Annotated in this window: 53 protein-coding genes (1 of these 53 only partly in view); 32 read left to right on the forward strand and 21 right to left on the reverse strand. The window is 61.8% G+C overall.

Annotated elements, in window-relative coordinates:
- Positions 1-67: 67 nt before the first annotated feature.
- The 3 genes from IOD17_RS00530 to IOD17_RS00540 all read right to left on the reverse strand — a co-directional run bounded on the left by IOD17_RS00530 (position 68) and on the right by IOD17_RS00540 (position 3441).
- Complete coding sequence (locus tag IOD17_RS00530; RefSeq protein WP_233683174.1) at positions 68-976, reverse strand: glutamate/aspartate ABC transporter substrate-binding protein; 909 nt, start codon at positions 974-976, stop codon at positions 68-70.
- 264 nt (positions 977-1240) lie between these two features.
- Positions 1241-2353, reverse strand: coding sequence for a polyamine ABC transporter substrate-binding protein (locus tag IOD17_RS00535; RefSeq protein ID WP_233683175.1), 1113 nt, complete (start codon positions 2351-2353; stop codon positions 1241-1243).
- A gap of 53 nt (positions 2354-2406) precedes the next feature.
- The gene (locus tag IOD17_RS00540) at positions 2407-3441 is read right to left on the reverse strand and encodes a histone deacetylase family protein (protein WP_233683176.1); all 1035 of its coding nucleotides are present in this window, start codon (positions 3439-3441) and stop codon (positions 2407-2409) included.
- A 235-nt stretch (positions 3442-3676) separates the two neighbouring features.
- Here IOD17_RS00540 and IOD17_RS00545 point away from each other — a divergent pair, with 235 nt between their 5' ends.
- From IOD17_RS00545 to IOD17_RS00560, 4 genes are read left to right on the forward strand one after another with little or no spacing between them, the layout of a single operon-like run.
- On the forward strand, positions 3677-3982 hold the full coding sequence (locus IOD17_RS00545) for a PepSY domain-containing protein (protein ID WP_233683177.1): 306 nt from the start codon (positions 3677-3679) through the stop codon (positions 3980-3982).
- Entirely contained in the window at positions 3979-5253 is a 1275-nt protein-coding gene (locus tag IOD17_RS00550) for a sialidase family protein (protein WP_418904244.1), read from the forward strand. The genes IOD17_RS00545 and IOD17_RS00550 overlap by 4 nt, the downstream gene beginning before the upstream one ends.
- Positions 5246-5836, forward strand: coding sequence for a hypothetical protein (locus IOD17_RS00555; protein WP_233683178.1), 591 nt, complete (start codon positions 5246-5248; stop codon positions 5834-5836). The genes IOD17_RS00550 and IOD17_RS00555 overlap by 8 nt, the downstream gene beginning before the upstream one ends.
- Positions 5833-7869: an LTA synthase family protein gene (locus IOD17_RS00560; protein ID WP_233683179.1), complete on the forward strand. Its 2037-nt coding sequence runs from the start codon at positions 5833-5835 to the stop codon at positions 7867-7869. The genes IOD17_RS00555 and IOD17_RS00560 overlap by 4 nt, the downstream gene beginning before the upstream one ends.
- A 108-nt stretch (positions 7870-7977) precedes the next feature.
- On the opposite strand, the gene IOD17_RS00565 is transcribed toward IOD17_RS00560, so the two are convergent.
- Complete coding sequence (locus tag IOD17_RS00565) at positions 7978-8970, reverse strand: AraC family transcriptional regulator (protein ID WP_233683180.1); 993 nt, start codon at positions 8968-8970, stop codon at positions 7978-7980.
- A 102-nt stretch (positions 8971-9072) separates the two neighbouring features.
- Complete coding sequence (locus tag IOD17_RS00570; protein WP_233683181.1) at positions 9073-9867, reverse strand: hypothetical protein; 795 nt, start codon at positions 9865-9867, stop codon at positions 9073-9075.
- A gap of 294 nt (positions 9868-10161) precedes the next feature.
- Between IOD17_RS00570 and purE the strand changes: the two genes are divergently transcribed.
- The 5 genes from purE to IOD17_RS00595 all read left to right on the forward strand — a co-directional run bounded on the left by purE (position 10162) and on the right by IOD17_RS00595 (position 13153).
- Positions 10162-10653, forward strand: coding sequence for a 5-(carboxyamino)imidazole ribonucleotide mutase (gene purE, locus IOD17_RS00575; protein WP_233683182.1), 492 nt, complete (start codon positions 10162-10164; stop codon positions 10651-10653).
- Between the two features lie 3 nt (positions 10654-10656).
- Positions 10657-11742: a 5-(carboxyamino)imidazole ribonucleotide synthase gene (locus tag IOD17_RS00580; RefSeq protein ID WP_233683183.1), complete on the forward strand. Its 1086-nt coding sequence runs from the start codon at positions 10657-10659 to the stop codon at positions 11740-11742.
- Between the two features lie 113 nt (positions 11743-11855).
- On the forward strand, positions 11856-12101 hold the full coding sequence (locus IOD17_RS00585) for a GlsB/YeaQ/YmgE family stress response membrane protein (RefSeq protein ID WP_233683184.1): 246 nt from the start codon (positions 11856-11858) through the stop codon (positions 12099-12101).
- A 34-nt stretch (positions 12102-12135) separates the two neighbouring features.
- Positions 12136-12669: a DUF3299 domain-containing protein gene (locus IOD17_RS00590; RefSeq protein WP_233683185.1), complete on the forward strand. Its 534-nt coding sequence runs from the start codon at positions 12136-12138 to the stop codon at positions 12667-12669.
- Positions 12670-12685: 16 nt separating this feature from the next.
- Entirely contained in the window at positions 12686-13153 is a 468-nt protein-coding gene (locus IOD17_RS00595) for an FAD/FMN-containing dehydrogenase (RefSeq protein WP_233683186.1), read from the forward strand.
- Positions 13154-13186: 33 nt separating this feature from the next.
- Here the strand turns inward: IOD17_RS00595 and IOD17_RS00600 are convergent, their stop codons facing one another.
- The 7 genes from IOD17_RS00600 to IOD17_RS00630 all read right to left on the reverse strand — a co-directional run bounded on the left by IOD17_RS00600 (position 13187) and on the right by IOD17_RS00630 (position 21627).
- Complete coding sequence (locus IOD17_RS00600) at positions 13187-14086, reverse strand: D-hexose-6-phosphate mutarotase (RefSeq protein WP_233683187.1); 900 nt, start codon at positions 14084-14086, stop codon at positions 13187-13189.
- 106 nt (positions 14087-14192) lie between these two features.
- Positions 14193-16298, reverse strand: coding sequence for a YadA-like family protein (locus IOD17_RS00605; protein ID WP_233683188.1), 2106 nt, complete (start codon positions 16296-16298; stop codon positions 14193-14195).
- A 39-nt stretch (positions 16299-16337) separates the two neighbouring features.
- Positions 16338-16886, reverse strand: coding sequence for a hypothetical protein (locus tag IOD17_RS00610; protein WP_233683189.1), 549 nt, complete (start codon positions 16884-16886; stop codon positions 16338-16340).
- 126 nt (positions 16887-17012) lie between these two features.
- Entirely contained in the window at positions 17013-17696 is a 684-nt protein-coding gene (locus tag IOD17_RS00615) for a response regulator transcription factor (RefSeq protein ID WP_233683190.1), read from the reverse strand.
- Complete coding sequence (locus tag IOD17_RS00620) at positions 17681-19576, reverse strand: sensor histidine kinase (protein ID WP_233683191.1); 1896 nt, start codon at positions 19574-19576, stop codon at positions 17681-17683. The genes IOD17_RS00615 and IOD17_RS00620 overlap by 16 nt, the downstream gene beginning before the upstream one ends.
- Positions 19577-19712: 136 nt before the next feature.
- Positions 19713-21089: a TRAP transporter large permease gene (locus tag IOD17_RS00625; protein WP_233683192.1), complete on the reverse strand. Its 1377-nt coding sequence runs from the start codon at positions 21087-21089 to the stop codon at positions 19713-19715.
- Entirely contained in the window at positions 21082-21627 is a 546-nt protein-coding gene (locus IOD17_RS00630) for a TRAP transporter small permease subunit (RefSeq protein WP_233683193.1), read from the reverse strand. The genes IOD17_RS00625 and IOD17_RS00630 overlap by 8 nt, the downstream gene beginning before the upstream one ends.
- A gap of 195 nt (positions 21628-21822) precedes the next feature.
- On the opposite strand from IOD17_RS00630, the gene IOD17_RS00635 reads away from it, so the two are divergent.
- Positions 21823-22923 (forward strand): TRAP transporter substrate-binding protein, encoded by a 1101-nt coding sequence (locus IOD17_RS00635; protein ID WP_233683194.1) that lies wholly within the window; start codon positions 21823-21825, stop codon positions 22921-22923.
- 77 nt (positions 22924-23000) lie between these two features.
- On the opposite strand, the gene IOD17_RS00640 is transcribed toward IOD17_RS00635, so the two are convergent.
- Entirely contained in the window at positions 23001-23402 is a 402-nt protein-coding gene (locus tag IOD17_RS00640) for an acyl-CoA thioesterase (protein WP_233683195.1), read from the reverse strand.
- 311 nt (positions 23403-23713) lie between these two features.
- Between IOD17_RS00640 and IOD17_RS00645 the strand changes: the two genes are divergently transcribed.
- The 7 genes from IOD17_RS00645 (at position 23714) to IOD17_RS00675 (ending at position 32745) form a co-directional block, all read left to right on the forward strand.
- The gene (locus IOD17_RS00645; RefSeq protein ID WP_233683196.1) at positions 23714-24682 is read left to right on the forward strand and encodes a PstS family phosphate ABC transporter substrate-binding protein; all 969 of its coding nucleotides are present in this window, start codon (positions 23714-23716) and stop codon (positions 24680-24682) included.
- Positions 24683-24937: 255 nt separating this feature from the next.
- Positions 24938-27223 carry an ABC transporter permease subunit gene (locus IOD17_RS00650; protein WP_233683197.1) on the forward strand — a complete coding sequence of 762 codons (2286 nt, stop codon included), beginning with the start codon at positions 24938-24940 and terminating at the stop codon, positions 27221-27223.
- Positions 27224-27238: 15 nt separating this feature from the next.
- Positions 27239-28915, forward strand: a complete 1677-nt coding sequence (gene pstA / locus IOD17_RS00655) for a phosphate ABC transporter permease PstA (protein ID WP_233683198.1) — start codon at positions 27239-27241, stop codon at positions 28913-28915.
- Positions 28916-28978: 63 nt separating this feature from the next.
- Positions 28979-29812: a phosphate ABC transporter ATP-binding protein PstB gene (gene pstB, locus IOD17_RS00660; RefSeq protein WP_233683199.1), complete on the forward strand. Its 834-nt coding sequence runs from the start codon at positions 28979-28981 to the stop codon at positions 29810-29812.
- 142 nt (positions 29813-29954) lie between these two features.
- Positions 29955-30686 (forward strand): phosphate signaling complex protein PhoU, encoded by a 732-nt coding sequence (gene phoU / locus IOD17_RS00665; RefSeq protein ID WP_233683200.1) that lies wholly within the window; start codon positions 29955-29957, stop codon positions 30684-30686.
- Positions 30687-30819: 133 nt separating this feature from the next.
- Positions 30820-31728 carry a response regulator gene (locus IOD17_RS00670; RefSeq protein ID WP_233683201.1) on the forward strand — a complete coding sequence of 303 codons (909 nt, stop codon included), beginning with the start codon at positions 30820-30822 and terminating at the stop codon, positions 31726-31728.
- Positions 31729-31848: 120 nt separating this feature from the next.
- Complete coding sequence (locus IOD17_RS00675) at positions 31849-32745, forward strand: peptidoglycan DD-metalloendopeptidase family protein (protein WP_233683202.1); 897 nt, start codon at positions 31849-31851, stop codon at positions 32743-32745.
- 69 nt (positions 32746-32814) lie between these two features.
- On the opposite strand, the gene IOD17_RS00680 is transcribed toward IOD17_RS00675, so the two are convergent.
- The 5 genes from IOD17_RS00680 to IOD17_RS00700 all read right to left on the reverse strand — a co-directional run bounded on the left by IOD17_RS00680 (position 32815) and on the right by IOD17_RS00700 (position 37941).
- Positions 32815-34155 carry a hemolysin family protein gene (locus tag IOD17_RS00680; RefSeq protein WP_233683203.1) on the reverse strand — a complete coding sequence of 447 codons (1341 nt, stop codon included), beginning with the start codon at positions 34153-34155 and terminating at the stop codon, positions 32815-32817.
- Positions 34156-34224: 69 nt separating this feature from the next.
- Positions 34225-35532 carry a phosphate regulon sensor histidine kinase PhoR gene (gene phoR, locus IOD17_RS00685; protein ID WP_233683204.1) on the reverse strand — a complete coding sequence of 436 codons (1308 nt, stop codon included), beginning with the start codon at positions 35530-35532 and terminating at the stop codon, positions 34225-34227.
- A 53-nt stretch (positions 35533-35585) separates the two neighbouring features.
- Positions 35586-36275: a phosphate regulon transcriptional regulator PhoB gene (phoB, locus tag IOD17_RS00690; protein WP_090379663.1), complete on the reverse strand. Its 690-nt coding sequence runs from the start codon at positions 36273-36275 to the stop codon at positions 35586-35588.
- Between the two features lie 91 nt (positions 36276-36366).
- Positions 36367-37260, reverse strand: coding sequence for a 4-hydroxybenzoate octaprenyltransferase (gene ubiA / locus IOD17_RS00695; protein WP_233683205.1), 894 nt, complete (start codon positions 37258-37260; stop codon positions 36367-36369).
- Positions 37261-37386: 126 nt separating this feature from the next.
- Entirely contained in the window at positions 37387-37941 is a 555-nt protein-coding gene (locus IOD17_RS00700; RefSeq protein WP_233683206.1) for a chorismate--pyruvate lyase family protein, read from the reverse strand.
- A gap of 215 nt (positions 37942-38156) precedes the next feature.
- On the opposite strand from IOD17_RS00700, the gene IOD17_RS00705 reads away from it, so the two are divergent.
- The 6 genes from IOD17_RS00705 to IOD17_RS00730 all read left to right on the forward strand — a co-directional run bounded on the left by IOD17_RS00705 (position 38157) and on the right by IOD17_RS00730 (position 41759).
- Positions 38157-38324 (forward strand): rubredoxin, encoded by a 168-nt coding sequence (locus IOD17_RS00705; protein ID WP_108489156.1) that lies wholly within the window; start codon positions 38157-38159, stop codon positions 38322-38324.
- Positions 38325-38564: 240 nt separating this feature from the next.
- Positions 38565-38732 carry a rubredoxin gene (locus tag IOD17_RS00710; protein ID WP_233683207.1) on the forward strand — a complete coding sequence of 56 codons (168 nt, stop codon included), beginning with the start codon at positions 38565-38567 and terminating at the stop codon, positions 38730-38732.
- 63 nt (positions 38733-38795) lie between these two features.
- A complete protein-coding gene (locus tag IOD17_RS00715; protein WP_233683208.1) occupies positions 38796-39944 on the forward strand; it encodes an NAD(P)/FAD-dependent oxidoreductase in 1149 nt (382 codons plus the stop codon).
- Positions 39945-40130: 186 nt separating this feature from the next.
- Positions 40131-40403, forward strand: a complete 273-nt coding sequence (locus tag IOD17_RS00720) for an HU family DNA-binding protein (protein WP_233683209.1) — start codon at positions 40131-40133, stop codon at positions 40401-40403.
- A 139-nt stretch (positions 40404-40542) separates the two neighbouring features.
- Entirely contained in the window at positions 40543-40935 is a 393-nt protein-coding gene (locus IOD17_RS00725; protein WP_233683210.1) for a helicase, read from the forward strand.
- 80 nt (positions 40936-41015) lie between these two features.
- Entirely contained in the window at positions 41016-41759 is a 744-nt protein-coding gene (locus tag IOD17_RS00730) for a hypothetical protein (protein ID WP_233683211.1), read from the forward strand.
- Between the two features lie 55 nt (positions 41760-41814).
- On the opposite strand, the gene IOD17_RS00735 is transcribed toward IOD17_RS00730, so the two are convergent.
- The 3 genes from IOD17_RS00735 to IOD17_RS00745 all read right to left on the reverse strand — a co-directional run bounded on the left by IOD17_RS00735 (position 41815) and on the right by IOD17_RS00745 (position 46322).
- Positions 41815-43221: an aminoacyl-tRNA deacylase and HDOD domain-containing protein gene (locus IOD17_RS00735; RefSeq protein WP_233683212.1), complete on the reverse strand. Its 1407-nt coding sequence runs from the start codon at positions 43219-43221 to the stop codon at positions 41815-41817.
- A gap of 90 nt (positions 43222-43311) precedes the next feature.
- Positions 43312-45387 (reverse strand): ATP-dependent DNA helicase RecG, encoded by a 2076-nt coding sequence (gene recG, locus IOD17_RS00740; protein WP_233683213.1) that lies wholly within the window; start codon positions 45385-45387, stop codon positions 43312-43314.
- An 8-nt stretch (positions 45388-45395) separates the two neighbouring features.
- A complete protein-coding gene (locus IOD17_RS00745; RefSeq protein ID WP_233683214.1) occupies positions 45396-46322 on the reverse strand; it encodes a hydrogen peroxide-inducible genes activator in 927 nt (308 codons plus the stop codon).
- Positions 46323-46586: 264 nt separating this feature from the next.
- Between IOD17_RS00745 and IOD17_RS00750 the strand changes: the two genes are divergently transcribed.
- From IOD17_RS00750 to nuoJ, 9 genes are all read left to right on the forward strand, one after another.
- A complete protein-coding gene (locus IOD17_RS00750; protein ID WP_090379694.1) occupies positions 46587-47000 on the forward strand; it encodes an NADH-quinone oxidoreductase subunit A in 414 nt (137 codons plus the stop codon).
- Between the two features lie 10 nt (positions 47001-47010).
- A complete protein-coding gene (locus IOD17_RS00755) occupies positions 47011-47688 on the forward strand; it encodes a NuoB/complex I 20 kDa subunit family protein (protein WP_233683215.1) in 678 nt (225 codons plus the stop codon).
- Positions 47689-47744: 56 nt separating this feature from the next.
- Positions 47745-49526, forward strand: coding sequence for an NADH-quinone oxidoreductase subunit C/D (gene nuoC / locus IOD17_RS00760; protein ID WP_233683216.1), 1782 nt, complete (start codon positions 47745-47747; stop codon positions 49524-49526).
- Positions 49523-50023, forward strand: coding sequence for an NADH-quinone oxidoreductase subunit NuoE (gene nuoE / locus IOD17_RS00765; protein ID WP_233684484.1), 501 nt, complete (start codon positions 49523-49525; stop codon positions 50021-50023). Before nuoC ends, nuoE begins: the two co-directional genes overlap by 4 nt.
- A complete protein-coding gene (gene nuoF, locus IOD17_RS00770) occupies positions 50020-51375 on the forward strand; it encodes an NADH-quinone oxidoreductase subunit NuoF (protein ID WP_233683217.1) in 1356 nt (451 codons plus the stop codon). The genes nuoE and nuoF overlap by 4 nt, the downstream gene beginning before the upstream one ends.
- A gap of 94 nt (positions 51376-51469) precedes the next feature.
- Positions 51470-54190 carry an NADH-quinone oxidoreductase subunit NuoG gene (gene nuoG, locus IOD17_RS00775; protein WP_233683218.1) on the forward strand — a complete coding sequence of 907 codons (2721 nt, stop codon included), beginning with the start codon at positions 51470-51472 and terminating at the stop codon, positions 54188-54190.
- Complete coding sequence (nuoH, locus tag IOD17_RS00780) at positions 54187-55179, forward strand: NADH-quinone oxidoreductase subunit NuoH (protein WP_233683219.1); 993 nt, start codon at positions 54187-54189, stop codon at positions 55177-55179. Before nuoG ends, nuoH begins: the two co-directional genes overlap by 4 nt.
- A gap of 13 nt (positions 55180-55192) precedes the next feature.
- Entirely contained in the window at positions 55193-55741 is a 549-nt protein-coding gene (gene nuoI, locus IOD17_RS00785) for an NADH-quinone oxidoreductase subunit NuoI (protein ID WP_090379713.1), read from the forward strand.
- A gap of 9 nt (positions 55742-55750) precedes the next feature.
- On the forward strand, positions 55751-55936 hold the start of the coding sequence (nuoJ, locus tag IOD17_RS00790) for an NADH-quinone oxidoreductase subunit J (RefSeq protein WP_233683220.1). Its footprint extends 324 nt past the window's final position; only the first 186 of its 510 coding nucleotides appear in the window; it begins with the start codon at positions 55751-55753; the stop codon falls past the right edge of the window.

A 55936-nucleotide genomic window follows, 5' to 3' on the forward strand; every position in this document is an offset into this window, starting at 1 on the left:
GGGAAGCCGCTGGCTTCCCCGGAGTCCCCGCGCCGTCACCCCTCATGAGCGTGACGGTGCATCACCGTCAAATCTGTTCTGCAGACTTGTCGGTCGGGTTGGCAATGAGCTTTTTCAGTTCATCGCTCATGGGGAAATTCAGGTTCAGGCCCTTCGGCGGCACAGGCTGCATAAACCACTTGTCATAGATGGCGTTGACTTCACCGGAGGCAAAGGTGGCGCTGATGGCCTTGTCGACCACCTGCTTAAAGCCTTCGTCGCCTTTGCGCATCATGCAGCCGTAGATTTCGAAGGACTGCGGCTCGCCGACCACCACCCAGTCAGCCGGCTGTTTGGCCTTGGCCATTTCGCCGTAGAGCAGGGCGTCGTCCATCATGAAGGCCAGGGCGCGGCCGGATTCGAGCATCAGGAAGGACTCGCCATGGTCCTTGGCCGAGATGATGTTCATGCCCATCTGCTTCTCGGCATTCATGATCTTCAGCAGGCGCTCGGAGGTGGTGCCGGCGGTGGTCACCACGTTCTTGCCCTTGAGGTCGGGGAAGTCGTTGACCCCCGAGGTTTTCTTGGTCAGCAGGCGGGTGCCGACTTCGAAGATGCCGACGGAGAAGTCCACCTGGCGCTGACGCTCGATGTTGTTGGTGGTGGAGCCGCACTCCAGGTCGACGGTGCCGTTCTGCACCAGCGGAATACGGGTCTGCGAGGTGACCAGGTTGTAGCGCACCTTGAGGTCCGGCAGGCCCAGTTCCTGTTTGATCGCGTCAACCACTTTCAGCTGCAGGTCATGGGAATAGCCCACGGGCTGCTGCGGGTTGTCGCCGAAGTAGGAGAAGGGGATGGAGGCGTCGCGGTGGCCCAGGGTGATGGTGCCGGAGTCCTTGATTTTCTTCAGGGTGCCGGTCAGTTCGCTGGCGAAGGCCGGGCTGCTGATCAGGGCGGCGGCGATGGCCGCACTCAGTACGCGGGGGACAATACGCATGAATCTGTTCCTCGATGTTGTTCTTATGGGCGGCAGGCGCCTGTTGGGCTAGCCGCTGGCTTGGAAGAGCTATCGCATTCCTGCCGGTACAGGGAGCAGGATGTATGCCAGGCCATCGAGGGTTTTTATGATTGATTAAGTTATTGAAATATATGAATAAATTTTATCTCTTGGCGGATGAAAAACGCCCAGCCGTTCGGCTGGGCGATTATTCAGTGGCGTGGCATTCGGAAAACCGAACGCCTGCCAGCGGCTGCTGGGCGATCAGGTGTCCGACTTGATGGTGTTCCACACCCGCGTGCGCACCCGCTCGATTTTCTGCGGCAGCGGTTGCAGCACGTAGAGGGTCTTCTGCGCTTCGGCGGTTGGGGTCAGGCCGGCATTGTCGCGAATTTCCGCGCCCACCAGCGGCATGCCGTCCTTGTTCGGATTGGGGTAGCCAAGGAAGTCGCTGACCGGCGCAATCACCTTGGGGTCGAGCAGGTTGTTGAGGAACTCATGGGCCTCGGCAACGTTCAAGGCGCTTTTCGGGATGGCGAAGGAGTCGTACCACAGCGGCGCGCCTTCCTTCGGCAGACGCCAGTCGACCACTACGCCGTTACCGGCTTCCTTGGCGCGGTTGGCGAACTGGTAGAAGCTGCCCGAATAACCGATGGCCACGCAGATGTCGCCGTTGGCGATATCGGTCATGTACTTGGCGGAATGGAAGTAAGCGACGTGGGGGCGAATCTTCAGCATCAGCGCGCTGGCTTTCTCGTAGTCCTCAGGCTTGGTGCTGTTGGGGTCGAGGCCCAGGTAGTGCAGGGCAATCGGCAGGATATCGCCGGGTGAATCGAGCATGGCCACGCCGCATTGCTTGAGCTTGCTGATGTTCTCTTCCTTGAAGATCAGGTCCCAGCTGTTCACTGGCGCATCGGCACCGAGCACGGCCTTGACCTTGTCCGGGTTGAAGCCGATCAGCACGGTGCCGTACATGTAGGGCACGGCGTACTGGTTGCCGGGGTCGTTGGCGGTCATCAGCTGCAGCAGGCCGGGGTCGAGGTGCTGCCAGTTGGGCAGCTTGCTCTTGTCGAGTTTCTGGAACACCCCGGCCTTGATCTGGGTGTCGAGGAAGGTGTTGGTCGGCACCACCAGGTCATAACCGGAGTTGCCGGTAAGCAGCTTGGCCTCCAGCGACTCGTTGGTGTCGAACACGTCCCAGGTCAGCTTGATGCCGCTCTTGGCCTGGAAGTCCTTGGGCACCGACGGCAGCATGTAGTCGGCCCAGTTGTACACGCGCAGCTCGCGCGGTTTCTCCGCTGTTTGCGCCTGGGCCGCCGTGGCCAGCAGGGTGGCGCCGCAGATGGCGACGGCGAGCAGGTGTTTGATCGTGTTCATCGTGTCTCACCCCTGAATCATTATTGATGTTGTGTTGGCTAGGCCTGTACGGCTTATGCGTGAGCGGCTTCGAAACCTTCCAGTACGTTGACCGCGTTGACGCCGATGGCTTCCACCGCATAACCGCCTTCCATGACGAATAGCGTCGGCTTGCCGAGGGCGGCGATGCGGCGGCCCATGGCCAGGTAATCCGGGCTGTCGAGCTTGAACTGAGAAATCGGGTCGTCCTTGAAAGTGTCCACGCCCAGCGACACCACAATCACTTCAGCACCGTATTCGGCAATCCGCTGGCAGGCGTCGTCCAGCGCGGCGCTCCACACGGCCCACGGGCTGCCCATCGGCAACGGGTAGTTGAAGTTGCAGCCTTCACCGGCCCCCTCGCCGCGTTCATCGGCATAGCCGAGGAAGAACGGGAACTCTTCGGCCGGGTCGCCGTGGATCGAGGCGAACAGCACATCATTGCGGCTGTAGAAGATGTCCTGAGTGCCGTTGCCGTGGTGGTAGTCGACGTCGAGGATGGCGACTTTCTTGTGGCCCTGATCGAGGAAGGCCTGGGCGGCGATGGCGGCGTTGTTCAGGTAGCAGTAGCCACCCATCAGCTCGCCAGCGGCATGGTGACCTGGCGGCCGGCACAGGGCAAAGGCGCTGTGGGCGCCGTTGGCGATCTCGGCCTGGGCACTTAGCGCCACCTGCGCGGCGCTGTAAGCCGCCTGCCAGGTGCCGGCGGTAATTGGTGCGCCGCCGTCGAAGCTGTAATAGCCAAGCTGGCCGTGCAAATCGTTCGGGATGACCTGGCGCAGGGTGCGTGCCGGCCAGGTGAAGGGCAGCAGGTCACCGTTGCCGTTCTGCGCCTGCCAGCGCGCCCAGGCACCCTTGAAGAAGTCCAGATAGGCCGCGCCGTGAATACGCTCAATCGGCGCCAGGCCGAAATCCTGCGGCGGACGTACTTCACCGAGCTGGCGATGCTGGACGCGCGCCAGGATATGGTCGGCGCGTTGCGGTTTCTCGAAACAGGGCATCAGCTGGCCGTCGATCAGCTCGCAGCTGCCGTGGTGCAGGTGATGGTCGTCGCTGTAAAAGGTGAGCATGTGACACGGCTCCAGGCTTGTTGTTGTGCCTGCATTGTTCGCCTGCTCGCCCGGATGGAGAACGCTGGCAACGGCCAAAAGGGGATCGAAATGGCCAAATTTGGCGGCCGCCGAGCGCTGATGGCGCCGCGCAAACTGTAACAAGCCATGAGTCTTAAGCTTTTCTTAAGCCTGCAAATCGCATGGTGCGCCCCGCCGGGGCATTGCCCCTTCATTGCCGACAAGGGGGCAGAGCATGCTCAATCAGACTCGCAAGTTGCCACGCCAGGTTTTGCCGCTGCTATGCGCGTGGCTGGCCACGCCCGTGCTGGCGGATGTGGAATGCCCAAGCGCCGACCGCGCCAGCTGGATGAAGGAATCACACTTTCGCCAGCAGATGAAAAGTCAGGGGCTGCAGATCACCAAGTTCCGCATCACCCCGGGTAATTGCTACGAGGTCTACGGCCTCGACGGCAACGGCAAGAAAGTTGAAATCTATTACAACCCGGTCGACGCCACGCCCGTGGCTGAAGTCGCCACCGCGCATGTGGCCAAGCCATGACCAGGCAGTTTGTCCTGCCGGTATCGCTCATGGCCGTGCTGGTGTTGTTTGCCCTGGCCTGGTACCGCGCCCCGGCGCAGCCACCGGCCGCCTTTGCCAGCGCCGCAGCGGCGCCGGTCAGCGCGCCGGCATTCAGGGCACGCTTCGCCTCATCGGATATGGACGACTTCGTTCACTCCGCTTCCATCACCGGGCTGTCGGGTGGCGACCTGATGGCTGTCTGGTTCGCCGGTAGCCGTGAGGGCGCGGCTGACGTGCAGATCCGCGCCGCGCGTTTCGATGCCGGCAGTGGCCAGTGGGGGGCCGAGCGCGTACTCGCCAGCCGCGAGTCGACTCAGCGCGCGGTCGGCAAGCACATTCGCAAGCTGGGCAACCCGGTGATCAGCCTGGCACCGGACCAGCGCCTGTGGCTGTTCTACGTCTCGGTGTCGATTGGCGGTTGGGCTGGCAGCGCGGTCAACGCCATGGTCTCCGATGACCTCGGGCAAACCTGGTCGGCGCCACGCCAGCTGGTGACCAGTCCGTTTCTCAACATCAGCACCCTGGTACGCGCTGCGCCGGTGTTCCATGCCGACGGCAGCATTGGCCTGCCGGTGTATCACGAGTTTCTTGGCAAGTTTCCCGAGTACCTGCACCTCAGCGCGGAGGGCAAGGTGTTGGGCAAGTACCGCATCGGCAAGGGCCGCTATTCGTTGCAGCCGACCGTGGTGGCGCTGGATGAACGGCGTGCGGTGGCGCTGCTGCGCTATGCCGGTGAGCAGTACCACCGTGTGCTGGCCAGCCACACCACGGACAGCGGCCGTAGCTGGAGCACGCCGCAACCGCTGGAACCAAGCAATCCCAACTCGTCGTTGGCCGCCGTCGGGCGTCCGGACGGCAGCCTGCTGGTGGCGATGAACGATCTGGAGGATGGGCGCTTCCGCCTGACCCTCTACACCACCGACAGCCAGCTGGAGAACTGGCGCACCCTCGGTGAGCTGGACGAGAGCCCTAATCCTTGGGGGGAACCCATCGCGCCGGCGGATTTCCCGGCGGTGATCCGCGAGAAGTTCCGCGCCAGCGGTGGCCGCCCCGAGCACGAGGCGCGCTTTCTCGAACAGGTCAGTGCGCGTATGTGCAGCAGCAGTGGCTGCGACTTCGATTACGAATACCCCTATTTCAGCCGTAGCGCCGATGGCACCTACCACCTGGTCTATTCGTGGAACGACATGTTTATCAAGCACCTGGCCTTCAACGAAGCCTGGCTGACGGAGCGCCGCCCGCATGACTGACTTCTGCTTGCCGTACCTGGCCTTCACGTTGCTGTTGTTCCTGATCTTCGTTCGCCTGGCGCGTACTGCGGTGCAGCGCGGCATTCTGCTGGCGGGCTGTCTGCTACTGGGCCTGCTGCCGCTGCAGGGCATCAGCCTGGCGCTGCAGGTGCGCACTTATATCGGCGACCTGTCGATCAGCAGCCTTGTGCTGCTGAGCTGGACGACGCTGTGCCGTTTCGGCTTGCCGGGTGTCAGCCCTCGTGATCGTCTGGCCAGCCTGGCGCTGTTCGCCGGCCTGGCTGTGCTGCTCTACCCGGCGGCACTCGGCCTGAGCTACAGCGACCCGTACCAGCTGGGCTTCGAGCCCCGGCCGATGCTGCTGGTGCTGGGCTTGCTGAGCCTGGTGCTGATCCTCCAGCGCAGCTGGCTCGGCGCCCTGGCGCTGGCACTGGCTACCCTGGCCTTCGCCCTGCGCCTGGGCGCATCGGAAAACTACTGGGACTACCTGATCGACCCCTACCTGGCCCTCTACAGCCTGGGCGCGTTGCTCAGCGCCGCTGTGCGCTGGCTGCTGGCTCGACCGACAAGGAAACTCGCATGAGCTGGCTGAAATCCCGTCGCCTGCATTACCTGGCAGGCCTCACGGCGCTGCTGTTCGTACTCTTCGCGGCTCTGCGCGGGCTGTTTCTGCTGGGTTTCTCCGCTGTCGACAGCATCAGCGAGCCGGACGTATTGCCCACCCTCGGCATCGGCCTGCGCTTCGACCTGCGCCTGGCCCTGCTGTTGATGCTGCCGGTGGGCCTCCTGCTGGCGCTGCCCAAGCTGCGCCTGGCGCGCTTTCGCGCCATACGTTGGCTGCTGCGCGTTTACCTGGTGTTGGCCGTGGCCGCGCTAGGCCTGCTGTACATCATCGATTTCGGCCACTACGCCTACCTGGGCGTGCGCCTCAACGCCACGGTGCTGCGTTTTGCCGGCGATGCGCAGATTTCCGCCGGTATGCTCTGGCAGACCTACCCGGTGCTGTGGATCACCCTGGCCTGGCTGGCGGGCGTAACGCTGTGGGCCTGGGCGCTGCTGCGTCTGGAGCGCGTTACCCTGGATCGACCGCAAGCACAACGAGTCGGCGTATTGCCGGCAATCGGCGGTGCGGCGGTGGTGGGCGTGCTGGTGTTCTTCGGTCTGCTCGGCCGCGCCAGCGCGCTGAACCTGGAGAATCCGGTGCCGCTGCGCTGGAGCGACGCCTTTTACAGCGGCAATAGCCAGATCGGTGCGCTCGGGATCAACCCGGCGCTGTTTCTCTTCGACACCCTCAAGCTCGAACCTGCCGCCTTCGATGAGACGGCCACGCGCGAACACTACGAGGTGGTGGCCGACTATCTGGGCGTCAGCGAGCGTGATGCGCAGGCGCTGAACTTCTTCCGCCACCAGCCCGCTCATGCACACCGCATTGCCACCGAGCGCCCGCCCAATGTGGTTTTCGTCATGCTTGAATCCCTCGGCACCAGCGCTGTGGGCGCCTACGGCAACCCGCTGAATCCGACGCCGAATCTGGATCGTCTGGCCAGGGAAAGCTGGTTCTTCCGCCACTTCTACGTGCCGGTCACCGGCACCGCCAAGACGGTGTGGGCAAGCATCACCGGCATCCCTGATGTATCGCGTCAGGAGACCGCCACGCGCAACCCGCTGATCGCTCGCCAGCGCACGCTGATCAACGCGCTCGACGGTTATGAGAAGTTCTACATGATCGGCGGCAACGCCGGCTGGGCCAACATCAACGCGCTGATCCGCCAGAGCATCGATGGCGTGCAGCTCTACGAGGAACGCCATTGGCAGTCGCCGCAGGTGGACGTGTGGGGTATTTCCGACCTGGATTTCTTCAAGGAGAGTTCGCAGGTTCTCGGCGCCCTGCCGGAGGACAAGCCCTTCTTCGCCTACCTGCAGACCTCCGGCAACCACCGCCCCTTCACCATCCCCAAGGACAACGACGGCTTCGAGCCACTCGACCTGCCGCTGGAGCAAGTGCAACAGGCCGGCTCGCGCAGCGTCGAGCAGTACAACGCCGTGCGTCTGCTGGACTTCAATATCGGTCGCCTGATGGAGCTGGCCAAGGAGCAGGGCTTCTACGACGACACCATTTTCGTCTTCTTCGGCGATCACAACACCCGTATCAGCCAGATCCCGCATATGGCGCCGGCCTTCGAGCAACTGGGGCTGGAGAGCAACAACGTGCCGCTGCTGATTCATGCACCGAAATGGTTGGCGCCACGCGAGTTCGACGAAGCCGTGGGCCTGGCCGACCTGCTGCCGACCGTAGCCGGGCTGGTCGGCGTGCCTTTCGACAACGGCGGGCTGGGTCGCGACCTGCAATTGCCTGCCCCGGAAGGCGAACGCGTGGTGCCGCTGGTGCTGCAGGAAGGCACCTTCCCGGTGATCGGTGCGGTGACCCGTGATTTCCTCGTGCAGATGCAGCACGACGGCAGCTCACCGACCCTGCATGACCTGCACTCGCCGACGCCGCGCGACAACGTTGCCGCGCGCCACCCCGAGGAATTCCAACGCCTGCTGGCGCTGAGTCGTGGCTTGCATGAAGCGTCGCGGCTGCAGATGTACCGCAACGTCCAGGCGGAAGAGTAAGCACACCTGGAGGAGGCGCTTCAGCGGCGAGCTTTATCGTGGCTGAAGCTGCTCCCACGGGGATTGCAGGTAATCCGGATGCAATCTGGGAATGGCGCGGGTTATTGGCTAGGCACGAAAGCGACTCGGCGCCATACCGCTCCAGCGCTGAAAGGCGTGGCGGAAACTGGCTGTTTCGCTGAAGCCGAGGTATTCGGCAATTCGGCAGATCGGCCAGTCTTCCTGGCCGAGCAGGGTTTTCGCCCGTTCGAAACGCAGCTCGTCGAGCAGTTCCTGGTAGTGCGTGCCCAGTTCCTGCAGATGCCGCCGCAAGGTGCGCGGTGAGCAATGCATCTGTTGCGCCAGCTGTTCCAGGCCGGGGGGGGCGGTCAGCTGTTCTGTCAGCAACTGGCGAATGCGCCCGAGCCAGGCCTGGCGGGTGGTGAATTCAGCGTTCTGTTTGCGGCAGCGGTCGAGCATTTCCCGGTGGGTGACCGCATCGGCGAGCGGCAAGGGGTGCTGCAGCCAGCTGGCGGGGAAGGCGAAGGCATTGCGCGGTGCCTCGAATTGCAGCGGGCAGGCAAAGCTGTGCTGGTAGCGCGCGCTATAGGCCGGTTCGGCATAGCGAAACTGCGCCGCGCTGAGCGGCAGCGGTTGGCCGAGCAGGTCATCGCTGATCAGCTTGAGCGAGGCCAGGCACATTTCCAGGTTGAATACTTCCAGTGCAGGGCTGTGCTGGTAGTCGCTGGCGCTGACCAAGGCCAGCTCGCCTTCGAGCTGCATATCCAGTTTGAAGTAGGTGCCGAGCAGGGCCGGGTACTGCAGCATCAGCCGCCAGGCGTCACCAAAGGTGGCACTCGACAGGGCGGCGTAACCGACCATGCCATAGGCCGACACATGCATGCGCCGACCTAGCTCCAGGCCCAGATCGCTGCGCAACTGCAGAGCATTGGCGCAGACCTGCAGTTCCTGGGTACGGGTGATGCGGGTGTCGGCGCAGGCCAGATCAGCCGCCGCAATGCCGCTACCGGCCAGCAGTGGCTCGGTCAGTTCAGGTTGGTGGGCAAAGATTTCGAGGATTTGCGAAACCACATGCAGGGTGGTCAGGTGGGCGTGCAACATCGGGGTGACCGCAACTGTTCAGAATGCCGGTAATGAGGCAAGAACTATGCCGCGGCCTGGCAGCGACCCGGCACTGTGCCGGGCGCTGCTGGCAGGCGCAATTCAGCGATTGCGCAGGAAGGCGCTGATAAAGTCGCCCTGATTGGGTGCTTCTTCGTGGGTGGTAAAAGTCAGGGTTGCCTCGTTTTCGCGCAGTTTGAGCTTCGCGGCGAAGCTGCATTTCACGGTTTTCAGGCTTTTGGCCTCGGCCTTGTAGTCGGCATCGTTCTGGCACAGGTTGGCCAGTTGGTTGACCACTTCACCGCAGAAGCTCGGCACGCTCAGGCGCTTGAGCTTGTCATCGTCGATGGCTTGCCAGTCAACCTGGGTGTGCAGCGGCGTATCACAGGCTTTCGAGGCATCCTGGTCGATCTGTTGCAACTGGGCGCTGAAGTCGGCCAGGCGCTGCTCACGATCAAAGCGGCTGAGTTTGTCCTGAATGCCTTTTTTCTTCTGCTGTTCGTACAGTGCCAGCAGATTGGCTGGTTTGGCCTGCTTGCTCTTGCTCTCGTCGAAGCCTAGCTCGAAGCCGTCGGTGCTCGGCAGGTACAGCTGGTATTGCTCGCCGCCCCAGCCCTGGCGCTTGAGCAGCATGTTGTAGCTACTGCCATTGAGGGTGGTGGTGTAATCGCGCTCATCGTTGCCGCGTTCGTTGACCGTGCTTAGCAGCACCACTTCATCCAGCGGGTGGTTGATACCGCTGACCTGGATCAGCGCCTGCTTGCCATCGCTGCTCGGCGCGACGGTGACGCTGATGCCATTGCCGGCATTGAACACTTGCGGGTATTTGGCCAGTTCCAGGGCGCTGGCGTTGAGGGTGAACAGCGAAACGGCGAGTAGCAGTGACAGCCTTGTCATGGTGGTGTCCTTGTTGGATTAAAAGAACGCCCAGTATAGCCAGGCCACCGGCCGCGATTTGTGCGCCAGGTCTGCTCGTGGCGTTCCCCCGGCGTTGCGTCTGACGTCGTGGCGGGCGGTGCGCGACAAACGGCGTGCCGAGGTGCACGCCAGCCCAGGCTTTACGGTATACTGCGCGGCCTTTGGCGGTCCGCACCGCCATAATTCATACACTAACAAGCCACGCCTGGTTTCCAGCGTGGCTTGTTAGTTTCTGCAGCGCCTACGGGCACTTGATGAAGAAGAGGCACGACGATGAGCGCACTGGTTGGCGTGATCATGGGCTCCAAGTCCGATTGGTCCACCCTTAGCCACACCGCCGAGATGCTGGACAAGCTGGGCATTCCGTACGAAGTGAAGGTGGTTTCTGCCCACCGCACCCCGGACCTGCTGTTCCAGTACGCCGAACAGGCTGAAGAACGCGGCATCCAGGTGATCATCGCCGGTGCTGGCGGCGCGGCGCACCTGCCGGGCATGTGTGCGGCCAAGACCCACCTGCCGGTACTCGGCGTGCCGGTACAGTCGGCCGTACTCTCGGGCGTCGATTCGCTGCTGTCGATCGTGCAGATGCCCGCCGGTATTCCGGTCGCCACCCTGGCCATCGGCAAGGCCGGTGCCGTCAACGCCGCGCTGCTCGCTGCGAGCATCCTCGGTCACCAGCATCCGCAGTTCCACGAGCGGCTGAAGGCGTTCCGCACCGAGCAGACCGAATCCGTGCTGGACAATCCGGACCCGCGTGAGGCCTAACCCATGAAAATCGGCGTAATCGGTGGCGGCCAGCTGGGCCGCATGTTGGCCCTGGCAGGCACGCCGCTGGGGATGAACTTCGCTTTCCTCGACCCCGCGCCGGATGCCTGCGCGCAAGCCCTGGGCGAGCATATCCGTGCCGATTACGGCGATCAGGATCACCTGCGCCAGCTGGCGGATGAAGTCGATCTGGTGACCTTCGAGTTCGAAAGCGTGCCGGCTGAGACGGTGGCCTTCCTCTCGCAGTTCGTGCCGGTCTATCCCTCGGCTAACGCCCTGCGCATTGCCCGCGACCGCTGGTTCGAAAAGTCGATGTTCAAGGACCTCGGCATTCCGACCCCGGATTTCGCCGATATCCAATCGCAAGTCGACCTCGATGCGGCTGTGGCCAGCATTGGCCTGCCGGCGGTGATGAAGACCCGCACCCTGGGTTACGACGGCAAGGGCCAGAAAGTCCTGCGCAAGCCCGAAGATGTCGTCGGCGCTTTTGCCGAACTGGGCAGTGTGCCGTGCATCCTCGAAGGCTTCGTGCCGTTCACCGGCGAAGTATCGCTGGTGGCGGTGCGCGCCCGTGATGGCGAAACCCGCTTCTACCCACTGGTGCACAACCGCCACGACAGCGGCGTGCTGGCGCTGTCCATCGCCAGTACCGACCACCCGCTGCAGGCGCTGGCCGAAGATTACGTCAGCCGCGTGCTGACCAAGCTCGATTACGTCGGTGTGCTGGCCTTCGAGTTCTTCGAAGTCGATGGCGGCCTGAAAGCCAACGAAATCGCCCCGCGCGTGCACAACTCCGGGCACTGGACCATCGAAGGCGCCGAGTGCAGCCAGTTCGAAAACCACCTGCGTGCCGTCGCTGGCCTGCCGCTGGGTTCGACCGCCAAGGTCGGTGAGAGCGCGATGCTCAACTTTATCGGCGTGGTTCCGCCGGTGGAGCAGGTGATCGCCATCGCCGACTGCCGCCTGCATCACTACGGCAAGGCCTTCAAGGCTGGCCGCAAGGTCGGCCACGCCACCCTGCGCTGCGCGGATCGCGCCACGCTGGACCAGCAGATCGCCGTGGTCGAGGCGCTGATCGCCAAGGCCTGAAAAATCGCTGCGGCCGTCTCACCGGCGGCCGCAGCGGGAACCTTGGCGGCAGATATCCGTCTGATTGCGTAACGCCAGTATTGGCCCCTGCAACACACGCGGAGTGACGCACCATGAGCATTATCGGCATCATCTTTATCGGCCTGATCGTTGGCCTCATCGCGCGTTTTATCAAACCCGGCAACGACAGCATGGGCTGGATCATGACCATCCTGCTGGGTATCGGTGGCTCCATCGCCGCCACCTACGGCGGCCAGGCACTGGGCATCTACAAGGTGGGCGAATCCGCCGGTTTTATCGGCGCGGTGATCGGCGCTGTGGTGCTGCTGGTAATCTACGGCGCTGTCAAAAAGGGCTAAGGCCCTGTCACTCCGCCGTCCTGTGAGCCCACCAATGCGCTATCTGTTGTTACCCCTGCTGCTGCTCAGCACCCTGGCCTGCGCCGAACTACCGGAAACCGATTGGCTGGAGCTGATGCCGCCGGAAGACCGCCAGGCCCTGGAGGAGATGCCGGAGATCAGTCACCAGGGCCTTGAGCAGGACAGCGGCTTTTACAACCCCGGCGGCCTCAAGCAGCAGGATCAGAACCTGCCCGCGGTGATGTACTCGACGAAAACCGTTGCTGCCTTCGACGGTAAAGCTATCCGCCTGGGTGGCTACCCGGTGCCGCTGGAAACCGACAGCAAAGGCCGCAGCATATTGTTCTTCCTGGTTCCCTACCCCGGTGCCTGCATCCACGTGCCGCCGCCACCGCCGAACCAGCTGGTGCTGGTGCGCTACCCCAAAGGCATCGAACTCGAAGACATCTACAACCCCCTCTGGGTCAGCGGCACGCTGAAGATCGAACAGGTCAACAATGAGCTGGCGGATGCGGCGTATGCCATGCAGGCGGATGTGGTTAGAGTGGTGACCGATGATGACCTGTAAGCCTGGAGCCCCTGCCATGAAAGCTGCCATCGTTGTGCTGTTGTGCCTGATCTCCGCCACCAGCATGGCCCTGGAAACCGGTGAGCGTTTGGCACCCTGGACCCTGCTCGATCAGCATGACCAGGCCTACACCCTGGACGATCAGCTGCAAGTATTGCTGGTAGCCCGCAGCATGGACGCCGCCAAACTCGTTGACGCCGCCCTGCAGGGCAAGCCCAAGGGCTATCTGGAGCAGCGCCACGCCGTGTTTCTCGCCGATATCAGCCGCATGCCGAGCATCATCGGCAAACTCTTCGCCATCCCCAAAATGCGTGACTACAACTACCGCATCATCCTCGACCGCGACGCCCGTATTGCCCCTCGCTACCCGGCAGACACTGCCAGCGTGCTGTGGCTCGACCTGCGCCAGGGCCAGCTACAGGGGCAACGCCGCTTTACCGATGCGGCCGAGTTGGCGCAGGCGTTGGAGGCGGCGGGGCAGTGAGCGTATTGCCGCCAGTCGCCAGGTAGACCTCTCTTATGCCGGTTCAGCCCACAGGCTCAGGTCGAGCTGGTGCTGCTGTCCGGCGCTCAGCACGCGAATGTCGTCCATGACGTTGGCGTGTTCGATGCACAGCATGCCCTGCCAGGCATCACTGGCGAATTGTGACAGGCGCTGGGCTTTGTCGATCCAGGGGTTCCACAGCACGGCCGAATTCGAGCCGCTGCTGTGCAGTTGGATGCGCCGCTGCCAGGCGTGATCGAGGATGCTCAGCTGTGCCGGGGTGTCTAGGTAGATGCGGTCAGTCTCGCCGCTGAATGTCAGCAGACCGTCCTGCTGACGTTGCTGCCAGTCTTCCAGGGTTTCGATATAGCGGCAGCCGTGCAGGCCTTCGACCGCGACGTGGCGAATATCGCTGATAGCAAAGTAACTGTGCAGCGCCTGGCTGATCGCCAGCGGCGTGTCGCCCAGATTGCGGCTGCTCAGCTGGATATGCAGGCGTTCATTCAGGCGAACCCTCAGGCGCAGTTCAGCCGCGTGAGGCCAGTCGGTCAGCGGTTGGGTGGTGCTGTTGTAGACGAATTCCAGCTGGACGCCGTCATCGTGCTGGTCGATGCCTAGCAGCTGCCAGTCAAGGCTGCGCACCAGGCCGTGGGCAGGTGCAGCGTCTGGCTGCCGATGCATGGCCTGCACCGCTTGCGGGTTGCGTTGCAGGTTGCCGAACCATGGCCAGCAGACCGGCACACCGCCGCGCACGCCTTGCCCACGCTTGTAGGCAGCCTGCTCGCTGAGCCAGATCAGCGGCGGCTGGTCATCCTGCTGGTAGCTGAGAATCTGCGCGCCCTGCTGGCTGACCAGCAATTCATTCGCGCCATGGCGCACACGCCAGCAGGTCAGTTCGTCCAGTTCAAGGCGTTCAACAGCAGATCTGACCATGGTGTGGCTCACAGGTGATGAAAGTAGCTATTGGAGCGCAGCTTGACCGCAGAAAGCAAAACGCCCGTCGGTGACGGGCGTTGTGTGTGCCAGGTTGCCAAGTGCTTTACCAGGAAACGCCGACGCCTAAGCCATAGGTGGTGGTCCTGGAACTGCCACCATCCGTGCCTGCCACTGAGGCTCGGATGACGGTATTGGGGGTTACGCGAAAGGAGGAGCCAATCGCCAGTGAGGTGGCGTTCTGATAGTGACCAACACCAGCGCCCAGCGAGAATTGCTTGCCGGTGTCGACGTTGGGGATGTTGCTCATGGCCGATATACCGGCGATACCAGCGCTGAGTTGTTCGCGAGTTTGCCGCAGTTGGCGCACGTTGACCGCGTCGAAGTCAGCCGTGCCATCGGCCACGCCATGCACCTGGATCGGCATGCCCGTCGCCGAGTTGCTGAAGGTGGCGCCGTTATCATTGAGCGTTAGGCTCGATGAGTTGATGCCGCCGGACATGGTTGCCTGGGTCTCGTTGACGATAAAGCCATGGGTGTTACCAAGGCCGTTGGTCAAGGTCATGGCCGAGGACGACTGCGCCGAAACACCGGGGGTGAGGGCGATCTTGCCGTTCTGGTCCACCGTGGCGTGGGTGGCGTCGGTGTCTTTCATGACCACCGCAGTGCCACCGCTGGTGCTGAGGTTGGCACCCAGGATACTGCTGCCGGCGGTGCTGGTGACTGTGGTAGTGGCCGCGTTGCTGGAGACGTACTCGAGGGTGCCGTTGATATACACGTTGCCATCGACAAACAGGTTGCCGTTGACCTTGTTCTGGTAGGTCTTGCCCGCCAGCAGGTTGCCGATGGTGACGTTCTGACCAATCGTCTGTGCGCTCTGGTGGATCTGCATGGCTCCTGAACCGATCCCGGATGTAGTGCCGCTGGTGCCATTGGTGGCCATGGTGCCGCCGTATCCGGATATCAGGTTGATGGTCGAGCTGTCGACATTGACCCGCGAGGTGGCGATGTTGCTGGTGGCCTCGATCACATAATTGCCGGCTGTGGCCGTGCTCTGGGTGTGGGCAGCACCGTTGCTGGCACGTAGCCGGGCCTGGCTGTCGGACAGGTAAAGCGAGCCGTTGTTGGCACCGTTGCTCGACACCATGTTGGCTTCATCGGCCTCGATCACCAGGCTGGTCACGGCGGTGCCATCGGTGACACTGCCAGCCAACTGGCTTGCTGCGACGCTGAGTGAGCCGCTGTTGTTGCCATTGTTGGAGGCGATGCTGGCCTGACCTGCATTGATCGTCTGGCTGGTGCTGGCCGTACCATCGGTGACGGCACTGACAATATTTTGCGGCGTCACTGAATGTGAGGCGACATTGTTGCCGTCGCTGGAGGCGCTCAATACCTGCCCATTGACCACCACCATGCCGCTGTTGCCGTTGGGCGAGTAGATTTGGGCACCGCCAAAAACACTCAGTTGGCCGAGGGCGGTGATATTGCCTTGGGCGAACAGGTCCTGCACGTTCAGGCCGTTCCAGGTATTGGTCTGAATCACGCCACCTTGCGAGGTGCCATTGTCAGTGTGATAGGCATAGATGGAGGTACCACTGAGATCGGCCGCGGTGCCGTAGCACAGCGTCGAGCCGGCGATGACGAACATCCCAGCGCCGATAATCGGGGCGCTGTTGATACAGATGGGCTGCTGGCTGCCATTGGCACCTGGGGCGACGATGGGGTTGAGGTTGCTGGCGGCATTGCCCAGACTGCCGGCCGGCGCCGCAGGGATGTTTGGAACGATGGCGGGGGTGGCGCATTGGCCATTGTTCCAGGTCGAAGGGCTTTCGCATGTGCCGGGTGATGAGCTGCCGTTGGCCACGCAGGCGCTGCCGTTGAAGAAGTGCGTCGTACTGGTGGCCCCGCTGCTCTGGCAGGCCTGGTACTGGCTGGTCGGATTGGCTACGCAGGATGCGCCGTCATAGTAGTAGCCCGCATTGCTGCAGGATGAATAAGCAGGCGGTGCGGCGACGCAGGCATTGCCGTCATAGTAGGTGCCGGCTGCGCAGGAAATACCGTAGTCCGGAGAGGGCACTGCAACGCAGAGGCCGCCGGCATCTTCCGTGCCGGGAACACCACCGGCGGCTGTGCAGGGATCGCCCGTGGCCGCTTGTGCATGCAGGGCGAAAATAAACAGCAGCACGGTTACGGCATACCTGAAGAACTGCATGGCCTGTTACCTCTTATTATTTTATGGAGCTGGCCGGGCCTACCTGACCAGTTCTTCACTGACGATCAAGCAGCCTTTACCGGTGGGTACCAGCAGCGCCTGGATCTTCGGGCCGGGGTTGAGCAGCAGTACCCCGGTTTTGCCCAATGCTTGGGATTTCTGCCCTGGATAGTTCTTGTCGGCGGCCTTGGTGCAACGCTCATCGACATACACGATCATCCGATAGCTGGCGCTGCAGCCGGCTTGCTGGTTGGGTGCAAACGACATGCTGATCAGGGTTGTGCTGCCCTTGTCATTGGGCTGCACGAAGGTACCGCTGGCCAGGGCTGCGTCCGGATTATTGGGGAGCACCTGGAGCAGGCTGGTTTCTTTGCCATTCGACAGCAGACTGCCCAATTGATGGGCGGTTGAAGCGCAGGAGATAGCGCCTTGCTTGAACATTTCCTGGGCCAGCGGATGCGGCTGTGCCGCTGATGCAGGTCGATCCTGCGCGCTGACGACCGTGGCCAGGCCTAGCAGCAGTGTGGACAGGAGGCGCCGTGTGGCGCTGAGGCTGGGTGATGTGTGCTGACTGTGAGTTGTATCCATCTTGAACACCCGTAACCTTTGCGCAGGCGGCACGTCAGCGCCGCTAATGGCTGAAAGCTATCAGGCTGTTGTGGCGATTCCCTTCAAAGACCTTCAGCGGTCATCAAGGTATTTGCAGGTACCGGTTTAGAGGAGGCGGATCGGTTGGCAGAGTTTGTAGCCCCAGGCGCGAATAGCCTTGATTGCGCCGGCCGGCGCGCCGGCCTCAATCAGTTTTTTACGTAGGCGGACAATCTGCAGTTCGAGGGCGGCCTTAGGGTCTTGTGCGGCGCTTTTGTCCAGCAATTCGAGCAATTGCCAGTTTTCCAGGCGGTGATCGGCCGCCAGGCTGAAAGCCCTCAGCAACGCGCTCTCGGCTGCCGTCAGGCTGATACGCTGCGCCGACAGGCCGTGCAGCATCAGGCTCTGTGGGTCGAGCCGCAGCAGATCGTCTGCGCGGTGCATATGCAGGCGGCGGGACAGGGCGGTGATGGCAGCGCGCAGTTCGTCGAGATCAGTCGGCTTGGGCAGGTAGATGTCTGCGCCACTGTCATAGCCGCGTACCCGGTCCGAGGGTAGGCGTCGCGCGGTGACCATGATGATGCCAATGTCGGGTTGGGCCGCACGAATTCGCCGGGCCAGCGACAGGCCGTCTTCACCGGGCAGGTTGAGGTCGACGACGATCAGCTCGAATGTGCAAGTCTGTTCGGCTACGGCTTCGGCGCAATCGACGCCGGTAACGTGGTGGCCGTCTTCGCCCAGTACATCCAGCAAGGTGTGACGCAGCTCGTCATTGTCCTCGATGACCAGAATATTCAAACCGGTATCCATAGACTGAACTCCACTGTGTCGGTGCGCGGTTGATAGTCCAGGCGAGCACCGAGCAATTGCGCCAGGTGATGCGCCAGGTACAGTCCGAGCCCGGAGCCGCTTTGGCTATGAGCCGTGGTGCCGCGATAGAACTTGCTGAACAGTTGCTCTGCGTCGGGCATCCCCGCTGTGCCAACTGGATTGCGGATGCGCAGCAGCAGGGCGGATTGTGCGTGTTCCAGGCTCAGCTCGACAAGCTGGTCAGCCGGGGCATATTTCAAGGCGTTGTCGATCAGGTTGGCGATGATGATCGTCAGTAGGCCCGCATCTGTATTTGCCTCCAGGGCAAAGCCCACCTGGGCCTGGATACGTGCCGGGTTGGTCGAGGTTTCGATGCATTCGTAGACCAACTCGCTGATGTTGCTCAGGCTGTTCTGCGGTTGCAGGCGTTGGTGTTCGGCGAGTTCCGACAGGCGTGTGCGCTCGATGATGGCATCGATGTTACTCAGCGCACGGCGCGCCCGTTCCATATAGGGGCCGGTGGTGCGGGTGGCGCTCAGGTTCATCACCGCAACCGCCAATGGTGTCTTGATTTCATGCGTGAGCATATCGATAAAGCGCCCCAGCGATTGTGCGTGGGTACGCTCCTGCTCCAGTTGCAGTTTGGTGGTCGAGGCTTGCAGGCGACCTGCTTCAAGCTCCTCACGTAGTAGGCGTGAGCGCTGCTGCAGCATGTAGAACATCAGCAGGGCGATCAGAAAACCCTGCATCAGGGTTGACTGCAGCGTCCATTCAGCGGCGTTACTGATGCCGAGGAAGGGCAACAGGAACAGCAGTTGCGAACTGCCCATGAACAGGTACAACGAGCGAATGTAACGTCGACTTGGAATGCCCTCCTGGCGTGTAGTGAAGGGCACCAGGGTAATAAACAGACTGGCCAGCAGGCCTGACAGTACATTGGCTTGCAAAGCCTGACGTTCCCAGCCTGCCAGATAAACCAGTGGCAGCAGCAGGGCTATCAGCAAGAAGACATTGATCCCGTAGAGCATCCAGCGGGCCGGGCGGTAAGGTTGCAGGATCGCTTTGTGGAACACGATGGCGCTTATATGCACCAGGATTACGGCCAGGCTGGTCATGCGGTCGGCAAAGCCCACCCAACTCTCGGGTACCAGTACCGTGAGGTAGCCCATAAGCGAAAAGGTATAGAGCACGTTGGTTAACTGATAAAGCACGAACAGCCCAACCACTTTCTGCCGGTACTGGGCGAAATCCTGAATGCCCCAGGCGACGATGCCAATCAGCAATGCCAGGTAGAAGAAATTCCAGATCGCCAGCTTTGCGTCCTCGCGCATGGCCGCTGCAGGTGGCAGGGCTTCGACGTGCAGCATGGAGGTGCTGCTGGTCTGCAGGCGCAGGAAGTACACACTGCTGGGGTCCTGGGGCGTGACCAGAAAGCCCAGGGAATTGATGCCTGGATCACTGTCGACGCCGAGTTGTCGATCACCGTCGACGCGTTTCAACCACTGGCCGGGTTTATTGGGGTCTGCTTCGAACAGTTGGACCTGGTCGAGAAATGTCGGACGGATGCGCAGCTTCACAGCCCGATTGTCTGCTCGTGCACGCACTTCAATGCGTAACCAATGCGCACCATCGCTGTAGCCCTTACTCATCACTGCCCCTTGCAGGGGGCTGAAAGGGGTCTGCGCCACCTCAGCGATCGACAGCGTGCCACTGGGGTCGAGTAGCACGCCCTGCGAAATAAGCAGGCTGTTGGCCTGCGCCGTGGTCATGCACAGGAGCAGGCCGAGCAGTAACCAGAGGGCTGTAACGTGGCGATAGCGGTGCTGCTGCCCGTTGGTGTCACGCCAGGTCGCAGTGTCTGGGTTGTGCTCACATTCCATGTAATCCCGCTTCTTGTCTGCTGATGGCTAAGCCCGCAGGCGTGATCTTGCACGTGCTGGCCAACGCCTAACAAGTCTTGCCCGCAGAAAGCACAACGCCCGTCGGTGACGGGCGTTGTGCTGTAACAGCGGCGGTTTACTTGCCGTAGACCTGTTCCGGCAGCCAGGTGATCAGTCCCGGGAACTGGTAGGCAATCACCAGCAGCAGGATCTGGATCAGAATAAACGGCACCACGCCTTTGTAGATGGTGCTGGTGGCCACCGAGGCCGGGGTAACGCCACGCAGGTAGAACAGCGCGAAGCCGAACGGCGGGGTGAGGAAGGAGGTCTGCAGGTTGAGCGCGATCATCACGCCCAGCCACACCGGATCCAGGCCCATGGCCAGCAATACCGGGCCGACAATCGGCACCACCACGAAGGTGATCTCGATAAAGTCGAGGATAAAGCCGAGCAGGAAGATCACCACCATCACCAGGAAGAACGCACCCAGTACGCCGCCAGGCAGCTGGGCAAAGACGTCCTCGATCAGGGCTTCGCCGCCGAAACCACGGAATACCAGAGAGAACAGCGAAGCACCAATCAGGATAAGGAATACCATGGCGCTGATTTCGGTGGTTCCGTAGGCCACTTCGCGCAGCTGGCCGAAGTTCAGTTTGCCCTTGTAGAAGGCCAGCAGCATGGCGCCCAAGGCACCGAGAGCAGCGGCTTCGGTCGGGGTGGCGTAACCGGCGAGGATCGAGCCAAGTACCGCGCCGATCAGCAGCAGTGGCGGTACCAGCGCGTTGATCAACTTGCCCCATTCGATCGGGCCCAGCTCTTCCTGCGGCAGTGCCGGCAGTTTCTTCGGCTGGAAGATCGCCACGCCAATGATGTAGACGATATACAGCCCCACCAACAGCAGGCCGGGCAGCAGCGCACCGACAAACAGATCGCCGACCGATACGGTTTTGGGCGAGAAGATGCCCATCTTCAGCTGCGCCTGTTGATAGGCGCTGGACATCACGTCGCCGAGCAATACCAGTACGATGGACGGCGGAATGATTTGCCCCAGGGTGCCTGTCGCGGCCAGGGTACCGGTAGAAATGGCGGGATCGTAACCACGGCGCAGCATGGTGGGCAGGGCCAGCAAGCCCATGGTCACCACGGTGGCGCCAACGATGCCGGTGCTGGCGGCGAGCAGCGCACCGACCACACACACGGAAATCGCCAGGCCGCCGCGCAGGGTGCCGAACAGTCGCGACATGGACTCCAGCAGGTCTTCGGCGACCCTGGATTTCTCCAACATCACGCCCATAAATACGAACAACGGCACGGCCAGCATGGTCTGGTTGTTCATGATGCCAAACAGACGGTTGGGCAGAGCGCTCAGGTAGCCGGCATCGAAAGTGCCGGTAACGACACCGATGCCCGCAAACAGCAGGGATACACCAGCCAGGGTAAAGGCCACCGGATAACCGGCCATCAGGGCTGCGCAGATGCTGATAAACAGCAGGATTGCCATTAACTCAGCCATGTTGCACCTCCGCAGCCTGCAGCCGTCCGCTGAGGATGTTGGCGGATTTGATCAAATCGGAGATTCCTTGCAGAACCAGGCTGACGACCAGCACCAGGATGATGCTCTTCTGCAGATAGACGAACTTAAGGCCGCCCGATTCGCTGGAGCCTTCCAGGGTCGACCAGGAGTTACTGACGTAGTCCCAGCTGCTCCAGCCAAGGAACAGGCAGACCGGCAACAGGAAGAACAGGGTGCCTAAGCTGTCTACCAGGGCTTTCCGGCGTGGGCTGAATTTCTGGTAGAAGATGTCGACGCGCACATGGCCGTTGCGTTGCAACACCCAGGCGGCAGCGCCCATAAACACCAGCGCGTGGCCGTACAGCACGGCTTCCTGCAAGGCAGTGGCACCAATGCCGAAACCGTAACGCAGCACCACCACGATGGCGGTGCCGATCACCAGAAACAGCGTCAGCCAGGAACAGGCTTTGCCGAAGCGGGCATTGAATGAGTCGATCAGATGAGCAAGGCCGAGCAGAAGCGGAGGCTTATCGGACATTGTGAGTCCTTCTTGTGGTTATGGGCTTTGTGGGCAGGCCGGCGATTCTAGGCAGGCCTTCTGGCGTGCGGCAATGGCACTACAACTTTAGTCGTATCCGCTAGGCTTGAGAGTCACTTACCCCTATGTTACTCAGGCGCGGTCTACCTGCAGCGATCCTGTGGTCAGACCACTACAACAATAAAGGAGCTTTGCATGAAACGTCGTCAAATACTCGCAGCAGCCGGTGTCGGCCTCGCAGCCACGGCTTTGGCCGGTTGCAAGCAAGAAGCCGATACCGCTGGCAAGCCTCAAGAGGGCGCGAGCGCTCAGACCTTCAACTGGAAAATGGTCACCTCCTGGCCGAAGAACTTCCCGGGTGTAGGCGTGGGCGCCGAACGCTTCGCCAAACTGGTTGAAGAAATGAGCAACGGCCGCCTGAAGATCAAGGTCTATGCCGCTGGCGAACTGGTGCCTGCGCTGGAAGTATTCGATGCCGTGAGCCGCGGCACCGCCGAGATGGGCCACGGCGCACCGTACTACTGGAAAGGCAAAGTGCCTGCCGCGCAGTTTTTCTGCGCGCTGCCGTTTGGCCCCAACGCCCAGGAAATGAATGCCTGGCTGCACCGTGGTGGCGGCATGCAGCTGTGGGAAGAAACCTACAAGCCGTTCGGCGTGCTGCCGATGGCTTGCGGCGCGACCGGTGTGCAGACTGCAGGCTGGTTCAACAAGGAAATCAACGGCGTGGCCGATTTCCAGGGCCTGAAGATGCGCACCCCCGGTCTGGGCGGCGAAGTGCTGACCAAGATGGGCGGCACCGTGGTCAATATGCCGGCTGGTGAGATCTTCACTGCGCTGCAAACCGGTGCCATCGATGCCACCGAGTGGATCGGACCATACAACGACCAGGCCCTGGGCCTGCACAAAGCCGCCAAGTACTACTACACCCCGGGCTGGCAAGAGCCGAACGTCACCTTCGAGCTGGACGTCAACATCAAGGCCTGGGAAACCCTGCCGGCCGATCTGCAAGCCATCGTTCGCGCCGCCGCGCGTGATGTGAACGGCGACATGCTCGACGATTACAACGCGAAGAACATGGAAGCGCTGGAGCAGCTCAAGGCCGAGGGTGTGGAAGTGCGTCGCCTGCCGGACGAAGTGCTGGCCAAACTCAAGGAAGTGGCGGCCGAAGTGGTTGATGCCAGCGCCGCCGCCGACCCGGTGGCGAGCAAGGTATGGGCGCAGCAGAAGGCCTACCTCAAGCGTCTGTATGACTACGCCGAGCTGAACGAGAAGGATATCTACAACATCCGCAGCTAATTTTTAGCGCACAGCAAAACGCCGGCTCATAGCCGGCGTTTTTGTTTTTGCGGGCGGATGGGGCTAACCCATCTGGTCTAGCGCCGTGCCGGCACCGGACGGGTGCGGCCGCTGCCGTCGATGGCGACAAACACGAAGACCGCTTCGGTGACCTTGCGCCATTCGCTGGACAGCGGATCGTCGCTCCACACTTCGACCAGCATCTGGATCGAGCTGCGGCCCACTTCCACGGTTTGCGTATAGAAGGACAGCTGCGCGCCCACCGCCACCGGCACCAGAAAGGCCATGCGGTCGATGGCCACGGTGGCAACGCGGCCGCCGGCGACCTTGCTGGCCATGGCAGTGCCGGCCAGGTCCATTTGCGACACCAGCCAGCCGCCGAAAATATCGCCAAATCCGTTGGTTTCACGTGGCAGCGCGGTGATCTGCAAAGCCAGGTCGCCTTGCGGGATGGGGTCTTCCTGTTCGAAATCGTGCATCGGATAGGCTCGCGGCGCGGTTGTTTTTATTGGCGCGGTGCAGGGCTTGGCGCTGGCGGCGAGTCTGGCTCTGCGGCGATCGCGGGGTGGCCCGGCAGGCCCGCGGGAGTGCGGGCGTTGCGAGTATAACGACTCGGCAGTCGCAGGGCGACCATGGCAGTTGGCCGCCAGGGCTCGGCCTCTCGGTTTATCGACTGCTGCAAAACATGGGTTGCGTTCATCTAACTGTCACATTGCTTACATACAGTCGTCATGCGGCCTACAGATACTTGGCCCCGTTCAATCCAACACTTGTTTTCCAGGAGTAAGGCATGAAACTTAAGCGTTTGATGGCGGCCATGACTTTTGTCGCCGCTGGCGTGGCTACTGCCACTGCGGTTGCTGCTGTCGACCCGGCTCTGCCGAGCTACACCAAGACTTCCGGCGTATCGGGCAACCTGTCCAGCGTCGGCTCCGACTCCCTGGCCAACCTGATGACCCTGTGGGCTGAAGAGTTCAAAAAGGAATACCCGAACGTCAACATCCAGATTCAGGCCGCCGGTTCTTCTACTGCGCCGCCCGCTCTGACTGAAGGCACCGCCAGCATGGGCCCGATGAGCCGTGCGATGAAGGATGCCGAGATCCAGGCCTTCGAAGAGAAATACGGCTACAAGCCGACTGCCGTACCGGTAGCCATCGACGCCCTGGCCGTATTCGTACACAAAGATAACCCGATCAAGTCCCTGGACATGGCTCAGGTTGACGCGATCTTCTCCAGCACCCGCCTGTGCGGTGGCGCTACCGATATCAAAACCTGGGGTGACCTGGGCATGACCGGTGAGTGGGCGGCCAAGCCGATCCAGCTGTTCGGTCGTAACTCGGTATCCGGTACTTACGGTTACTTCAAAGAAGAAGCCCTTTGCAAAGGTGACTTCAAGGCCAACGTCAACGAGCAGCCAGGTTCGGCTTCCGTGGTGCAGTCGATCTCCAGCACCATCAACGCCATCGGTTACTCGGGTATCGGCTACAAGACTTCCAGCGTGAAGACTGTGCCTTTGTCGAAGAAAGGCGGCGAAGCCTTTGACGCCAACGAAGAAAACGCCCTGGCTGGCAAGTTCCCGCTGGCTCGCTTCTTCTACGTTTACGTCAACAAGGCGCCGAACAAGCCGCTGAGCCCGCTGGATGCCGAGTTCGTCAAACTGGTGCTGTCCAAGCAAGGTCAGGAAGTGGTCGTGAAAGACGGCTACATCCCGCTGCCGAGCAAAGTGGTTGAGAAAACCATGAAGGAACTGGGTCTGTAAGACCGGCCTGTTAGGCAAGGACGCCCCCAAATGGTCGGGAACCCTTTTTAACGTCGCGTAGCGACGGCCCGAAGGGTGGTCGCCAGGGATGGCAGGCCATAAAAACTCGCACGCCCGCCTTCGTTTACGACAGGTGGGCGTTGCTTTGTCAAAGCGCTGTAACTTTTCTGTCATACAGGGCCGCTAGAGTGAGCACTCGTATAGCGACAGAAATCACTATGGCGCGCTCATGGCTGCGCAGAGACGCTCTTACCTATGAATGACTTGGCTAGTGAAACCATGACCGCCACATCCAAATCCCTCGGGCTGGACTTCAACACTCCGGCTCTGCAGCGCAAACGGCGTATCCGTGCGCTGAAAGATCGCTTCGCCCGTTGGGCGGTATCCGTCGGCGGTCTGGCCGTCCTCGGAACCATCACCCTGATCTTCTTCTACCTGGCTTATGTGGTGCTGCCAATGTTCCAGGGCGCCAGCCTGGAAAGCCGCAAGGCGGTCAGCGCGCCCTGGCTGAGTGAAGTCGGCGCACCGTTGCTGCTGACGCTGGAAGAGCAGAATCAGGTCGCCATGCGTCTGGATCAGAACGGCAAGGTGCAGTTCTTCGACGCCAAGAACATGCAGGCCTTGAATGCACAGCAGCTACCGATTCCGGCCAACACCCAGATCGTCTCGGTGGGCCAGGATCAGCCCGGAACAAACCGCGTGGCACTGGGCCTGTCCAACGGTCAGGTGCTGGTGTTCCAGCATGTCTACAAGATCACCTACCCGAACGATGTGAAGACCATTAAACCGGGTGTCGAATATCCCTTCGGTGAGGCACCGATCAGCCTCGACCCACAGGGTCGCGCGCTGGATCATATCGGCATCAGTCTGAACAGCGACACGCTGATGCTCGCGGGTTCCACCGATATCGAGCTGCATGTGCTGAGCCTGGGTCGCGAAGAAAACCTGATGACCGGCGAAGTGACCCTCAGCGAGGAGCGCCTGGCCCTCCCGCAGATTGCCGAGCCGATCAAGGCGCTGATCATCGACCCACGTCAGATGTGGTTGTATGTGGTCAACGGCCGCAGCACCGCCGATGTTTTCGACCTGCGTAGCAAGAGCCTGAACGGCCGCTACAAGCTGCTGGAAGACGGCAAGCTGGAAATCACCAATGCCACCGCGCTACTCGGCGGCATCTCGCTGATGATCGGCGACAGCAGCGGTGTCATTCAGCAGTGGTTCATGGTCCGTGACGCCGACGACAAAGCCGCACTCAAGCCGATTCGCCGCTTCGAGATGGCTGGCAGCCCGATTGTGCAGATCCTCCCGGAAGAGCGCCGCAAGGGCTTTATCGCGATGGATGCCAAGGGCAACCTCGGTATCTTCCACAGCACTGCACACCGCACCCTGCTGGTGGAACCCGTTGTTGAAGGACAGGCTGTCGCCGCCCTGTCACCGCGCGCCAACCGTGTGTTGGTGGAAGCGGATGGCAAGCTGCAGCGTTTCGTGGTCGATAACCCGCACCCGGAGATTTCCTGGAGCTCGCTGTGGGGCAAGGTGTGGTATGAAAACTACGACGCCCCGGGCTATGTCTGGCAGTCCACGTCGGCCAACACCGACGCCGAGCCCAAACTGAGCCTCGCACCGCTGACCTTTGGTACGTTGAAGGCCGCCTTCTACGCCATGCTCCTGGCTGCACCGCTGGCGATTGCGGCAGCTGTCTACACCGCTTACTTCATGGCCCCGGCCATGCGCCGCAAGGTCAAGCCGGTGATTGAGCTGATGGAGGCGCTGCCCACGGTGATCCTCGGCTTCTTCGCCGGGCTGTTCCTCGCCCCTTATGTGGAGGGACACCTGCCGGGCATCTTCAGCCTGCTGATCTTCACCCCCATCGGCATCCTGCTGGCAGGTTACCTGTGGAGCCGTCTGCCCGAGTCGATTCGTCTGAGCGTGCCGGATGGCTGGGAATCGGCCCTGCTGATCCCGGTGATCCTGCTGGTGGGCTATGTGTCGCTGGCCATGAGCGGCCATGTGGAGAACTGGCTGTTCGACGGCAACATGCGCCAGTGGCTGAGCAATGATCTGGGCATTCCGTTTGACCAGCGCAATGCCCTGGTTGTGGGCCTGGCCATGGGCTTTGCGGTGATCCCGAACATCTATTCGATTGCTGAAGACGCCGTGTTCAGCGTGCCGAAAAGCCTGACCTTCGGCTCTCTGGCCCTGGGTGCCACGCCTTGGCAGACTCTGACCCGCGTGGTGATCCTTACCGCCAGTCCGGGCATCTTCTCGGCGATCATGATCGGCATGGGCCGCGCCGTGGGCGAAACCATGATCGTGCTGATGGCCACCGGCAACACCGCGATCATGGACATGAACATCTTCGAAGGCCTGCGCACCCTGGCCGCCAACGTGGCGGTGGAAATGCCCGAATCCGAGGTGGGCGGTACGCACTACCGCGTGCTGTTCCTTTCGGCGCTGGTGCTGCTGACCTTCACCTTTGTCATGAACACCCTGGCAGAACTGGTGCGCCAGCGTCTGCGCGTCAAGTACGCCTCGCTCTAAGGCTTGGGAAGGTATATGTCCGTGAAACAGAACAACCTGAAAACCTGGTTCAAGAGCGGTACGCCGTGGATCTGGATGAACGCCGGCGCGGTGTCGATTGCGGTGATCATGACCCTGGGCCTGCTGATGGTGATTGCCGTGCGTGGCCTCGGCCACTTCTGGCCGGCGGATATCGTTGAGGCCGATTACCGGATTCCTGGTCAGGAAACCAAGGTAATGGCCGGCGAGATCACCCAGATTGAAGAAGTACCGCGTGCGCGCCTGGCAGCCTCCGGCCTGCCGGTGGACAGCGAAGGCGGCGAGTTCATGACCCGCGAACTGTTCAAGGTGGGTAACCGTGACCTGTATGGTGCGGACTTCACCTGGGTGGTGGGCGAGTGGTTGAGCAACCCGCGCACCCCGCAAACCCTCACCGCCTTCGAGCGCCGTGAGTGGGGCAACTTCTACGGCTACCTGGTCAACGTCAAGGAAAACGGCGAACTGGTCGCTGAGGGCGATGCCAGCTGGGCGGCCCTGCAGGAGCGCCTGGTGCGTGTCGACCAGCTGCATACGCAGCTGGTACGCCTGGAGAAAAAGGACATTGGTCGAATCAACGCCGGCCTTGAGCGCATTCGCCTGCAAACCCGCAAGCTGGAGCTGCAGGGCAAGCTGGATGCCGTGGCCCAGGCTGAACTGGACGCCGAACGTGCCCAGTGGGATGCCGAATACAAGGTGCTGGAAACTGAGTTGATCGCCCTCAACCAGGCGTTCAACCGCGACAGTGTGACTGTGCGCAGCGTCGATGGCCGCGAGATCAGCCTGAGCCTGGGCAAGGTGGTCCGCGCCTTCCAGCCCAATGCCATGGGCGTAGCCGATAAGCTCGGTTTCTATTTCACCAAACTGTGGGAATTCGTCAGCGACGATCCCCGTGAGGCCAACACCGAAGGCGGCATCTTCCCGGCGATCTTCGGCACTGTGATGATGACCCTGATCATGGCCGTGATCGTCACCCCGTTTGGTGTGGTGGCGGCCATCTACCTGCGTGAATACGCCAAGCAAGGCCCGCTGACCCGGGTGATCCGCATCGCGGTAAACAACCTGGCCGGTGTACCGGCGATCGTCTACGGCGTGTTCGGCCTGGGCTTCTTCGTCTATGTGCTGGGTGGCTCGATTGACAGCCTGTTTTTCCCGGAAGCTGCACCAGCTCCGACCTTTGGTACGCCAGGTCTGCTCTGGGCCTCGCTGACGCTGGCAATTCTTGCCGTTCCGGTGGTGATCGTTGCCACTGAAGAAGGCCTGGCGCGAATTCCTCGTGCAGTGCGTGAAGGTTCCCTGGCCCTGGGGGCGACCAAGGTTGAAACCCTCTGGCGCGTGGTGCTGCCGATGGCCAGCCCGGCCATGATGACCGGCCTGATCCTCGCGGTGGCGCGTGCCGCGGGTGAAGTGGCGCCACTGATGCTGGTCGGTGTGGTCAAGCTGGCCCCGAGTCTGCCGGTGGATGGCAACTACCCGTACCTGCACCTGGATCAGAAAATCATGCACCTGGGCTTCCATATCTATGACGTCGGCTTCCAGAGCCCCAACGTCGAAGCCGCGCGTCCGCTGGTATATGCCACTGCGTTGCTGCTGGTGCTGGTTATCGCGTTGCTCAACTTGAGCGCGGTATACCTGCGTAACCACCTGCGCGAGAAGTACAAAGCGCTGGATCACTGATTTTTACGCCGCCTAGCCCATGGCTGGGCGGCATAGACGAATTGTTAGCGTAGGGAGCATCCCATGCAGCACGAAACACATACACACGGTATCGACATGGCGGCCCTGGGCCGCGATCGTCAGGGTCTGGACATGAGCAAGGAGCGTGTGGCCATCGACGTACCGGGCCTGAACCTGTACTACGGCGACAAACAGGCACTGTTCGACGTCAAGATGACCATCCCCAAGCAGCGTGTCACGGCCTTTATCGGCCCGTCCGGTTGCGGCAAGTCGACCCTGCTGCGCACCTTCAACCGCATGAATGACCTGGTGGACGGCTGCCGCGTTGAAGGCGAAATCAACCTCGATGGCAACAACATCTACCGCAAGGGCGAAGACGTGGCCGAGCTGCGTCGCCGCGTCGGCATGGTGTTCCAGAAGCCTAATCCGTTCCCCAAGAGCATCTACGAAAACGTGGTGTACGGTCTGCGCATCCAGGGCATCAACCAGAAGCGCGTGCTCGATGAAGCGGTTGAGTGGGCACTGAAGAGCGCGGCGCTTTGGGAAGAGGTCAAGGATCGCCTGCATGAGTCGGCACTGGGCCTGTCTGGCGGTCAGCAACAGCGTCTGGTGATCGCCCGTACTGTCGCCGTGCAGCCGGAAGTGCTGCTGCTCGACGAACCCTGCTCGGCACTCGACCCGATCTCCACGCTGAAAGTCGAAGAGCTGATCTACGAACTGAAGTCCAAGTACACCATCGTTATCGTTACCCACAACATGCAGCAGGCGGCACGGGTGTCGGATTACACGGCGTTTATGTACATGGGCAAACTGATCGAGTTCGGTGATACCGACACGCTGTTCACCAACCCGGCGAAAAAACAGACTGAAGACTACATCACCGGCCGTTACGGCTGATGGCCATGTCAGAGTGCGCTGGACTGCGTCGGCGGAACTTGCCGTACTACTTGTACTGTCTGCGTTCCGCCTCCTTGCCCAGGACCCTCTGCCAAAGCCCATCCTAAGCACAGACGTTTTCGGTTAAACCAAGGGTTTGCACATGATCAATAAAGAAAACCTTACCCAGCATATCTCCCAGCAATTCAACGTCGAGCTGGAGGAGGTGCGCAGCCATCTGCTGGCCATGGGCGGCCTGGTCGAGAAACAGGTCAACGACGCAGTGACCGCGCTGATCGACGCCGACTCCGGTCTGGCTCAGCAGGTGCGTGAGATCGATGACCAGATCAACCAGATGGAACGCAATATCGACGAAGAATGCGTGCGCATTCTCGCCCGCCGTCAGCCGGCAGCGTCGGACCTGCGTTTGATCATCAGCATCTCCAAGTCGGTGATCGATCTGGAGCGCATCGGCGACGAAGCCACCAAGATCGCCAAGCGTGCGATCCTGCTGTGCGAGGAAGGCGAAGCGCCGCGCGGCTACGTCGAGGTGCGGCATATCGGCGACCAGGTGCGCAAGATGGTGCAGGAGGCCCTGGACGCCTTCGCCCGCTTCGACGCCGATCTGGCGCTGTCGGTGGCGCAGTACGACAAGACCGTTGACCGCGAATACAAGACCGCTCTGCGTGAGCTGGTGACCTTCATGATGGAAGACCCACGCTCGATCTCGCGGGTGCTCAACATCATCTGGGCCCTGCGCTCGCTGGAGCGCATCGGTGACCATGCGCGCAATATCGCCGAGCTGGTGATCTACCTGGTGCGCGGCACTGACGTGAAGCACATCGGCCTGACCCGCATGCAGGAAGAAGTACAGGGCACCGGCAAGGGTAATTAAGGCATGCGCCAGCGGGTGATAGGCTGTCGCCCGCCTGGCAAAAAATGCAGGTAATCGCCACATCTGTGCATTTCGGTTGGCCTTTGGCCAGTAGCCGTGACTATGCTTAAGGCCATTACAAAGGGAGTGGCCGATGAGCAAAGTCAGTGTGCTGGTAGTGGATGACGCAACCTTTATCCGAGATCTGGTGAAAAAAGGGTTGCGCGACCACTTCCCCGGCATCCAGATCGAAGAAGCAGTGAATGGGCGCAAGGCCCAGCAACTGCTTGGTCGGCAGAGCATCGACCTGATTCTCTGCGACTGGGAAATGCCGGAGATGTCCGGCCTGGAATTGCTTACCTGGTGCCGCGAGCAGGACAGCCACAAGATCACCCCCTTCATCATGGTCACCAGCCGTGGCGACAAGGAAAACGTCGTGCAGGCGATTCAGGCCGGCGTTTCCGACTTTATCGGCAAGCCGTTTTCTAATGAGCAACTGGTCACCAAGGTGAAAAAGGCCCTGAGCCGCGCTGGCAAGTTGCAGGCGCTGATGTCCAGCGCGCCGCCGAAGATGCTCAGCACCGGGGCCTTTGCCAATGATTCGCTGTCTGCCCTGACTGGCGGCAAGGCGGATGTGCTCAAGCCTGCCGCTGCGCCACAGGCCAAACCCGCCGCGGCCGGCAAGCCGGCGGCCAGTAAAGCGGCTGCCAGTGCGGCGCCAACCGGACGCGGGCAAGGCCAGTTGCGTCTGGCCTCGGGCAGCAACATGGCCTGCGTGATCAAGGCATTGAGCCTCAAGGAAGCGCTGCTGGTGGTTAAACGCAGCGAAAACCTGCCGCAGGTTCTGGACAGTGCTGTGCTTGATCTGGAGCAGGGCGAAGCGGCGGAAACTGCACGGCTTAACGGTTACCTGCATGCGGTGGCGGCTTTCGAGCCGAAACCGGACAGCGAATGGTTGCAGTTGACGTTCAAGTTCGTTGACCAGGATCCGCAGAAGCTGGACTACATCTCCCGGTTGATCGCCCGCGGCACTGCGCAGAAGCACTTCAGTCCGGGTGCCTGAGTGCCGCGCCCGCAGCGGCCTGCGAGGTGGCTCACAACCCTGGTGCGCCGGGTCGCATGGCTGCCAAACGGCTGCTAATCTGAACGGCCCGGACAGACCAATCACAAGATCCGAGTCGTTATGCTAGGGCGTCTGATACTTCTCTGCAGTTTGTTGACCCTTGCCGGCCAGGCAATGGCGTTGACCATTTACAAGTACACCGATGCCAACGGCGTGGTCACCTATACCGACAAGGCCACAGCCGGTGCCCAGGTCTTTGTATTCCGCGACCGCATGGTTGAACGCCTGGACAACCAGGTAAAGCTGGAAACCAAGAAGCACGAGGCCGGCGAAACCCTGTTGGTGCGCAATGACCTGCATGCCCCGGTGCAGATCGAGTTGCGTCTGGATGCGCTGGACAACGTCAGCGGTGTCCCCGACAAACCCATCAACTGGGTGCTGCCGCCGCGCAGCAATATCCGCCTGGCCACCCTGGCCCCGCGTGATGCCAGCAAACCCATGCGCTACACCCCCAAGCTGCGCTATGCCATGGGTGACCCGCGCCTGTTGCCGACTCAGCAACACTACCCGCTGCCCTGGCGTGGAGGGCCGTTCCGCCTGACCCAGGGGGCGAATGGCAAGTACAGTCACTTCACCCCCAAAGGCCGTTACGCCATGGACATTGCCATGCCGGAAGGCACGCCGATTGTCGCCGCGCGTAGCGGTGTAGTGGTGAAAACCGAGAACCAGCAGAGCGGCCGTGGCAATAACCCGTCCGGCAACTATGTGCGCATCCTGCATGACGACGGCACCATGGGCGTTTACCTGCACCTGATGCAGGGCTCGGTGGCTGTCAGCGAGGGTAGCCATGTCGCCGCTGGTGCATTTCTGGCGCGCTCCGGTAATACCGGCAACAGCACCGGCCCGCACCTGCACTTCGTGGTGCAGCGCAATGTCGGCCTGGCGCTGGAGTCGATCCCCTTTGACTTCTCGCAGCCGGTCAACAGCCTGCCTAACTTCGCCGTTGGCGGTGAATAAGGTGGTTTGAGGTAGGGTGCGCCGTGCGCACCGACTCAATATTTAGAGGGAGCAGCAATCCTTAGCTGCTCAATCCAGCTTCAGCACCTTGGCCAGTACGATCTTCGGGCCTTTCATCTTTTTCACGATGATGCGCAGGCCGTCGACTTCCAGCACTTCTTCTTCCTCGGGCATGCGCTTGAGCGTGTCGTAGATCAGTCCGGCCAGGGTTTCCGCTTCGACGTGATCGAGGTCGACACCGAGCAGGCGTTCGACCTTGGCCAATGGCGTGTCGCCGCGCACCAGCAGTTTTCCCGGCTGGTAGGCGAGGATGCCGCGTTCGGCCTTGCGGTGTTCGTCCTGAATATCGCCGACCAGGGCTTCCAGCACGTCTTCCATGGTCAGGTAGCCGATCACCTTGCCGTCGGCTTCCTCAACCAGGGCGAAGTGCGAACCGCCCTGGCGGAACTGCTCGAGCAGATTGGACAGCGGCATATGCCGGCCAACCCGCTCGATCGGGTGCATCAGCTCGGCCAGTTTCAGCGCCGAGGGCAGCATTTCCAGCAAGGAGAGGTGCAACAGCAAGTCCTTGATATGCAGCACGCCAACGTATTCGCCGCTGGTGTCGTCATAAATCGGGTAGCGGCTGTACTTGTGCCTGCGGAATACGCTGAACACCTCATCCAGTGCAGCGGTCAGCGGCAACGACACCAGGTCTTCGCGGGAGTTGGCCCAGTCCACCACTTCCAGTTCGCCCAGTTCCACGGCCGAAGCCAGTACGCGCATGTCCTGATCACTGGGGTCGCTGGCGCGGCTGGAGTGCAGGATCAGCTTGAGTTCGTCGCGGCTGTAATGATGCTCATGGTGCGGCCCCGGCTCGCCCTGGCCAGCGATGCGCAGGATGGCATTGGCACTGGCGTTGAGCAGGAAGATCGCCGGGTACATGGCCCAGTAGAACAGGTACAGCGGCGCGGCCGTCCACAGCGATAGCAGCTCGGGCTTGCGGATCGCCCAGGACTTGGGTGCCAGCTCGCCGATCACGATGTGCAGGTAGGAAATGATGAAAAACGCGGTGAAGAAGGCGATGCCATGCACCAGCTTCGGCGATTCGATACCGATGGCTCCGAGCAGCGGTTCCAGCAGGTGAGCAAAGGCCGGCTCACCGACCCAGCCAAGGCCTAGCGAGGCCAGGGTGATACCCAGCTGACAGGCTGACAGGTAAGCGTCCAGTTGATTGTGCACGGTGCGCAGGATATGCCCGCGCCAGCCGTTCTGGGCGGCCAGGGCATCCACCTTGGTGGCGCGCAGTTTGACGATGGCGAACTCGGCGGCAACGAAAAAGCCGTTGAGCAGCACCAGAAACAGGGCGAAGAGGACAAGGCCGAAATCGGCGAAATAGTTGTTGGCGACGTAACTCGTGGAGGGGTCCATACAGGGTTCGGGTAGTGAATGACCGCTAAAGGGTGGAGGTTGCCAGCCGGCTTTGCAAGTAGGACGCGGCTACTGGCCGCGTCTGACAACCTGCTGGGTCGGGAAGTGGCAGGTAAAGGTACTGCCTTTACCCAGGCTGCTGACAATCTCCAGGCGTGCGCGGTGGCGCAGCAGTACATGCTTGACGATGGCCAGGCCCAGGCCCGTGCCACCGGTGTTGCTGGCGCGGCTGGAGTCGACCCGGTAGAAGCGTTCGGTCAGGCGCGGCAGATGCTTGGCTTCGATCCCCAGGCCGCTGTCCTGCACGCTGAGGTGTGCGCCCTGTTCATCGCTCCACCAGCGAATCTGGATATTGCCTTCGTCCGGGGTGTATTTCACGGCGTTGAACACCAGATTGGAGAAGGCGCTGCGCAGCTCCGTCTCGCTGCCTTTGAGCTTGAGGTGCGGGTCTGCCTCCAGGCTGATGCGGTGATGACGTTCGCCGGACAGCGCCTGGGCATCGTTCTTGATGCTCAGCAGCAGCAGGTCGACGGCCACCGGCTGATTGTCCGAGGGGTAATCGGTGGCTTCCAGTTTGGCCAGCAAGAGCAGATCGTTGAGCAGGTTCTGCATGCGCCCGCCTTGCTGCTGCATCTGTTGCAGGGCGCGTAGCCAGCGTGGGTTAACGTCTTCAACATTATCCAGCAGAGTTTCCAGGTAGCCGCTGATCACTGTCAGCGGGGTGCGCAACTCGTGGGAGACGTTGGCAACGAAGTCTTTGCGCATCTGCTCCAGCTGATACAAGCGAGTGATGTCGCGCACCAGCATCAGGTGCTCACGGTTGCCGTACTGGGTGATATGAAATTGCAGACGCAGGCGGTCACTGACCGGGGAGGGCAACTCCAGCGGCTCGTTGTAATTGTGGTTCTCGAAGTACTCGATAAAGCGCGGGTCGCGCACCAGGTTGCTGATCTGCTGGCCGCTGTCTTGCGGGGTTTTCAGGCCCAGCAGCTTTTCCGCGGCGATGTTCCACCACTCCAGGTTGCCGTCGCGGTCGAGCATGATCACCGCATCTTTCAGCGCGGCCGTGGATTCCTGCACGCGGTCGATCACGGCTTGCAGGCGGCCGCGGACTTTCTGGTCGCGGCGTTGCAGGTGGTAGATGCTGTCGAACACCTCGCCCCACAGGCCGTAACCATCGGGCGGCGCTTCGTCACCCTGGCGGGTGCGCAGCCACTTATGCAGGCGCAGCAGTTGTTGCAGGTGCCAGCCGAGGTAGCCGGCCAGGCCGAGCACCAGCGCCCAGGCGTATTCGCCGGTGATCAGCCCGAGCAGCAGGCAGACGCCGACCAGCAGCAACAAACGACGTATCAGGGGGCCGCGCCAGTCTTGATTCAATTCACACTCATCCGCCAATCAATCCATGCTTGCCTGGTGCCGCAGAGCTTAAGTCAGCTCTTGGTGGAGAAACGGTAACCCGTGCCGCGTACCGTCTGCACCAGATTCTCGTAGACCTCGCCAAGGGCTTTGCGCAGGCGGCGGATATGCACGTCGACGGTGCGCTCTTCGACATACACGTTGCCGCCCCAGACCTGATCAAGCAGCTGGCCGCGGGTGTAGGCACGTTCCTGGTGGGTCATGAAGAATTGCAGCAGGCGGTATTCGGTGGGCCCCATCTCGGCGGGTTTGCCGTCGATGGTCACGCGGTGGCTGACCGGGTCGAGCAGCAGGCCGCCGACTTCGATCGGGCCTTCACTGTCGGTCGGGCCCGCGCGGCGCAGCACGGCTTTCAAGCGAGCGACGAGTTCGCGGGGCGAGAACGGCTTGGTGATGTAGTCGTCGGCGCCGACTTCCAGGCCCTGGATCTTGTTGTCCTCTTCGCCTTTGGCAGTGAGCATGATGATCGGGATATCACCGGTCAGCTCATCGCGCTTGAGGCGGCGCGCCAGTTCGATGCCGCTGGTGCCGGGGAGCATCCAGTCGAGCAGGATCAGATCGGGTTTGCGGTCGACGATGATGGCGTGTGCCTGCTGGGTGTTCTCCGCTTCCAGGCACTCGTAGCCGGCCATTTCCAGGGCCACGGCGATCATTTCACGGATCGGTGCTTCGTCATCGACGATCAGGATGTTCTTGCCAACCATGGATCAAGCCTCGGGTCATCTCGCTGTAATGGGCTGCATTAGATAACGGAATTATTGCAGCGATATGACAGCTGCGCGGCAAGCCACCTTTCTACCCGCGCAGCGCGTAGTCCAGAACCAGGCCGATAAAGATCGCCAAGCCGGCCCAGTGGTTGTGCAGAAAGGCATTGAAGCAGGCCATCGGCTTGCGGTTGCGGGTCTTGTGATACTCCCAGGCAAAGCAGCCGGCGGCGGCCAGCAGGCCTAGGTGGAAGTACAGGCCCAGCTCGAAGCGCGCGGCGGCCAGCAGCAGGCAGAGCAGCGCCAGGCCCTGGAGGATGACGATGATCAGACGGTCGGCATCGCCAAACAGAATGGCGGTGGAGCGCACGCCGATCTTCAGGTCGTCCTCGCGGTCGGCCATGGCGTAGTAGGTGTCGTAGGCCACGGTCCATAGCAGGTTGGCGATATACAGCAGCCAGGCTTCCGGCGGCAGGCTGCCGGTTTCGGCGGTAAAAGCCATCGGCATGCCCCAGGAAAACGCCGCTCCGAGCACCACCTGCGGATAGAAGGTGTAGCGCTTCATAAAGGGGTAGCAGGCGGCCAGGGCCAAACCGCCGAACGACAGCCAGATGGTGGTGGCGTTGGTAAACAGCACGAGGATAAAGCTGGCTGCCACCAATACGGCGAACAGGATCAAGGCTTCGCGCGGTTTGACCTTGCCGCTGGCCAGCGGACGCGCCTGGGTACGGTTGACGTGGCCGTCGAAGTTGCGGTCGGCGTAGTCGTTGATCACGCAGCCGGCGGCGCGCATCAGGATCACCCCGAAGACGAAGATCAGCAGGTTCCTCAAGCTCGGCATGCCTTCGGCCGCCACCCACAGCGCCCACAGCGTCGGCCACAGCAGCAGGTAGATGCCGATGGGCTTGTCCAGGCGCATCAGCTGGATAAAGTCCCAGGTGCGCGGGTGCAGGCGATTGAGTGAATGCAGCAGGCGGGTATACATCGAGCGCGTCTCCGTGCGAGGTGCGGCTGATTATACGGGGGAAGCCGGCAGTGGATAGCGAGGTGAGGCCGGAGGCTTTTCATCCACCCCAGGACGCAACGATGGATGGGTGATGCGTCATCTGGCCTACGGCGTATCGAGCTCGGCGGCCAGCCAGAACTCGGGTAGAAACACCTCGGCCACCAACACGCCCAACGCGCCACGGCTAAAGCATGAACGCCGCGCCCACAGGCGCTCGCTACAGGCTTCCACTGGCAGCCACTGGGCCGGGTAGCGGCACACCTGCAGCTCACCGCGATCAAAGGCGCGGTCGCTGAACAGCAATTCACCCAGCGAGCGGCTGCCGAGTTGGTCCAGTGCCAGGCCGGAGCCTTCCAGCGCGCTGCGCGCCGCCACGCTGCGGGCAAATACCCAGGGCTGGCCGTGGCCGCGCAGGTACACCTCGCGCACCCAGCCCTGGCTGCCGTTGACTACGCCCAGTGCGCTGCACTCATCGTTGCGCAGGCGCTGCCAGCCTTCCTGCAGCGGGGTCACGCTAAAGCCATTGGCCGACAGAGCGGTCAGGCGGCGGGTCAGCGAATCTTCATTGAACAGCCAGTCGCGCACCGCTGCCGTGGGCGCGGGGTGCAGTTGGCTGGCAGTCAGCCAGCGCGGCGGATGAGCGAGAGCGGCGTGGGGCACGGGCAGGTTTCATCGTAGGCAGAGGCGCGCGAGTCTAACATGAGCCCTCTGCTCGGACAGGTGGCGCAAGACGCGGCGATTGACCGCTACGCCCGGCACAACCCGACTTTGGTTGGCCCCGATGACGGGCTATTCATCGCCCGGCGGCTTGGCGCACCTGCACATATACGGTAGTTTCCCCGGCGCAATAGCCGTGTGATCCGCCAGAGGTAGTTATGAAGAAGTGGCAATGTGTGGTCTGTGGACTGATTTACGACGAGAGCCAAGGCTGGCCTGATGAAGGCATCGCCGCCGGTACGGCGTGGCAGGATGTTCCGGAAGACTGGCTGTGCCCGGACTGTGGCGTAGGCAAGCTGGATTTTGAAATGATCGAAATCGGCTAAGAACCGTCTCCGATCTGCTGCGCGTCGGCGCTGCTGCGTTAAAAACAGGCTCGAAATGCTCATTTACAGCCGTAAACTCCGCTTTCTCGCCTGTTTTTGCCTTGCATCGCTCTAGCTCGCGAGATCTGAAACTGGTTCTAAGTAGATGCTGCTCTAGGCGGCGACCCAAGGGTCGCCGTTTTGTTTGGCGAGTGCCCATACTCAATACCCCGAACGAGCTGAATCAGCAGCGAGGTGGTTATGCGTAAGTGGCAGTGTGTGGTGTGCGGTTTTATCTATGACGAAGCCCTAGGCATGCCCGAGGAAGGCATCGCTCCTGGTACGGCCTGGGAAGATATTCCCGCCGACTGGCTGTGCCCTGACTGTGGCGTCGGCAAGTTGGATTTCGAGATGATCGAGATCGCCTGAGCCATCTATCCCCGAAGAATTGACCCCGGTCGCGCCCGCGCGCCATGAGTGAGGAATGCAGTAATGAGTGCACCTGTCGTTATCGTCGGCACCGGCCTGGCTGGCTACAACCTGGCCCGTGAATTTCGCAAGCTGGACAGCGAAACCCCACTGCTGCTGATCACTGCCGACGACGGTCGCTCGTACTCCAAGCCCATGCTGTCCACCGGGTTTGCCAAGAACAAGGACGCCGATGGCCTGAGCATGGCCGAGCCGGGCGCCATGGCTGAGCAGCTCAAGGCAGAAGTACGCACCCATACGCGGATCAGCGGCATTGACCCTGGCCATAAGCAGTTGTGGATCGGCGAAGAAGCGGTGCCGTACCGTGATCTGGTACTGGCCTGGGGCGCCGAGGTGATTCGCGTACCGGTCGAAGGTGATGCCGATGATGCGATCTTCTCGATCAACGATCTGGAAGATTACGCACGCTTTCGTGCGGCAGCCGCCGGCAAGCAGCGCGTTTTGCTGCTGGGCGCCGGGCTGATCGGTTGCGAGTTTGCCAATGACCTGAGCCTGGGCGGTTATCAGGTCGAGCTGGTGGCACCCTGCGAGCAGGTGATGCCGGGTCTGCTGCATCCGGCTGCCGCCGCCGCGGTTCAAGCCGGTCTGGAAGGGTTGGGGGCGCGTTTCCACCTCGGCCCGGTACTGGCCAGCCTGAACCACAAAGGTGCTGCGCTGGAAGCGCACCTGTCCGACGGCACGCTGATCGAGTGTGATCTGGTGCTGTCCGCCGTCGGCCTGCGCCCGCGCATCGAACTGGCGGCTGCCGCGGGATTGGCGGTCAATCGCGGGGTAGTGGTTGACCGCCAGCTGCGCACCTCTCACGCCAATATCTACGCCCTGGGTGATTGCGCCGAGGTCGATGGCATCAACCTGCTCTACGTCATGCCGCTGATGACCGGCGCCCGTGCGCTGGCGCAAACCCTGGCCGGCACTGCGACGGCGGTGAACTACGGGCCGATGCCGGTCACGGTAAAAACCCCGGTTTGCCCGCTGGTGGTATCGCCACCGCCGTGTGGCCTGCAAGGCGAGTGGCGTGTGGAAGGCAGTGGCGGCGATATCAAGGCGCTCTGCCTGGCCGCCGATGGCAGCCTGATCGGGTATGCCCTCACCGGTACGGCCGTGCAGGAAAAATTGGCCCTGAATAAGCTGTTACCGGCGCTTTTGGCCTGAATAGCGGTCGTTCTGTCGGATATGCCACAAAATTGCCCGTTCTAACTGTCGGGCAAGACTGGCGCGGGGCCCCATGGCATGCCATCCTCCCTCAGTCTGCCGCAGCCTAGAGCTGTTGTGGCGCCTTGGTATCTGCTCACGCAGAGCAGCCCGGACACAACAACAAAAAACCGTAAAGAGGCATTTATGCGTAAACCGGAACTCGCCGCCGCCATCGCCGATAAGGCGGATCTGACCAAAGATCAGGCCAACCGTGTACTCAACGCGGTACTTGAAGAAATCACCAACGCCCTGAACCGTAAGGACAGCGTGACTCTGGTGGGCTTCGGTACTTTCGTGCAACGTCACCGCGGTGCTCGCACCGGCAAAAACCCGCAGACCGGCCAGCCGGTGAAGATCAAGGCCAGCAACACCGTCGCCTTCAAGCCGGGCAAGTCCCTGAAAGACGCGGTCAACTGAGTCTCAAGGCCCGGAGCGTAAGGCTCCGGGCTGCTCTACCAGTACCTGTCCGGCCCTTCTTTCAGCCGGATGTAGTCCCCGCCACAAACCGCTACAATGCGCCGCCTTTTCCTTTCCTTTCCTTTGCGAGGCCTCGCGCATGAAATTCCGTTTTCTTCTGTGGATGCTGGGCCGCCTGATGGCCAAGGCCAGCCGTGAAAACCCGGCGTTCCAACAACAACTGATCGACCGCGATATGGTCTTTCAGCTGCACACCCTGGACGGCAAGGTTGCCCGTCACTTCATCGTCAAGAACCAGCGCATCACCAGCAAGCGTGGCCCGGCTACTGAGCCAGCCTTTGCCCTGGGCTTCAAGGATGCGGCCTACGGTTTCGCCACGATGAGCGCGAAAAACAAGCAACTGGCGTTTATGCAAGGTATTCAGAACAAGGACATCCAGATCCAGGGCAACCCGGCACTGGTGATCTGGTTCCAGGGCCTGACCAAATACCTGATGCCGAAGAAGAAAGACGCCGTCAAAAAAGCGGCCTGATTGGCACGCTGTGCGCGCCAGGGCTGGCCGGCGCGCACCGCATTCGCTAGGCTGGGCAAAGCCATAGTGAGAGAGTGCCCATGCGTCTGCTGCTGATTGCCCTGCTGTTTTCCGCCTCCCTTGTCCACGCCGCGCCCCCCAAAGCCGAAGCCTTTGCGCCGTTATTCGAACTGGCCGGTATTCGTTTGCTCTGTGAACAGAGCGCCCCACTGGTGCAGCGTGGTCTGACTGATAAGCAACAAGCGCAGCTGGCCAAGGTGTTTGCTGCCGATGGTTTGTGCCTGGATCTGGCCAAGCGCTTGAGCAGCAAGCTCGACCAGGCGCAGCTGGAACAGGCCAAACGCCTGCTGGAAAGCCCGCTGGCGCAGGGGTTTACTGCTGCTGAGCGGTCGGTGGGTGAGGGCGGCGCCGAAGGCCTGGCGGCTTACCGCAAGCAGCTGGGCGAGCGTCCGCCGCGTGAGGAGCGGCTGGCCCTGGTGCGGCGTCTGGATGCCGCTGCCCATACCACCACCCTGGCCACCTTGCTGCGTTATGAAGTGGGCAAGACCCAGGCTTTTCTGGCCCTGCAGGGGCGCGGGGAAAGCATCGACGAGAAAGCGCTGAGCAGCCAGACCAAGGCCCAGGAAGACGCGCTGCGCACGTCCAGCGCCGAGGCGGTGGAGTCCTTTATGCTCTACGCCTACCGGCAGATGCCCAGCGAAAAACTGGCCGAATATGCGGCCGTGTACGAGCAACCGGCGGTTGCCCAGTTGCTCGACAATAGTGTGCAGATTCTGCCCGAGTTGTTCGCCGCACGGCGTGCCCAGTTGAAGTCGAAGAAGTAAGGCTTGGTTTGCAATGAAAAAGGGGCCCGTAGGCCCCTTTTTCGTTGCAGCAGGTTCAGTGTGCCGGGTGGAATTGCGCCGCCAGTTCGCGCAGGGCGACCTCGGCCGCCAGCACCTTGCTTACGGCTTCTTCGGCCTTGTCCCGGCTGATGCCAAGGTTGTCGAACAGGCTCTGTGGAATGTCACTTTGCGGCCCGGCACCAATGCCACGGTTGCGCAGCAGACTGACCGACAGACACACCAGGTTCGGGTAGACCGCGTGTGCGCCGGCGTATTCCGGGTCGTGCTGAAAGCGCAGGGCGCTGGCCAGTTCTTCCGGCATGTCCCAGTAGCGCATCAGCCAGGCGCCGATCTGTTCGCGGGTGATGCCCAGCAGGTGCTGTTCGATATAGCTGTGCGAGAGGTGTGGGTTGACTTCCAGGTGTCGGCAGATCAGCGAGAAGTGCGGTGGGAAGACGTGTGCCAGGACCAGGTAACCGAAGTTGTGCAGCAGCCCGGCGAGATAGGTCAGCCCGGTTTCCGGGCGTTGCGCGCGCGGGATGGCGCGTGTCAGGCCTTCGATCACGGCAGCGGTATAGATCGCCTGCTGCCAGTAGGGTGTGGCCTGCTGCGGCTGATCCTTGGGCAGGCTCAGGGTTTTGCCGAGGGCCAGGCCGAGGGCCAGGTTGATCACCAGGTCGAAGCCGAGTACGCGGACGATGGCGTCCTCCACGGAGCGGATCTTGCCGGGGGCGGCGTAGTACGGCGAAGCGGCCCAACTGACCACCTGCGCGGCCAGTGCCGGGTCGGTTTCCACCACGCCGGTGATGTCGTCCACTGTGGCTTCCGGGTCGACGCGCAGTTTGATGATCTTTTGCGCGGTTTCCGGCAGCGGCGGGATTTCGATGGTTTCTTCCAGGCGTTGCTGGATGCGGCGGGCGGTAAAGGCCTGCACTGCCTGGGTGATTTCGGCGCGGTCGTCGTCCGGGCGGTCGAGGTTCAGGCGGATATTGCTCAGCGGTTCGCCAAAGCGCGCAGCGCTGGCCTTGCTCAGAAGGTTCTTGAACGCTTCGGTGTGCAGTTCCAGCAGTACGCCAGGCTGGCCCGATTCGATATACAGGCTGGGCACTTGCAGCAGGCGTTCGTCATACAGGCACGGCGAGCTGGTCAGTGGTGGCAAGCCTGGCAGCACTTTCAGGTTGTGCTTGCCCAGCATCCGTTCCAGGCGCTCCGGTTTCACGGCGGTGAGCTGACGACCCGTCAACTCGGTGAGGCGGTTGAGGTCGAGCAACTGATTCTGCGGATAGAGCACCAGCAATGCCCCTACTGCGTCGTCGAGCAGCACCGCTTGCAGGCGTTGCGCGCTCGGCAGGCTGGGTTGGTCACGGCGGATTTGGTAGGCCAGACCCAGTTTTTCCAGCAATTGCAGAATCACCGCAGGCGGTTGCGCGGCAGTGTCGGGAGCAAGGGCAAGTTCAGTCATGGCGGTATCCGGCAGAGGCGGCAGTGGTTCAAGTATAAACAGCAGACTCACGAAAATGCGGTGCAGCTGACGGTTGCCCTGTGCGTTGGATCACACTTGCCCGTATTGCTGCCCGTGGCGCAACCAGCGTTCAAGCAGCGGGCTGACGTGCTGCGGCCAGTGTTCCAGCAGGGTCTGGGCGGCGTCGCGCACAGCGGGCAGCAGGTCAGCGTCGCGCATCAGATCGGCTACTTTGAACTGCAGCAGGCCGGTCTGGCGAGTGCCGAGCATCTCGCCCGGCCCGCGCAACTCCAGGTCTTTCTCGGCGATTACGAAGCCATCGCAGGTTTCGCGCATGATCGCCAGGCGCTGGCGGCCGAGTTGTGACAGCGGTGCATGGTAGAGCAGCACACAATGGCTGGCGGCGCTGCCACGACCGACCCGGCCACGCAGTTGGTGCAGCTGGGCCAGACCCAGGCGCTCAGGGTTCTCGATGATCATCAGGCTGGCGTTGGGCACGTCGACGCCGACCTCGATCACCGTGGTGGCCACCAGCAGTTGCAGTTGGCCCTGCTTGAACTGGTCCATCACCGCGGCCTTTTCCGCCGGTTTCATGCGGCCGTGGATCAAGCCGACATTTAACCCGCCAAGCGCCGCCGACAAATCCTCGAAGGTGGTTTCGGCGGCTTGGCAGGTAAGCTCTTCGGATTCCTCGATCAGGGTGCACACCCAATAGGCCTGGCGCCCTTCGTTGCACGCCAGGCGTACCCGTTCGACCACTTCCAGGCGGCGGCTGTCGGCGATCACCAGGGTGTTCACCGGGGTACGACCGGGCGGCAGTTCGTCGAGAATCGAGGTGTCGAGGTCGGCGTAGGCACTCATGGCCAGGGTTCTGGGGATCGGCGTGGCGGTCATGATCAACTGATGCGGGCACATGCGCCCGCCCACGCCTTTCTGGCGCAAGGCCAGGCGCTGCTGCACGCCGAAGCGGTGCTGTTCATCAATGATCACCAGGGCGAGTTTCTGGAACTGTACTTCCTCCTGAAACAGCGCATGGGTGCCAACCACCATGGGCACGCCGCTGGCGATCTGTTCCAGCGCGTTGGCGCGGGCTTTGCCTTTGAGCTTGCCAGCCAGCCAGGCGATGTCCAGGCCGAGCGGTGCGAGCCATTTGCTGAAATTGAGGAAATGCTGCTCGGCGAGAATTTCGGTAGGCGCCATCAGCGCCACTTGATAACCGGCTTCCAGCGCCTGCAGTGCGGCAAAGGCCGCTACCACGGTCTTGCCGGCACCGACGTCGCCTTGCACCAGGCGCAGCATCGGCTCGCTCTGGCTGAGGTCATAGGCGATTTCCGCACCGACGCGCTGCTGTGCGCCGGTCGGGGTGAAGCCGAGGTTGGCCAGGTACTGCTGCGGCAGGCTGCGTGCAATGAGCAGGGCGGGTGCCTGCTGCGCGCGCACGCTTTCACGTAGGCGCTGCAAGGACAGCTGGTGGGTCAGCAGCTCTTCGAACGCCAGGCGATGCTGCGCCCAATGACGGCCTTCGGCGAGTTCTTCCAGATCGGCATCCGGTGGCGGTCGATGCAAATAGCGGATGGCTTGATCAAGCGGGCTGAGCTGGTAGTCGTCGGCCAGTTCACGTGGCAGCCAGTCGGGCAGGCTGTGCGGGCCGAGGCGCGCCAGGACCTGCTCGCTGAGTTGACGCAGGCGCTGCTGGGTCAGGCCTTCGGTGGTCGGGTAGATCGGTGTCAGGGTCTGCTCGACAGCGATCGGTTCGTTGCCGGACAGTGCGCGGTATTCCGGGTGATAGATTTCCAGGCCTGAGGAGCCGGGGCGCACTTCACCGTAGCAACGGATCTGCGTGCCGCGCTTGAGGCCTTCCTTTTGTGCCTGGCTGAAGTGGTAAAAGCGCAGGCTGAGGGTGCCGCTGCCATCCTGCAGGCGTACCAGCAGGCTGCGGCGACGGCCCATGACCACATCCGCGCCGGCGACAATCCCTTCCACCACAGCGTCCTGACCGGGACGCAATGCGCCAATTGGCACGATGCGGGTGCGGTCCTGGTAGCGCAGCGGCAGGTGAAACAGCACATCCTGCAATGTTTCCAGGCCGACCTTGGCGAGCTTTTCGGCCAATGCCGCGCCCACGCCTTTCAGCGCGGTGACAGAAACCGCGGCCAGTTCGGTCATGGCCTGTCTTAGCTGCTCTTGGGCAGTGGTTTGGCCACTGAACACAGGCGGATGGAGTCGGTCAGCACCTCAATCGCATTTGGCCGCGGGAAGCTGGCGCGCCAGGCAATGGCGACCGTGCGGAACGGGGCCGGTGGGCTGAGCGGTCGCACTTCGATGACGCCAGGGGCGTAGTGGTGGCTGTCAACCGCAGAGAACGGCAGGATCGACACGCCAAGACCGGAGGCCACCATGTGGCGGATGGTTTCCAGTGAGCTGGATTCAACCGTGGTGTGCTTGGCGCTGTCTTCACCGCCCTTGCGCAGGGTTGGGCAGGCTTCCAGCACCTGGTCGCGGAAGCAGTGGCCTTCACCGAGCAGCAACAGGCTCTTGTCGTTGAGCAGTTTGGTGTCGATGGTTTCCATCGCGGCCCAAGGGTGCCCGGCCGGTAGCAGCGCGTAGAACGGCTCGTCGTACAAGGGTTTGGTCAGTACGTCGGCTTCATGGAAAGGCAGGGCGATGATGATCGCGTCCAACTCGCCGTTGCGCAGTTTGTCGCGCAGTACGTGGGTGAAGTTTTCTTCGATATACAGCGGCATCTGCGGTGCGACGCGATGCAGTTGCGGAATCAGGTGCGGGAACAGATAAGGACCGACGGTGTAGATCGCGCCGATTTTCAGGGGGGCGGCCATCTGGTTCTTGCCGGCCTGGGCCAGTTCGCGGATGCCCTGGGCCTGTTCCAGCACCTTCTGCGCCTGGGTGACAATGCCCTCGCCAACCGGGGTCAGGCGCACTGCGCTCTTGCTGCGCTCGAAGATCAGTACGCCGAGTTCATCTTCAAGCTTCTTTACCCCCACAGACAGCGTCGGCTGACTGACATGGCAGCGTTCAGCGGCGCGGCCGAAGTGCTGTTCCTGAGCGAGGGTGACTATGTAGCGCAGTTCGGTGAGGGTCATAGTCTTTATCCATTGAGATGCAGCCAAGCATAGCGGCTGTATTCATAGGAACCAACTATTGATAGCGACCAGCCGTACTGGCGCGGGCTTATAAGGGGCTTTGACGATTGGCTACGCGTTAATGTCGCTTTGTGAACAGAAAATAATTGGTTACTAATGCGCTGTGAGAATAGAATTGCGGCCATACTTGGCGGGTGCCCTTATCCGGGTTTTGCCTGCAACAACAAAATTATAGAAGCCGTTCCTTTATCAAGGAGTACCGGCATGCCTGATGCGGTAACGACCATGTCCCATAACTGGGCTTTCGCTGTTTTCCTGCTCGGGGTCTTCGGCCTCATCGCGTTCATGCTTGGCCTTTCCAGCCTGTTGGGTAGCAAAGCCTGGGGACGTAGCAAGAACGAACCTTTCGAATCCGGCATGTTGCCCGTCGGCAGCGCGCGTCTGCGCCTGTCAGCCAAATTCTATCTGGTCGCGATGCTCTTCGTGATCTTCGACGTTGAAGCCCTCTTTCTCTTCGCTTGGGCAGTTTCGGTGCGCGAAAGCGGCTGGGCTGGCCTGATCGAGGCTACAGTCTTTATAGCAATTCTGTTGGCAGGTCTTGTCTACCTTTGGCGGATCGGGGCGCTCGACTGGGCACCTCAGGGACGTCGCGAGCGGCAGGCGAAGCTAAAACAATGAGGCTTTGGCAATGCATTACAAACTTACTCGGATCGATCCGGATGCGCCGAATGAGCACTATCCGGTCGGCGAGCGGGAGACTGTTTCCGACCCGCTGCTAGACGATCAAGTCCACAAAAATATCTACATGGGCAAACTTGCCGATGTGCTCAATGGTGCAGTGAACTGGGGGCGCAAGAACTCCCTGTGGCCGTACAACTTCGGCCTGTCCTGCTGCTATGTGGAAATGACCACCGCCTTTACTGCGCCGCACGACGTTGCGCGGTTTGGTGCGGAAGTGATTCGAGCCTCCCCACGCCAGGCGGACTTCATGGTCATCGCCGGCACCTGCTTTATCAAGATGGCTCCGGTCATCCAGCGCCTGTACGAGCAGATGCTGGAACCCAAGTGGGTGATCTCGATGGGCTCCTGCGCCAACTCTGGCGGCATGTACGACATCTACTCTGTGGTCCAGGGTGTCGACAAGTTCCTCCCGGTCGACGTCTATATTCCCGGTTGCCCGCCGCGCCCCGAGGCGTTTCTGCAAGGCTTGATGCTGCTGCAGGAATCCATCGGTCAGGAGCGCCGCCCGCTGTCCTGGGTGGTCGGTGATCAGGGGGTTTACCGTGCCGACATGCCTTCGCAGAAAGAACAGCGCCGCGAGCAACGCATCGCCGTGACCAATCTGCGCAGCCCCGACGAAGTGTGAGCCTGGGCTCGGTTGAGCCCGCCTACTGACGCCGTTGACCGATAGCGATCGAGACCATGACTGCAGACAGCATTCTGTCCATACCGCCGTACAAGGCTGACGACCAAGATGTGGTCGTCGAACTGAATTCCCGTTTTGGCGCCGAGGCCTTTACCGTACAGAGCACCCGTACCGGTATGCCGGTGCTGTGGGTGGCTCGTGATCGTCTGATCAACGTGCTGACCTTCCTGCGCAACCTGCCGCGCCCCTACGTCATGCTGTATGACCTGCATGGTGTCGACGAGCGCCTGCGCACCCAGCGACGCGGCCTGCCGGGCGCGGACTTCACGGTGTTCTATCACCTGATGTCGCTGGAGCGAAACAGCGACATCATGATCAAAGTCGCGTTGAAAGAAAGCGACCTCAATGTCCCTACCGTTACCGGTATCTGGCCCAATGCCAACTGGTACGAGCGTGAAGTATGGGACCTCTACGGCATCACATTTAATGGTCACCCGCATCTGAGCCGCATCATGATGCCGCCGACCTGGGAAGGTCACCCGCTGCGCAAGGATTACCCGGCGCGCGCCACTGAGTTTGATCCGTTTAGTCTGACCCTGGCCAAACAGCAGCACGAAGAAGAAGCGGCGCGTTTCAAGCCGGAAGACTGGGGCATGAAACGCGGCAGCGAGCATGAGGACTACATGTTCCTCAACCTCGGTCCCAACCACCCTTCGGCGCACGGTGCCTTTCGCATCATCCTGCAACTGGACGGCGAAGAGATCGTCGATTGCGTACCGGAAATCGGTTACCACCACCGTGGTGCCGAGAAGATGGCCGAACGCCAGAGCTGGCACAGTTTTATTCCCTACACCGACCGCATCGACTACCTCGGCGGGGTGATGAACAACCTGCCGTACGTGCTGGCGGTGGAAAAACTCGCGGGCATCACCGTGCCGCAACGGGTCGACGTGATTCGCATCATGCTGGCCGAGTTCTTCCGCATCACCAGTCACCTGCTGTTCCTCGGTACCTATATCCAGGACGTCGGCGCGATGACGCCGGTGTTCTTCACCTTCACCGACCGCCAGCGCGCCTACAAGGTGATCGAAGCCATCACCGGTTTCCGCCTGCACCCGGCCTGGTACCGTATTGGCGGTGTGGCCCATGACCTGCCGCGCGGCTGGGACAAACTGGTCAAGGAGTTCGTTGACTGGCTGCCCAAGCGCCTCGACGAGTACGAAAAAGCGGCGCTGAAGAACAGCATCCTCAAGGCGCGGACCATTGGTGTGGCGCAATACAACACCAAGGAAGCGCTGGAGTGGGGCACCACGGGTGCTGGCCTGCGTGCGACGGGCTGCGACTTCGACCTGCGTAAGGCGCGGCCGTATTCCGGTTATGAGAACTTCGAATTTGAAGTGCCGCTGGCTGCCAATGGCGATGCCTATGACCGCTGCATGGTGCGTGTGGAAGAGATGCGTCAGAGCATCAAGATCATCGATCAGTGCCTGCGCAATATGCCGGAAGGCCCGTACAAGGCCGATCATCCGCTGACCACGCCGCCGCCAAAAGAGCGCACGCTGCAGCACATCGAAACCCTGATCACCCACTTCCTGCAAGTTTCCTGGGGCCCGGTCATGCCGGCCAACGAGAGCTTGCAGATGATCGAGGCGACCAAGGGCATCAACAGCTACTACCTGACCAGCGACGGCAGCACCATGAGCTACCGCACGCGCATTCGCACGCCGAGCTTCCCGCACCTGCAGCAGATCCCTTCGGTGATCCGCGGCAGCATGGTGGCCGACTTGATCGCGTACCTGGGCAGTATCGACTTTGTTATGGCTGACGTGGACCGCTGATCATGAGCACGCTAATCCAGACTGATCGTTTCACCCTCAGCGCAAGCGAACGCTCGGCCATCGAGCATGAGATGCACCACTACGAAGACCCGCGCGCGGCCTCCATCGAAGCGCTGAAGATCGTGCAGAAGGCCCGTGGCTGGGTGCCTGATGGTGCCGCCGATGCGATTGGCGAAATCCTTGGCATTCCTGCCAGCGACGTCGAAGGCGTGGCCACCTTCTATAGTCAGATTTTCCGTCAGCCGGTGGGCCGTCACATCATCCGCGTCTGCGACAGCATGACCTGTTACGTCGGCGGCCACGAAGGCGTGCTCGCTGGCATCAAGGCGCAACTCGGCATCGTCCCCGGGCAGACCACTGCCGACGGCCGTTTTACCCTGCTGCCGGTGTGCTGCCTGGGCAACTGCGACAAGGCGCCGGCGGTGATGATCGATGACGACACCTTCGGCAACCTGAATGCCGATGGCGTGGCTCAACTGCTGGAGGCCTACGTATGAGCATCAAAACGCTGACCTCCATTGGTCCGGCTAACCGTATTGCCCGCAGCGAAGAGACTCATCCGCTGACCTGGCGTCTGCGCGACGATGCCCAGCCGGTGTGGCTGGAGGAATACCAGCAGAAGAATGGTTACGCCGCAGCGCGCAAAGCCCTGGCCGAAATGGCCCAGGCCGATATCGTGCAGACGGTGAAAGATTCCGGCCTCAAGGGCCGTGGTGGTGCCGGCTTTCCCACCGGGGTGAAGTGGGGTCTGATGCCCGCCGACGAATCCATGAACATCCGCTATCTGCTGTGCAACGCGGATGAAATGGAGCCCAACACCTGGAAGGACCGCATGCTGATGGAGCAGCTGCCGCACCTGTTGGTGGAAGGCATGCTGATCAGTGCGCGTGCGCTGAAAGCCTATCGCGGCTACATCTTCCTGCGTGGCGAGTATGTCGACGCTGCCGCCAACCTCAACCGCGCCATCGAGGAAGCCAAGGCCGCCGGCCTGCTGGGCAAGAATATCCTCGGTAGCGGGTTCGATTTTGAGCTGTTCGTGCACACCGGTGCCGGCCGCTACATCTGTGGTGAAGAAACTGCGCTGATCAACTCCCTTGAAGGTCGCCGCGCCAACCCGCGTGCCAAACCGCCTTTCCCGGCTGCCGTTGGGGTGTGGGGCAAGCCGACCTGTGTGAACAACGTCGAGACCCTGTGCAACGTGCCGGCCATCGTTGGCAACGGCGTGGACTGGTACAAGAGCCTGGCTCGCGAAGGCAGTGAAGATCACGGCACCAAGCTGATGGGGTTCTCCGGCAAGGTGAAGAACCCTGGTTTGTGGGAGCTGCCTTTCGGCATTCCGGCCCGCGAGCTGTTTGAGGACTACGCCGGCGGCATGCGTGACGGCTACAAGCTGAAATGCTGGCAGCCTGGCGGTGCCGGCACCGGCTTCCTGCTCCCCGAGCACCTTGATGCGCTGATGTATGCCGGCGGTATCGGCAAGGTCGGTACGCGTATGGGCACTGGCCTGGCGCTGGCGGTGGACGACAGCATCAGCATGGTCTCGCTGCTGCGCAATATGGAAGAGTTCTTCGCCCGCGAGTCCTGTGGCTGGTGCACACCCTGCCGCGACGGCCTGCCGTGGAGCGTGAAGATCCTCCGCGCGCTGGAGCGCAAGCAGGGCACTGCCGAGGACATTCAGACCCTGCTGGGGCTGGTCAACTTCCTCGGTCCCGGCAAGACCTTCTGCGCCCATGCACCGGGTGCCGTTGAGCCGCTGGGCAGTGCGATCAAGTATTTCCGTTCGGAGTTCGAGGCTGGCGTGGCCAGTTCGGCGGCTTCGACACCGACGGGGCAATTCGTCCCCGCGTGAAGTTAGCGTTGCGGCGGCCACTGACCTGGCCCCGCAGCACACCGTGATTCCATTAGCCAAGCCTGCTTCGGTGGGCAAAGAAGAAACCTGAACCATGGCCACTATCCACGTAGACGGCAAAGATTTCGAAGTCGATGGGGCGGACAACCTGCTGCAGGCCTGCCTGTCCCTGGGTCTCGATATCCCTTACTTCTGCTGGCACCCTGCGCTCGGTAGCGTCGGTGCCTGCCGCCAGTGTGCGGTGAAGCAGTACAACGATGAAAACGACACCCGTGGGCGCATCGTCATGTCGTGCATGACGCCGGCCGCTGACAACACCTGGATCAGCATCGACGATGAAGAATCCAAGGCGTTCCGCGCCAGCGTTGTCGAGTGGCTGATGACCAACCACCCGCACGATTGTCCGGTGTGCGAGGAGGGCGGTCACTGTCACCTGCAGGACATGACGGTGATGACCGGCCACAACCAGCGCCGTTATCGCTTCAGCAAACGCACTCACCAGAACCAGCAACTCGGCCCGTTCATTTCCCATGAGATGAACCGCTGCATCGCCTGCTACCGCTGCGTGCGTTACTACAAGGACTACGCCGGCGGCACCGACCTCGGGGTGTATGGCGCGCACGACAACGTGTACTTCGGCCGTGTCGAAGATGGTGTGCTGGAAAGCGAGTTCTCCGGCAACCTGGTCGAGGTCTGCCCGACCGGTGTGTTCACCGACAAGACTCACTCCGAACGCTACAACCGCAAGTGGGACATGCAGTTCGCCCCGAGCATCTGCCATGGCTGCGCCAGCGGCTGCAACACCAGCCCAGGCGAGCGCTATGGCGAACTGCGGCGCATCGAAAACCGTTTCAACGGTGATGTGAACCAGTATTTCCTCTGTGACCGTGGCCGCTTCGGCTACGGCTACGTCAACCGCAGTGACCGTCCGCGTCAGCCGCTGCTGCTGAATAGTAACGGTGGCGAGAAACTCGGCATCGATGCCGCGCTGGACAAGGCCGCCGAGCTGCTCAAGGGCAAACGTGTCATCGGTATCGGTTCGCCACGCGCCAGCCTGGAAAGCAACTTCGCCCTGCGCGAACTGGTCGGCGAAGCCAATTTCTACTCCGGTATCGCTGCTGGCGAGCTGGAGAATATCCGCCTGATCCGCGACATTCTGCAAAATGGCCCGCTGCCGGTGCCGACCCTGCGCGAGGTGGAAAACCATGATGCGGTGTTCGTCCTCGGTGAAGACCTGACCCAGACCGCCGCGCGTCTGGCCCTGGCCCTGCGCCAGGCGGTCAAAGGTAAAGCCACGGAAATCGCCGCTGCGGCGAAGATTCAGGACTGGCACATGGCGGCGGTGCAAAACGTCGCGCAGGACGCCCTCAACCCGCTGTTTATCGCCAGCGTCACTGCCACTCGCCTGGATGATGTGGCCGAAGCCTGTGTGCATGCCGCACCCGCCGATCTGGCCCGTATCGGTTTCGCCGTGGCCCATGCCATCGACCCGAGTGCACCGGCTGTAAACGGCCTGGATGGCGATGCTGCCGAGTTGGTGCAACTGATTGCCGATGCCCTGCTCAATGCCAAGCGTCCGCTGATCGTCTCCGGTGCCTCGTTGGGTGAGAAGAGCCTGATCGAGGCCGCCGCCAATATCGCCAGTGCGCTGAAGAATCGCGAAAAGAACGCCTCCATCAGCCTGGTGGTGCCGGAAGCCAACAGCATGGGCCTGGCCCTGCTGGGTGGCGAGTCCGTTGATGTGGCGCTGCAGGCGCTGACGTCCGGCCAGGCCGATGCCGTGATTGTGCTGGAGAATGACCTGTACCGCCGCGCCGATGCGGTCCAGGTTGATGCCGCATTGGCGGCCGCCCAGCTGGTGATCGTCGCTGACCATCAGCACACCGCCACCAGCGAAAAAGCCCACCTGCTGCTGCCGGTGGCCAGCTTCGCCGAAGGCGATGGCACCCTGGTCAGCTTCGAAGGCCGCGCCCAGCGCTTCTTCCAGGTGTTCGAACCGAGCTACTACGACGCCAATATCCTGATTCGTGAGGGCTGGCGCTGGCTGCATGCCCTGCACAGTACCATTCAGGGCAAGCCGCTCGACTGGACCCAACTGGATGCGGTGACCGCTGCCGTTGCTGCCAGCAACAGCTTGCTGGCACGTATCGGCGAAGCCGCGCCCAACGCCACTTTCCGTATCAAGGGCCTCAAGCTGGCGCGCGAGCCGCACCGTTACAGCGGGCGTACCGCCATGCGCGCCAATATCAGCGTGCATGAGCCGCGTCAGCCGCAGGATCAGGACTCGGCCTTTGCCTTCTCCATGGAAGGCTATGCCGGCAGCAAGGAAGATCGTCAGCAGATTCCGTTCGCTTGGTCGCCAGGCTGGAACTCGCCGCAAGCCTGGAACAAGTTCCAGGACGAAGTCGGCGGCCACCTGCGTGCCGGTGATCCGGGCGTGCGCCTGCTGGAAGCCCAAGGCAGCGTGCTGCCCTGGTTCAGCGTACCGGCGGCCTTCAACCCGGCGCCGGGCACCCTGCAGGCTGTGGCCTTGCATCACCTGTTCGGCAGTGAGGAAACCTCCGCCGGTGCCGCGCCACTGCAAGAGCGTATCCCAGCGGCTTATGCGCTGCTGGCCAAGGTCGAAGCGGATCGTCTGGGTGTGAATGACGGTGCGCTGCTCAGCCTGACGGTCGCCGGACAGACCTTGCGTCTGCCATTGCAGATCACCGAAGAGCTGGCCATCGGTGTCGTCGGCTTGCCTGTCGGCCTGGCAGGTATCCCGGCGCAGGTCGTCGGTGCCGTGGTCACCCGCATTGAGGAGGCCGCGCAATGAGCTGGCTGACGCCTGATGTGCTGGATGTGCTGATCGCCGTACTCAAGGCCATCGTGATTCTGCTGGTGGTAGTGATCTGCGGCGCGCTGCTGAGCTTTGTCGAGCGCCGTCTGCTGGGCTGGTGGCAGGACCGTTACGGCCCCAACCGGGTCGGGCCGTTCGGCATGTTTCAGATCGCTGCGGACATGATCAAGATGTTCTTCAAGGAGGACTGGACGCCACCGTTCGCCGACAAGTTCATCTTTATCCTGGCGCCGATGATTGCGTTCTCGGCCATGCTGATCGCTTTTGCGATCATCCCGATCACCCCGACCTGGGGCGTGGCAGACCTGAACATCGGCATCCTGTTCTTCTTCGCCATGGCCGGTTTGTCGGTGTACGCGGTGCTGTTCGCCGGCTGGGCCAGTAACAACAAGTTCGCCCTGCTCGGTGCGCTGCGCGCCTCGGCACAGACGGTGTCCTACGAGGTGTTCCTGGCGTTGGCGCTGATGGGCGTGGTGGCGCAGGTTGGCTCCTTCAACATGCGCGATATCGTCGATTACCAGGCCGAGAATCTGTGGTTCATCATTCCGCAGTTCTTTGGCTTCTGTACCTTCTTTATCGCTGCCGTCGCCGTGACCCACCGTCACCCGTTCGACCAGCCGGAAGCGGAGCAGGAGCTGGCTGACGGTTACCACATCGAATATGCCGGGATGAAATGGGGCATGTTCTTCGTCGGTGAATACGTGGCCATCGTCACGGTGTCGGCGTTGCTGGTGACCCTGTTCTTCGGTGGCTGGCACGGCCCGTTCGGCCTTCTGCCGCAGATTCCGTTCTTCTGGTTCGCCCTGAAGACCTGCTTCTTCATCATGATCTTCATCCTGTTGCGCGCCTCGATTCCGCGGCCACGGTATGACCAGGTCATGGCGTTCAGCTGGAAGTTCTGCCTGCCGCTGACCCTGATCAACCTGCTGGTGACCGGCGCATTCGTGCTGGCCGCGGCCCAGTAAGGAGAACCACAGAATGTTCAAATACATATGGGATGTGCTGGTCGGTACCGGCACTCAACTGCGCAGCCTGGCGATGGTATTCAGCCATGGCTTCCGCAAGCGCGACACCCTGCAGTACCCGGAAGAAGCCGTGTACCTGCCGCCGCGCTACCGTGGCCGCATCGTCCTGACCCGCGACCCCGATGGCGAAGAGCGCTGCGTGGCCTGCAACCTGTGTGCAGTGGCCTGCCCGGTGGGCTGCATCTCGTTGCAGAAGGCGGAAACCCCGGATGGCCGCTGGTACCCGGATTTCTTCCGCATCAACTTCTCGCGCTGCATCTTCTGCGGCCTGTGCGAGGAAGCCTGCCCGACCACGGCGATTCAGCTCACCCCGGATTTCGAGATGGGCGAGTTCAAGCGCCAGGATCTGGTGTACGAGAAGGAAGACCTGCTGATCAGCGGTCCGGGCAAGAACCCGGATTACAACTTCTACCGCGTTGCCGGCATGGCCATTGCCGGCAAACCGAAAGGCGCGGCGCAGAATGAAGCTGAACCGATCAACGTCAAAGGCCTGCTGCCCTAAGGAGGGGACATGGAATTCGCGTTCTACCTCGCCGCCGGCGTTGCCGTGGCGTCTACGTTCAGGGTCATCACCGCGAGCAATCCGGTGCATGCTCTGCTGTACCTGATCCTATCGCTGCTGGCGGTGGCGATGACCTTCTTCGCCCTCGGTGCGCCCTTTGCCGGCGCCCTGGAGATCATCGTATATGCCGGCGCG

Origin of the sequence: Pseudomonas anguilliseptica (assembly GCF_021375795.1) — a bacterium.
In the GTDB taxonomy this organism is placed as follows: domain Bacteria; phylum Pseudomonadota; class Gammaproteobacteria; order Pseudomonadales; family Pseudomonadaceae; genus Aquipseudomonas; species Aquipseudomonas anguilliseptica_A.

Excerpts from the sequence above, each read along its gene's own strand:
- IOD17_RS00530 (WP_233683174.1), bottom strand. The coding sequence starts at position 976 with ATGCGTATTGTCCCCCGCGTACTGAGTGCGGCCATCGCCGCCGCCCTG.
- IOD17_RS00535 (WP_233683175.1), bottom strand. The coding sequence starts at position 2,353 with ATGAACACGATCAAACACCTGCTCGCCGTCGCCATCTGCGGCGCCACC.
- IOD17_RS00540 (WP_233683176.1), bottom strand. The coding sequence starts at position 3,441 with ATGCTCACCTTTTACAGCGACGACCATCACCTGCACCACGGCAGCTGC.
- IOD17_RS00545 (WP_233683177.1), top strand. The coding sequence starts at position 3,677 with ATGCTCAATCAGACTCGCAAGTTGCCACGCCAGGTTTTGCCGCTGCTA.
- IOD17_RS00550 (WP_418904244.1), top strand. The coding sequence starts at position 3,979 with ATGACCAGGCAGTTTGTCCTGCCGGTATCGCTCATGGCCGTGCTGGTG.
- IOD17_RS00555 (WP_233683178.1), top strand. The coding sequence starts at position 5,246 with ATGACTGACTTCTGCTTGCCGTACCTGGCCTTCACGTTGCTGTTGTTC.
- IOD17_RS00560 (WP_233683179.1), top strand. The coding sequence starts at position 5,833 with ATGAGCTGGCTGAAATCCCGTCGCCTGCATTACCTGGCAGGCCTCACG.
- IOD17_RS00565 (WP_233683180.1), bottom strand. The coding sequence starts at position 8,970 with ATGTTGCACGCCCACCTGACCACCCTGCATGTGGTTTCGCAAATCCTC.
- IOD17_RS00570 (WP_233683181.1), bottom strand. The coding sequence starts at position 9,867 with ATGACAAGGCTGTCACTGCTACTCGCCGTTTCGCTGTTCACCCTCAAC.
- purE (WP_233683182.1), top strand. The coding sequence starts at position 10,162 with ATGAGCGCACTGGTTGGCGTGATCATGGGCTCCAAGTCCGATTGGTCC.
- IOD17_RS00580 (WP_233683183.1), top strand. The coding sequence starts at position 10,657 with ATGAAAATCGGCGTAATCGGTGGCGGCCAGCTGGGCCGCATGTTGGCC.
- IOD17_RS00585 (WP_233683184.1), top strand. The coding sequence starts at position 11,856 with ATGAGCATTATCGGCATCATCTTTATCGGCCTGATCGTTGGCCTCATC.
- IOD17_RS00590 (WP_233683185.1), top strand. The coding sequence starts at position 12,136 with ATGCGCTATCTGTTGTTACCCCTGCTGCTGCTCAGCACCCTGGCCTGC.
- IOD17_RS00595 (WP_233683186.1), top strand. The coding sequence starts at position 12,686 with ATGAAAGCTGCCATCGTTGTGCTGTTGTGCCTGATCTCCGCCACCAGC.
- IOD17_RS00600 (WP_233683187.1), bottom strand. The coding sequence starts at position 14,086 with ATGGTCAGATCTGCTGTTGAACGCCTTGAACTGGACGAACTGACCTGC.
- IOD17_RS00605 (WP_233683188.1), bottom strand. The coding sequence starts at position 16,298 with ATGCAGTTCTTCAGGTATGCCGTAACCGTGCTGCTGTTTATTTTCGCC.
- IOD17_RS00610 (WP_233683189.1), bottom strand. The coding sequence starts at position 16,886 with ATGGATACAACTCACAGTCAGCACACATCACCCAGCCTCAGCGCCACA.
- IOD17_RS00615 (WP_233683190.1), bottom strand. The coding sequence starts at position 17,696 with ATGGATACCGGTTTGAATATTCTGGTCATCGAGGACAATGACGAGCTG.
- IOD17_RS00620 (WP_233683191.1), bottom strand. The coding sequence starts at position 19,576 with ATGGAATGTGAGCACAACCCAGACACTGCGACCTGGCGTGACACCAAC.
- IOD17_RS00625 (WP_233683192.1), bottom strand. The coding sequence starts at position 21,089 with ATGGCTGAGTTAATGGCAATCCTGCTGTTTATCAGCATCTGCGCAGCC.
- IOD17_RS00630 (WP_233683193.1), bottom strand. The coding sequence starts at position 21,627 with ATGTCCGATAAGCCTCCGCTTCTGCTCGGCCTTGCTCATCTGATCGAC.
- IOD17_RS00635 (WP_233683194.1), top strand. The coding sequence starts at position 21,823 with ATGAAACGTCGTCAAATACTCGCAGCAGCCGGTGTCGGCCTCGCAGCC.
- IOD17_RS00640 (WP_233683195.1), bottom strand. The coding sequence starts at position 23,402 with ATGCACGATTTCGAACAGGAAGACCCCATCCCGCAAGGCGACCTGGCT.
- IOD17_RS00645 (WP_233683196.1), top strand. The coding sequence starts at position 23,714 with ATGAAACTTAAGCGTTTGATGGCGGCCATGACTTTTGTCGCCGCTGGC.
- IOD17_RS00650 (WP_233683197.1), top strand. The coding sequence starts at position 24,938 with ATGAATGACTTGGCTAGTGAAACCATGACCGCCACATCCAAATCCCTC.
- pstA (WP_233683198.1), top strand. The coding sequence starts at position 27,239 with ATGTCCGTGAAACAGAACAACCTGAAAACCTGGTTCAAGAGCGGTACG.
- pstB (WP_233683199.1), top strand. The coding sequence starts at position 28,979 with ATGCAGCACGAAACACATACACACGGTATCGACATGGCGGCCCTGGGC.
- phoU (WP_233683200.1), top strand. The coding sequence starts at position 29,955 with ATGATCAATAAAGAAAACCTTACCCAGCATATCTCCCAGCAATTCAAC.
- IOD17_RS00670 (WP_233683201.1), top strand. The coding sequence starts at position 30,820 with ATGAGCAAAGTCAGTGTGCTGGTAGTGGATGACGCAACCTTTATCCGA.
- IOD17_RS00675 (WP_233683202.1), top strand. The coding sequence starts at position 31,849 with ATGCTAGGGCGTCTGATACTTCTCTGCAGTTTGTTGACCCTTGCCGGC.
- IOD17_RS00680 (WP_233683203.1), bottom strand. The coding sequence starts at position 34,155 with ATGGACCCCTCCACGAGTTACGTCGCCAACAACTATTTCGCCGATTTC.
- phoB (WP_090379663.1), bottom strand. The coding sequence starts at position 36,275 with ATGGTTGGCAAGAACATCCTGATCGTCGATGACGAAGCACCGATCCGT.
- ubiA (WP_233683205.1), bottom strand. The coding sequence starts at position 37,260 with ATGTATACCCGCCTGCTGCATTCACTCAATCGCCTGCACCCGCGCACC.
- IOD17_RS00705 (WP_108489156.1), top strand. The coding sequence starts at position 38,157 with ATGAAGAAGTGGCAATGTGTGGTCTGTGGACTGATTTACGACGAGAGC.
- IOD17_RS00710 (WP_233683207.1), top strand. The coding sequence starts at position 38,565 with ATGCGTAAGTGGCAGTGTGTGGTGTGCGGTTTTATCTATGACGAAGCC.
- IOD17_RS00715 (WP_233683208.1), top strand. The coding sequence starts at position 38,796 with ATGAGTGCACCTGTCGTTATCGTCGGCACCGGCCTGGCTGGCTACAAC.
- IOD17_RS00720 (WP_233683209.1), top strand. The coding sequence starts at position 40,131 with ATGCGTAAACCGGAACTCGCCGCCGCCATCGCCGATAAGGCGGATCTG.
- IOD17_RS00725 (WP_233683210.1), top strand. The coding sequence starts at position 40,543 with ATGAAATTCCGTTTTCTTCTGTGGATGCTGGGCCGCCTGATGGCCAAG.
- IOD17_RS00730 (WP_233683211.1), top strand. The coding sequence starts at position 41,016 with ATGCGTCTGCTGCTGATTGCCCTGCTGTTTTCCGCCTCCCTTGTCCAC.
- IOD17_RS00735 (WP_233683212.1), bottom strand. The coding sequence starts at position 43,221 with ATGACTGAACTTGCCCTTGCTCCCGACACTGCCGCGCAACCGCCTGCG.
- recG (WP_233683213.1), bottom strand. The coding sequence starts at position 45,387 with ATGACCGAACTGGCCGCGGTTTCTGTCACCGCGCTGAAAGGCGTGGGC.
- IOD17_RS00745 (WP_233683214.1), bottom strand. The coding sequence starts at position 46,322 with ATGACCCTCACCGAACTGCGCTACATAGTCACCCTCGCTCAGGAACAG.
- IOD17_RS00750 (WP_090379694.1), top strand. The coding sequence starts at position 46,587 with ATGCCTGATGCGGTAACGACCATGTCCCATAACTGGGCTTTCGCTGTT.
- IOD17_RS00755 (WP_233683215.1), top strand. The coding sequence starts at position 47,011 with ATGCATTACAAACTTACTCGGATCGATCCGGATGCGCCGAATGAGCAC.
- nuoC (WP_233683216.1), top strand. The coding sequence starts at position 47,745 with ATGACTGCAGACAGCATTCTGTCCATACCGCCGTACAAGGCTGACGAC.
- nuoF (WP_233683217.1), top strand. The coding sequence starts at position 50,020 with ATGAGCATCAAAACGCTGACCTCCATTGGTCCGGCTAACCGTATTGCC.
- nuoG (WP_233683218.1), top strand. The coding sequence starts at position 51,470 with ATGGCCACTATCCACGTAGACGGCAAAGATTTCGAAGTCGATGGGGCG.
- nuoH (WP_233683219.1), top strand. The coding sequence starts at position 54,187 with ATGAGCTGGCTGACGCCTGATGTGCTGGATGTGCTGATCGCCGTACTC.
- nuoI (WP_090379713.1), top strand. The coding sequence starts at position 55,193 with ATGTTCAAATACATATGGGATGTGCTGGTCGGTACCGGCACTCAACTG.